Source organism: Virgibacillus sp. NKC19-16, assembly GCF_021560035.1.
GTDB classification, from domain to species: Bacteria; Bacillota; Bacilli; order Bacillales; family Amphibacillaceae; genus Virgibacillus_L; species Virgibacillus_L salidurans.
In genome coordinates this window covers 3747902-3805572 of the sequence record NZ_CP074373.1, presented here as the reverse complement: position 1 = coordinate 3805572, position 57671 = coordinate 3747902, and the positions used below count along the sequence as shown (strand labels likewise).

48 protein-coding genes and 2 pseudogenes (2 of these 50 running past the window's edge) are annotated in these 57671 nt (G+C 38.8%); 34 read left to right on the top strand and 16 right to left on the bottom strand.

Going from position 1 to position 57671, the window contains the following annotated elements:
- On the top strand, positions 1–1080 hold the 3' portion of the coding sequence (locus tag KFZ58_RS18965) for a CynX/NimT family MFS transporter (RefSeq protein ID WP_235792840.1). It extends 132 nt beyond the left edge of the window; the window shows 1080 of its 1212 coding nt (coding positions 133–1212); its start codon lies off the left edge, out of view; it ends in the stop codon at positions 1078–1080.
- Positions 1081–1415: 335 nt separating this feature from the next.
- On the opposite strand, the gene KFZ58_RS18960 is transcribed toward KFZ58_RS18965, so the two are convergent.
- Positions 1416–2111, bottom strand: coding sequence for a YdeJ family lipoprotein (locus tag KFZ58_RS18960; RefSeq protein WP_235792839.1), 696 nt, complete (start codon positions 2109–2111; stop codon positions 1416–1418).
- Between the two features lie 523 nt (positions 2112–2634).
- Between KFZ58_RS18960 and KFZ58_RS18955 the strand changes: the two genes are divergently transcribed.
- On the top strand, positions 2635–3822 hold the full coding sequence (locus tag KFZ58_RS18955) for a hypothetical protein (RefSeq protein ID WP_235792838.1): 1188 nt from the start codon (positions 2635–2637) through the stop codon (positions 3820–3822).
- Positions 3819–4928, top strand: coding sequence for a hypothetical protein (locus KFZ58_RS18950; protein WP_235792837.1), 1110 nt, complete (start codon positions 3819–3821; stop codon positions 4926–4928). The genes KFZ58_RS18955 and KFZ58_RS18950 overlap by 4 nt, the downstream gene beginning before the upstream one ends.
- A gap of 120 nt (positions 4929–5048) precedes the next feature.
- Here KFZ58_RS18950 and cdaS read toward each other — a convergent pair whose 3' ends face one another.
- Positions 5049–5666 carry a sporulation-specific diadenylate cyclase CdaS gene (cdaS, locus tag KFZ58_RS18945; RefSeq protein ID WP_235792836.1) on the bottom strand — a complete coding sequence of 206 codons (618 nt, stop codon included), beginning with the start codon at positions 5664–5666 and terminating at the stop codon, positions 5049–5051.
- 164 nt (positions 5667–5830) lie between these two features.
- On the opposite strand from cdaS, the gene KFZ58_RS18940 reads away from it, so the two are divergent.
- The 8 genes from KFZ58_RS18940 to KFZ58_RS18905 all read left to right on the top strand — a co-directional run bounded on the left by KFZ58_RS18940 (position 5831) and on the right by KFZ58_RS18905 (position 15342).
- Positions 5831–6172 carry a PadR family transcriptional regulator gene (locus KFZ58_RS18940; RefSeq protein WP_235792835.1) on the top strand — a complete coding sequence of 114 codons (342 nt, stop codon included), beginning with the start codon at positions 5831–5833 and terminating at the stop codon, positions 6170–6172.
- Positions 6169–6720, top strand: a complete 552-nt coding sequence (locus KFZ58_RS18935; RefSeq protein ID WP_235792834.1) for a DUF2812 domain-containing protein — start codon at positions 6169–6171, stop codon at positions 6718–6720. The genes KFZ58_RS18940 and KFZ58_RS18935 overlap by 4 nt, the downstream gene beginning before the upstream one ends.
- 114 nt (positions 6721–6834) lie before the next feature.
- Positions 6835–8124 carry an adenylosuccinate synthase gene (locus KFZ58_RS18930; RefSeq protein ID WP_235792833.1) on the top strand — a complete coding sequence of 430 codons (1290 nt, stop codon included), beginning with the start codon at positions 6835–6837 and terminating at the stop codon, positions 8122–8124.
- Between the two features lie 314 nt (positions 8125–8438).
- Positions 8439–9140 (top strand): response regulator YycF, encoded by a 702-nt coding sequence (gene yycF, locus KFZ58_RS18925; RefSeq protein WP_235792832.1) that lies wholly within the window; start codon positions 8439–8441, stop codon positions 9138–9140.
- A gap of 6 nt (positions 9141–9146) precedes the next feature.
- Positions 9147–10979, top strand: coding sequence for a cell wall metabolism sensor histidine kinase WalK (walK, locus tag KFZ58_RS18920; protein WP_235792831.1), 1833 nt, complete (start codon positions 9147–9149; stop codon positions 10977–10979).
- Complete coding sequence (gene yycI, locus KFZ58_RS18915) at positions 10976–13243, top strand: two-component system regulatory protein YycI (protein WP_235792830.1); 2268 nt, start codon at positions 10976–10978, stop codon at positions 13241–13243. Before walK ends, yycI begins: the two co-directional genes overlap by 4 nt.
- On the top strand, positions 13227–14012 hold the full coding sequence (locus tag KFZ58_RS18910; RefSeq protein ID WP_235792829.1) for an MBL fold metallo-hydrolase: 786 nt from the start codon (positions 13227–13229) through the stop codon (positions 14010–14012). Before yycI ends, KFZ58_RS18910 begins: the two co-directional genes overlap by 17 nt.
- 88 nt (positions 14013–14100) lie before the next feature.
- A complete protein-coding gene (locus KFZ58_RS18905; protein ID WP_235792828.1) occupies positions 14101–15342 on the top strand; it encodes a S1C family serine protease in 1242 nt (413 codons plus the stop codon).
- Positions 15343–15587: 245 nt separating this feature from the next.
- On the opposite strand, the gene KFZ58_RS18900 is transcribed toward KFZ58_RS18905, so the two are convergent.
- Positions 15588–15968 carry a DoxX family protein gene (locus KFZ58_RS18900; protein ID WP_235792827.1) on the bottom strand — a complete coding sequence of 127 codons (381 nt, stop codon included), beginning with the start codon at positions 15966–15968 and terminating at the stop codon, positions 15588–15590.
- A gap of 155 nt (positions 15969–16123) precedes the next feature.
- Here KFZ58_RS18900 and KFZ58_RS18895 point away from each other — a divergent pair, with 155 nt between their 5' ends.
- Complete coding sequence (locus tag KFZ58_RS18895) at positions 16124–17839, top strand: ABC transporter ATP-binding protein (protein ID WP_235792826.1); 1716 nt, start codon at positions 16124–16126, stop codon at positions 17837–17839.
- Positions 17840–18032: 193 nt separating this feature from the next.
- On the top strand, positions 18033–18329 hold the full coding sequence (locus tag KFZ58_RS18890; RefSeq protein WP_235792825.1) for a 4a-hydroxytetrahydrobiopterin dehydratase: 297 nt from the start codon (positions 18033–18035) through the stop codon (positions 18327–18329).
- 78 nt (positions 18330–18407) lie between these two features.
- On the opposite strand, the gene KFZ58_RS18885 is transcribed toward KFZ58_RS18890, so the two are convergent.
- Positions 18408–19022 carry a GNAT family N-acetyltransferase gene (locus tag KFZ58_RS18885; RefSeq protein ID WP_235792824.1) on the bottom strand — a complete coding sequence of 205 codons (615 nt, stop codon included), beginning with the start codon at positions 19020–19022 and terminating at the stop codon, positions 18408–18410.
- 197 nt (positions 19023–19219) lie between these two features.
- On the opposite strand from KFZ58_RS18885, the gene KFZ58_RS18880 reads away from it, so the two are divergent.
- Entirely contained in the window at positions 19220–19981 is a 762-nt protein-coding gene (locus KFZ58_RS18880; protein WP_235792823.1) for an SDR family oxidoreductase, read from the top strand.
- 206 nt (positions 19982–20187) lie between these two features.
- Positions 20188–20526, top strand: a complete 339-nt coding sequence (locus KFZ58_RS18875) for a YqzG/YhdC family protein (RefSeq protein ID WP_235792822.1) — start codon at positions 20188–20190, stop codon at positions 20524–20526.
- Positions 20527–20529: 3 nt separating this feature from the next.
- Here KFZ58_RS18875 and KFZ58_RS18870 read toward each other — a convergent pair whose 3' ends face one another.
- Positions 20530–21099, bottom strand: coding sequence for a histidine phosphatase family protein (locus KFZ58_RS18870; protein WP_235794782.1), 570 nt, complete (start codon positions 21097–21099; stop codon positions 20530–20532).
- A gap of 539 nt (positions 21100–21638) precedes the next feature.
- Between KFZ58_RS18870 and KFZ58_RS18865 the strand changes: the two genes are divergently transcribed.
- Positions 21639–22229: a CalY family protein gene (locus tag KFZ58_RS18865; protein WP_235792821.1), complete on the top strand. Its 591-nt coding sequence runs from the start codon at positions 21639–21641 to the stop codon at positions 22227–22229.
- A gap of 54 nt (positions 22230–22283) precedes the next feature.
- Complete coding sequence (locus KFZ58_RS18860; RefSeq protein WP_235794781.1) at positions 22284–23909, top strand: M4 family metallopeptidase; 1626 nt, start codon at positions 22284–22286, stop codon at positions 23907–23909.
- A 265-nt stretch (positions 23910–24174) separates the two neighbouring features.
- On the opposite strand, the gene KFZ58_RS18855 is transcribed toward KFZ58_RS18860, so the two are convergent.
- From KFZ58_RS18855 to KFZ58_RS18835, 5 genes are all read right to left on the bottom strand, one after another.
- Positions 24175–25590 (bottom strand): vWA domain-containing protein, encoded by a 1416-nt coding sequence (locus KFZ58_RS18855; RefSeq protein WP_235792820.1) that lies wholly within the window; start codon positions 25588–25590, stop codon positions 24175–24177.
- A 196-nt stretch (positions 25591–25786) separates the two neighbouring features.
- Positions 25787–26653, bottom strand: a complete 867-nt coding sequence (locus KFZ58_RS18850) for an SDR family oxidoreductase (protein WP_235792819.1) — start codon at positions 26651–26653, stop codon at positions 25787–25789.
- Positions 26654–27110: 457 nt separating this feature from the next.
- A complete protein-coding gene (locus KFZ58_RS18845) occupies positions 27111–27203 on the bottom strand; it encodes an SDR family oxidoreductase (RefSeq protein WP_370642515.1) in 93 nt (30 codons plus the stop codon).
- Between the two features lie 49 nt (positions 27204–27252).
- Positions 27253–28413 (bottom strand): 2-methylaconitate cis-trans isomerase PrpF, encoded by a 1161-nt coding sequence (prpF, locus tag KFZ58_RS18840; protein WP_235792818.1) that lies wholly within the window; start codon positions 28411–28413, stop codon positions 27253–27255.
- Positions 28414–28417: 4 nt separating this feature from the next.
- Entirely contained in the window at positions 28418–28984 is a 567-nt protein-coding gene (locus KFZ58_RS18835; protein ID WP_235792817.1) for a GNAT family N-acetyltransferase, read from the bottom strand.
- Between the two features lie 357 nt (positions 28985–29341).
- Here KFZ58_RS18835 and KFZ58_RS18830 point away from each other — a divergent pair, with 357 nt between their 5' ends.
- Positions 29342–30508 (top strand): TraB/GumN family protein, encoded by a 1167-nt coding sequence (locus KFZ58_RS18830; protein ID WP_235792816.1) that lies wholly within the window; start codon positions 29342–29344, stop codon positions 30506–30508.
- Positions 30509–30582: 74 nt separating this feature from the next.
- Here the strand turns inward: KFZ58_RS18830 and KFZ58_RS18825 are convergent, their stop codons facing one another.
- Positions 30583–30942: a Lin0512 family protein gene (locus KFZ58_RS18825; RefSeq protein WP_235792815.1), complete on the bottom strand. Its 360-nt coding sequence runs from the start codon at positions 30940–30942 to the stop codon at positions 30583–30585.
- 186 nt (positions 30943–31128) lie between these two features.
- Here KFZ58_RS18825 and dacB point away from each other — a divergent pair, with 186 nt between their 5' ends.
- The gene (gene dacB / locus KFZ58_RS18820; RefSeq protein ID WP_235792814.1) at positions 31129–32649 is read left to right on the top strand and encodes a D-alanyl-D-alanine carboxypeptidase/D-alanyl-D-alanine endopeptidase; all 1521 of its coding nucleotides are present in this window, start codon (positions 31129–31131) and stop codon (positions 32647–32649) included.
- A 118-nt stretch (positions 32650–32767) separates the two neighbouring features.
- Positions 32768–33514: an SDR family NAD(P)-dependent oxidoreductase gene (locus KFZ58_RS18815; protein ID WP_235792813.1), complete on the top strand. Its 747-nt coding sequence runs from the start codon at positions 32768–32770 to the stop codon at positions 33512–33514.
- Between the two features lie 89 nt (positions 33515–33603).
- Here KFZ58_RS18815 and KFZ58_RS18810 read toward each other — a convergent pair whose 3' ends face one another.
- Complete coding sequence (locus tag KFZ58_RS18810) at positions 33604–33966, bottom strand: DUF4188 domain-containing protein (protein ID WP_441360036.1); 363 nt, start codon at positions 33964–33966, stop codon at positions 33604–33606.
- 126 nt (positions 33967–34092) lie between these two features.
- Between KFZ58_RS18810 and KFZ58_RS18805 the strand changes: the two genes are divergently transcribed.
- Positions 34093–34869 (top strand): SDR family NAD(P)-dependent oxidoreductase, encoded by a 777-nt coding sequence (locus KFZ58_RS18805; protein WP_235792812.1) that lies wholly within the window; start codon positions 34093–34095, stop codon positions 34867–34869.
- A gap of 357 nt (positions 34870–35226) precedes the next feature.
- Here KFZ58_RS18805 and KFZ58_RS18800 read toward each other — a convergent pair whose 3' ends face one another.
- Entirely contained in the window at positions 35227–35703 is a 477-nt protein-coding gene (locus tag KFZ58_RS18800) for an SRPBCC family protein (protein ID WP_235792811.1), read from the bottom strand.
- A gap of 207 nt (positions 35704–35910) precedes the next feature.
- Between KFZ58_RS18800 and KFZ58_RS18795 the strand changes: the two genes are divergently transcribed.
- Complete coding sequence (locus tag KFZ58_RS18795; RefSeq protein WP_235792810.1) at positions 35911–36666, top strand: 3-oxoacyl-ACP reductase; 756 nt, start codon at positions 35911–35913, stop codon at positions 36664–36666.
- A gap of 209 nt (positions 36667–36875) precedes the next feature.
- On the opposite strand, the gene KFZ58_RS18790 is transcribed toward KFZ58_RS18795, so the two are convergent.
- Entirely contained in the window at positions 36876–37580 is a 705-nt protein-coding gene (locus tag KFZ58_RS18790) for an SDR family oxidoreductase (protein WP_235792809.1), read from the bottom strand.
- Between the two features lie 217 nt (positions 37581–37797).
- Here KFZ58_RS18790 and rlmH point away from each other — a divergent pair, with 217 nt between their 5' ends.
- From rlmH to lspA, 5 genes are all read left to right on the top strand, one after another.
- Positions 37798–38277, top strand: a complete 480-nt coding sequence (gene rlmH / locus KFZ58_RS18785) for a 23S rRNA (pseudouridine(1915)-N(3))-methyltransferase RlmH (protein WP_235792808.1) — start codon at positions 37798–37800, stop codon at positions 38275–38277.
- 120 nt (positions 38278–38397) lie between these two features.
- Positions 38398–40179, top strand: coding sequence for a hypothetical protein (locus KFZ58_RS18780; protein ID WP_235792807.1), 1782 nt, complete (start codon positions 38398–38400; stop codon positions 40177–40179).
- Between the two features lie 26 nt (positions 40180–40205).
- Entirely contained in the window at positions 40206–41066 is an 861-nt protein-coding gene (locus KFZ58_RS18775; protein ID WP_235792806.1) for a DNA adenine methylase, read from the top strand.
- Positions 41067–41835: 769 nt separating this feature from the next.
- The gene (gene helD / locus KFZ58_RS18770) at positions 41836–44154 is read left to right on the top strand and encodes an RNA polymerase recycling motor HelD (RefSeq protein WP_235792805.1); all 2319 of its coding nucleotides are present in this window, start codon (positions 41836–41838) and stop codon (positions 44152–44154) included.
- 130 nt (positions 44155–44284) lie between these two features.
- Positions 44285–44752, top strand: a complete 468-nt coding sequence (gene lspA / locus KFZ58_RS18765; RefSeq protein ID WP_235792804.1) for a signal peptidase II — start codon at positions 44285–44287, stop codon at positions 44750–44752.
- A gap of 127 nt (positions 44753–44879) precedes the next feature.
- Here the strand turns inward: lspA and KFZ58_RS18760 are convergent.
- Positions 44880–45108 (bottom strand): annotated as a pseudogene (locus KFZ58_RS18760) (GbsR/MarR family transcriptional regulator); the annotation flags it as partial.
- A gap of 286 nt (positions 45109–45394) precedes the next feature.
- Here KFZ58_RS18760 and KFZ58_RS18755 point away from each other — a divergent pair.
- The 5 genes and pseudogenes from KFZ58_RS18755 to KFZ58_RS18735 all read left to right on the top strand — a co-directional run.
- Positions 45395–46666 carry an LPXTG cell wall anchor domain-containing protein gene (locus tag KFZ58_RS18755; RefSeq protein ID WP_235792803.1) on the top strand — a complete coding sequence of 424 codons (1272 nt, stop codon included), beginning with the start codon at positions 45395–45397 and terminating at the stop codon, positions 46664–46666.
- A gap of 265 nt (positions 46667–46931) precedes the next feature.
- Complete coding sequence (locus tag KFZ58_RS18750; RefSeq protein ID WP_235792802.1) at positions 46932–47630, top strand: Ltp family lipoprotein; 699 nt, start codon at positions 46932–46934, stop codon at positions 47628–47630.
- 309 nt (positions 47631–47939) lie between these two features.
- Complete coding sequence (gene codB / locus KFZ58_RS18745) at positions 47940–49214, top strand: cytosine permease (protein WP_235792801.1); 1275 nt, start codon at positions 47940–47942, stop codon at positions 49212–49214.
- Positions 49204–50472: a cytosine deaminase gene (locus tag KFZ58_RS18740; protein ID WP_235792800.1), complete on the top strand. Its 1269-nt coding sequence runs from the start codon at positions 49204–49206 to the stop codon at positions 50470–50472. Before codB ends, KFZ58_RS18740 begins: the two co-directional genes overlap by 11 nt.
- 220 nt (positions 50473–50692) lie before the next feature.
- Positions 50693–50988, top strand: a pseudogene (locus tag KFZ58_RS18735) (23S rRNA (pseudouridine(1915)-N(3))-methyltransferase RlmH); the annotation flags it as partial.
- Positions 50989–51122: 134 nt separating this feature from the next.
- Here KFZ58_RS18735 and KFZ58_RS18730 read toward each other — a convergent pair.
- Positions 51123–51860: a hypothetical protein gene (locus KFZ58_RS18730; RefSeq protein ID WP_235792799.1), complete on the bottom strand. Its 738-nt coding sequence runs from the start codon at positions 51858–51860 to the stop codon at positions 51123–51125.
- Between the two features lie 369 nt (positions 51861–52229).
- Between KFZ58_RS18730 and KFZ58_RS18720 the strand changes: the two genes are divergently transcribed.
- Together KFZ58_RS18720 and KFZ58_RS18715 are read left to right on the top strand one after the other, a co-directional pair.
- Positions 52230–54176, top strand: a complete 1947-nt coding sequence (locus tag KFZ58_RS18720; protein ID WP_235792798.1) for a hypothetical protein — start codon at positions 52230–52232, stop codon at positions 54174–54176.
- 518 nt (positions 54177–54694) lie between these two features.
- Positions 54695–57671, top strand: partial view of a type IIG restriction enzyme/methyltransferase gene (locus KFZ58_RS18715; RefSeq protein ID WP_235792797.1) — the 5' portion only. 686 nt of this gene lie beyond the right edge of the window; only the first 2977 of its 3663 coding nucleotides appear in the window; its start codon is at positions 54695–54697; its stop codon lies beyond the right edge, outside the window.

The following is a 57671-nucleotide window of genomic DNA, read 5'->3' as shown; positions in this document are numbered from 1 at the left end:
TTTATTCGCGACGGCCTTGGTCTCAGCAATACTCTAGCAGGATTGATTACGACACTACCGCTACTCGCCTTTGCATTCCTTTCCCCGTTTGCACCGAAAATTGCAAACCGAATTGGGATGGAAAGGACATTTTTCTTTTCATTAATTCTATTAACAATCGGACTTATCGTTCGTCCTTTTTTCGGGGCAGTCCTACTATTTGCAGGTACGATATTAATTGGCCTAGCTATTGCAATTGGAAATGTGCTGTTGCCAAGCTTTATTAAAATAAATTTCCCGCTTAAAATTGGTATCATGACAGGTCTATATGCTGTTTTTATGAACGTGTTCGGTGCATTGGCTGCCGGCATCAGTGTGCCATTAGCATCTATTTCCGGAATAGGCTGGCAAGGGTCACTTGCATTTTGGGCTGTTCTTTCTATAATAGCGACGGCGATCTGGATTCCGCAGCTTCGTAGAAAAAATAATACGGACCAGGTAGGCGGCACTCCATCACAGAATAGTAGTAGTATATGGAAGTCCTCTCTAGCTTGGCATATCACTATATTTATGGGTTTGCAATCATTAATTTATAATACCATGCTTACGTGGCTGCCAGTAATTCTTCAAACGCAGGGTTATAGTTCCAGTACAGCAGGATGGATGTTATCGCTTATGCAGTTTGGCCTCATTCCGACCACATTTATCGTCCCGCTTATAGCAGAAAAAATGGCTAATCAGAAATTAATCGGGGCTTTAAGCGGGATATTGTTTCTTATTGGGGTAATCGGATTGATTTTTGGCAACCCAATTCTTAATCCTGTAGCTGCATTATTGATTGGAATTGCTTCTGGATCTGCCTTTAGCTTATCGATGATGTTTTTCAGCTTGCGATCAAGAGATGGTAAGCAAACATCGGAAATGTCAGGAATGGGGCAGTCTTTTGGCTATTTAATGGCAGCGGCCGGACCTGTCACTGCCGGGGCACTTCATGATGTAACGAATGGGTGGCTGGTGCCTCTAATTGTGTTGTGTATTTTAGCTGTTATTATCGTGATTGCCGGAGTAGAGTCTGGGAAAGATAGAAAGATATCGGCTTGATTGTACAGTGGATGAAAGAAGCCTCAGGTAGTGATTTTTAGTGAAACTTTCTTAAAAAAGGAGTACATGAGCTTCTCTGATACATGGAAGAGGTAGAATTGGAGTACTCATGTACTAGTGAAAGATTCTCTAATACAATGTTGAGAAAAAATTGGCATACCATGTACCAGAGAAAGACTCTATGATATAAGATCGGGCTAGAATCGTGGAAGCATGCATTAAAGAAAGATTCAATGATAAAAAAATCACACTAACTTTGAAAGGGGCTGCAATATATGTTTGAACAGCCCCTTAGTTTAACGAGAGGTTACCTAAATCAATATAACCACTCCCGACTAATGAATATTCATTTTGCCGATGAGCTCTATGATCTCTTCATCATCACCTGTGTCAACGTACTCTAGCTCGGTATTTTCAATAATATCGTTGTAAAATTTTTCATCTGCAGGGTACTCACCATCCCATCGTAAAGGCACATTGTATACATTAATCGTACCGTCTCCATTACCGCTGTATGTTACCGACCCAGCAACTAAGCGGCCGCCTGCGAGCTGGATCACATCTTCCGGATAGTCAGCACTGGTTTCATCATCAGGGTTAAAAGGGGTACGGGCTGGAATATGTCGGACATTTAATTCATCTACATCTTTCATAACACCAAGCTGCAGCCAGACCCTAGCGTATTCGATTTCCTCAGAAGAGTATTTAGACAATGGATTATCTTCTTCACTTCCAGATGTATTGCCATCTTCGCCTTCATATGTATTATTTGCGTGTTTCTCGTTAGTTGTTTCTTCTGAAGAAATTTCATTATCATTAGAATTGCCGACTGAGGATTCTGCTGATACTGTTGTGGATCCAGATTCATCTACCCCATCAGTTTCTTCTTCCGATTCTAAAGCGGATTCATTTTCATTGTCTGAAGGATGTGTTCCTGATTCTGCATCCGTATCGCCTGCACACCCAACGAGCAATAGAACTAGTAATAGTAGGGCAATATTATAGCAAAAAAATTTTATCCGTTTTTTCATTCAATCTCCTCTCCTTTGAACACAACATACCATACTGGGATTGCAAGTCAACAGAGGAGTAACAAATCCAGAAGAAGATATATGTGAAGTAGGTATGCTTGTTGATGTAACATTTGCTTCTTGGTTTCAGGTTTGTTTGCCGGTAGTGTAACAGCAGGAGTTGCTTGGTTACTTGCTGGTAAAATAGGCGGTTTTCGGTATCTACGCCCTCTGTTTTTACAGCTGGATTGGATTCTGTTGTTTGGATAGATTTAAAAGAAAGGATGAAGACAGGTTAATAGGGAGAGAATATCTATGAAATATAAAGTTCCCTCAATTGGTTACGGACTTATTTTCTTAGGGGTTGCATTAATATTTTTCTTCCTGATTAAGCGCCAACTTCCGGCATCCTTCCTGCTATATATCAAATTTTGCCAGATAAAGTATACGTAAAGCGGTTTTCAACCAGCAAAAAAGGGAAAGCAAAAGGAAGACGACAAATAAAGACAAACTATTAATGACGGATAAAAAGGGGGCAGAGATAATGACTGCATCTATCACAGTTGGGCTGATCTCCACACCAGGTTTCCCTGCTGATATATGCACAGACCTGATGAAAGAACTGCCGGAACTGCTTGAGAAAACAATCGATTCTCAGGTGACATGGGAGAGCGAAGTTACGGTAGATCTACTGGTAGGAGTAGCAGAAGATGTTAATCAAGTACTGGAAAAAGCAAATAATATAAAACAGGAAAATGGCTGGGATTACGCCATCAGTTTGACAGATTTGCCGTTTTTCTTCGGTAAAAAATTAGTTGTGGCCAATGCCAGCTTGAAAGAGGGAGTCGCACAGATTTCCGTTCCTTCCTTTGGGCTGTTCCCGACCCGCAAAAGTATCAGACAAAGCTTGCTGAAGTTAATGGAGAATCTATATGCCGATTCACTATCCGAGTTAGAAAACCCAAAACAGACAAGGGCAGGCATGCGAAAACATAAAAAGGCAGAGAAAAACCCATTTTCTATCTCTCTGATCAAAAGAGAGGAAGGATATTCCAATCAATCGGGTGCAGATTTGCGTTATGTGACATCATCCAGGGTTATTGGCTATATCCGGGTGTTACTGGGAATGACCAGAGCCAATCGCCCATGGAAAGCATTCTTTTCCTTTTATAAAGTGCTCGCCCTTGCATTTGCAACGGGCACCTATATTTCCATATTCTCAACACCGTGGCACTTAAGCATTATATACAGCAATTATCGAATGATTTTCTTGATGCTGCTGGCGATTTTTGGAATGGTCACATGGATTATTTTTTCACAAAATCTTTGGGAAAAGCCATCAGAACACGGAAAAAAGCGTTGGCGTCAGCTCTATAACGCCACGACCTTTTTGACATTATTTTCTCTTGTCTGCATCAATTATATTGTGCTTTTTGGAATGTTTTCCATTTCGATTTCCTTGTTTGTTCCACCTGATTTATTCCAACTATCAATGGGAATGGACAGTGATCCGGGAGCTAATTACTATTTTAGTCTCGTGTGGCTTATTACTTCCCTTGGAACGCTGGCTGGTGCTATCGGGTCGGGGCTGGAAAGAGAAGAAAAGATAAGAGACATTACGTATTCCTTCCGCCAGCAGCAGCGAAGCTATGAGATTGGAGAGGAAGAGGATGATGAGGGCAGTAAGAAGGATTCCGATGATCTGAATAAGGAAGAGGGTGCAGAAAATTGAGTAGAGAGATAAAAGTAGGAATAATTGCTGCACCAGAGCTACCTGCAGAAATTGCAGCAGATTTCGGGGAAGTACTGCCGAAGTTCTTTGCCGAAGAAATTGATGACAATATTAACTGGTCTGTGGAAACACTGGTTGATCCGGTTACCGGCTTTGCTGAGTCGGTTGATGATATTTTGGAAGATGCTGTAGAAATCCGAAAGCAGCGTGATTGGAAATATGCGATTTGCTTAACGGATTTACCTATATTTCTTCATAAGAATGTCATCGTAACAGACATTAGCAACAAGCATGATGTGGCTCAATTGTCTATTCCTGCGTTTGGCTGGCTGGTTAAAAAGGAAAAAGTGAGAAATGCGGTTATTACAATCATAAACAAATTATACCATCCTTCCGAAGAAAATGACGGAAGAAGAAATGACTCCAAAAGTTTGCTAGAGAAGCAATTTCCCTTAAACCGGGTAAAAAGGGTTGATGCAGATAACGGGGTAAAGGAAGCGGATAAACGCTATATTGTAGTCCCAAAAATGAACGGCAGAATCCGTCTGCTTCTTGGCATGACACAAGCAAACAGGCCCTGGAGCATCATGGCCTCATTCAAAAAGGTTATTGCGGTAGCATTTACGACGGGGGCTTTTGCTTCGATTTTTTCAACCATATGGACGTTAAGCCATCTGCTGAGCGAATCAAGGCTGACTTTGCTAACATTGGCAGCGATCACCCTGATGGTTGCCTGGATTATCGTCTCCCACAACCTTTGGGAAACGCCCGCAAGTGGAAAAAATAAGTCAATGCGTCGTTTATATAACCAGACAACAGTAATGACACTGATTCTTTCCGTTATTACGTATTACGTCGTATTGTTTACGTTCTTTTTTATCCTTGTCGTGACGCTTGTGCCACCAGAAGCATATAAGACATTGGCAAACCTCGATGGTTCGTTTACTGTCATCCATTATGTGAAGCTGGCGTGGATTTTAGCCTCCGTTACGACTGTAACTGGTGCCATTGGGGCAAGTTTGGAAAACGAGGAAATGGTAAGAGACATTACCTATGGGTACCGCCAAAAACGTCGGTATGAAGAGTCAGCCAATGATGGTGCGTAAGGTAAGCTGGCACAGTTTGATGCTTACGCGGTGAAGCATCAGAAGGTTTATTTCTATAGGGAATAAGCCTTTTTTCTGTGGGATAACTTTAATTCATAAAACAGGTATATCCAACTGAAATTACACCACCCCAGTCGTCCGTATCGGATACAATTTTCCGTCTAATGCAAAAGTCGCTCTTCCGGTTTCCTCTGACACAACCAGTACCAGTGCATCCGTTTGTTCAGAAAGGCCAAGAGCTGCACGGTGCCTGGTTCCGAGTTTTTTACCATCAGCCTTGTGCTCCGATAATGGGAGTACATTTGCAGCAGAAATAATCGTATCATTACATATTAAGACTGCCCCATCATGCAGGGGACTGCCTGTGTAAAAAATGGATTCCATCAGCGAATAGGACAGGTCAGCATTGAGGGGCAAACCAGAATGAATTAGACTATCCAATTCGTCCTTTCGTTGGATCACAATTAATGCACCATGTCTCCGTTCTGATAAATGTTGGACGGCTGTGGAAAGTACATCATATTGGGCGGTAAAGGGCGATAAATATAATTTCAGGTAATAAGATGCGGTTGTAGTTTGGACATTATGAAAGGAATGATGTATCTGTTCAAATTTATTTAACACATTGGATTCTTCTATATCAATGGTATCAATCATTTGATCGATTTCCTCCGTTAACTGTATCAAGCTCCCTTTCAATCGCCCGATCATGGATAAATGTGGCTCAATCGAAGGCATTTTTTCACCTCATCGTGTGGAGACTTTTGTAAACTAATCTATAAATATTTTTTGCTGAAAGGCTTGTTTTATTCAATAAGCAAGAAAGTTATTGACAAATATATCATTAAACGATACATTATATTCAACGATATATCATTAAATGATATAAAAGGAGGAAATCGATGCCTAGAAATGATTCCATAGAGATGGGTGAGTTAACGGATAGTGCTTATTACATACTCCTTTCTCTGGTAGATGCAAAGCATGGCTATGTCGTTATGCAAACCATAGAAGAGATGACCGATAACCGTTTATCCATTGGCCCTGCCTCTATGTACACCATTATAAAAAAGCTTTTGGCAGCTGACTTAATTAAACAAGTTGGTGATAAAGATAAAAAAAGAAAAACATACGTTGCTACGGAAAAAGGCCTCGAGCTTTTAAAGAAAGAGGTGGAGCGCAGACGTGAAATGGTTCGGCATGCAGAGAAAATTTTGCACCAAAAGGAGCGTGAAATAAATTGAAGGATATAAAATACATTACTAACGGAGGATTGGCATTCTCAGAGGAAAAGGAAATGAAAAAGCTGCAGGAATATGCGAGAGAGGGCTGGATTTTTGAAGGCTTTGTCCTTTTTGGATTTTATTTTAAATTAAGAAAAGGAGAGAGCCAAAACATCGTATATAGCTTGGATTACCGGGATGATGCTGATGAGGAGTACTTCGCATTTTTTGAAGCTGCGGGTTGGTCAGCCGTCTATTCAAATGCTGGCATGCATATATTTACAGCAGCGCCAGGGACAAAGCCAATTTATACAGACAACGATACGATCGCCGAAACATACGAGAAAGAAAAGAATCGAATGGCGAAAGGTTTTATGGGGTCTTTGATTATTAGTGTTATACTAATTACGCTTCTTGCCTTAGCTAATAATGTAATAGTAACGGTCTTTATAGCATTTTTGTTTTCCTTATCCATTGCTAGTTTGGTCTTTACTTGGATGCCGTATCGGGCTTACAAATCAAAACTAAAGAAACTGGGGAGTATGAAGCGTTATGATGCCGAACAATAAAAATTAAATCTGATATAATGTTCGCTTTTCAAATTGACTTCCACCTCAATTACTGATAAACTCACACTAGTGATCAACAAAAAACATATTTTATAGAATTAGTGGAGGTGCACGATGTCCTCAGTAGTAGTAGTTGGAACACAGTGGGGCGATGAAGGGAAAGGGAAAATCACGGACTTTTTATCGCAAAACGCCGAGGTTGTTGCTCGTTATCAAGGGGGAAACAATGCAGGACATACGATTAAATTTGATGATGTGACATATAAATTGCATTTAATCCCGTCTGGAATATTTTTTGATGATAAAATTTGTGTATTAGGAAATGGCATGGTAATAGATCCGAAAGCATTTGTCGAGGAGATTGCCTATCTGCATGAGCGTAATATTTCAACAGATAATCTGCGCATCAGCAACCGCGCACATGTGATTTTGCCTTATCACCTGCAATTGGATATGTTGCAGGAAGCGGATAAAGGTGCTGACAAGATCGGTACAACGAAAAAAGGCATCGGACCTGCGTATATGGATAAAGCGGCACGCAGCGGCATTCGTATTGCTGATCTACTGGATAAGGAAGTTTTCCGCACGAAATTGGAACAAAATTTAAAAGAGAAAAATCGTTTATTTGAAAAAGTGTATGAAGTAGATCCGATTCAGGTTGAAGATATTTTAGAAGAGTACTATGAATATGGCCAGCAATTAGCGAACTATGTTTGTGATACATCCGTTGTATTAAACGATGCACTGGATGATGGGCGTCGCGTCTTATTTGAAGGGGCGCAAGGTGTCATGCTTGATATCGATCAGGGGACATACCCGTTTGTGACGTCGTCCAACCCGGTTGCAGGTGGCGTGACCATTGGATCTGGGGTAGGCCCATCGAAAATTAATCATGTTGTGGGTGTGTCGAAAGCATATACGACTCGCGTTGGTGATGGCCCTTTTCCAACAGAACTGGATGATGAAGTAGGTGAGCAAATTCGCGAAGTCGGCCGTGAGTACGGAACAACGACAGGAAGAGCTCGTCGTGTTGGTTGGTTTGATAGTGTAGTCGTCCGTCATGCACGTCGCGTGAGCGGAATTACGGATTTATCATTAAACTCATTAGATGTGTTAACAGGTATTGAAAACTTGAAAATTTGCGTTGCTTACCGTTATAAAGGGGACATCATGAATGAATTTCCGGCAAGTTTATCTGTTTTAGCAGAATGTGAACCGGTATATGAGGAAATGCCAGGATGGACAGTAGACATCACACATGTGAAAAACCTGCATGAACTCCCGGAAAATGCGCGCCATTACTTAGAGCGTATATCCCAATTATCGGAAATTCCACTGTCTGTATTTTCTGTGGGGCCAGATCGCTCGCAGACGAATGTTGTGCGAAGTGTTTATAGAGATTAATTTGCCTGAGGCTGTCTGCATTGATGGCCTCTTTTTGTTATATAAAAGTTGGACTATCTATTAGATACTGCTAAAATAATAGAAAAATATTGGGAAATAGCTCAACCGGTAACGAGGCGTGCTTCTACGTGCCCGAAACCTCGCAAAAGCATCCGCTCTGGTAACGTAGAGCACCTCTACGTACCCGCAACCCCGTAAAAGCAGCTCAACCGGTAACAAAGTGGAAATCTCACAATAATCAACGCCAACCCAAGACATTTGACCAAAAGTACGGTAAAATAGATGATAGGAATGTTTGAAAAGGATGTGGCCTTATGAGTCAGAAAATTTTAGTAGTAGATGACGAACAGCCAATTGCAGATATATTGAAATTCAACTTAGAAAAAGAAGGATATCAGGTCGTACTGGCCTATGATGGAGATGAGGCTATTGCGCTTGCTGAATCAGAGAAACCTGAATTAATATTACTAGATATTATGTTACCAGGAAGAGACGGGAATGAAGTTTGCCGTGAGATTCGCAAAACTCAAGTTATGCCGATTATCATGCTGACAGCAAAGGATACGGAAATTGATAAAGTACTGGGCCTTGAGCTTGGTGCGGATGATTATGTGACAAAACCGTTTAGTAATCGTGAATTGATTGCACGGGTAAAAGCGAACTTGCGCAGGCAGGAAGTCCCGGATGATGCGGTGAAGGCTACGAAAGATATTGTGATCGGTACGCTTACTGTCCACCCGGATGCCTATGTTGTCTCAAGAAATGGCGTTGAGATTGAGCTGACACACCGTGAGTTTGAGTTATTGCATTATTTAGCACGCCATATTGGACAGGTTATGACGCGTGAACATTTACTGGAGATTGTATGGGGCTATGACTATTTTGGAGATGTGCGTACCGTGGATGTAACGGTAAGAAGGCTCCGTGAGAAAATTGAGGAGAATCCGAGTAATCCGATGTGGCTAGTTACCCGCCGGGGAGTAGGCTATTATTTACGTAATCCTGATCAGGAGTAGTTGTGGATGAATAAAGTTGGTTTTTTTCGTTCGATTCAATTAAAGTTTATTATTATTTACATTCTGTTATTGCTTGTTGCGATTCAGGTTATTGGTTCCTTTTTCACGAATGAATTGGAAACAGAGCTTCGGGATAGCTTTGAAGATTCCGTTCATGATCGTGTGGATTTACTCTCCTATAATGTGGAGCAAGCATTTAATCGGGAGCGTAGTGAGGATGATGAAGGACCAACACTGCAGGAAGAAATTCAACGTATTGTAAGTGATGTAGATACAGAAGATATTACAAGTATTCAAGTCATTAATAATCAAAATCGTATTATCGGATCGAATGATGTTTTTAATCAGGATGAAGTTGGCAAAAAGACAACGAGGGAGATTGTGCAATCCGCTCTATTTCTGGATCAGGAACAGGAAAATACGTATGTGACTCAAGATACCGGTAATCGGGTGTATGTACAGGCAGTACCCATATTTGATAATGAGGGCAATTCGAATGGTGTTATTTATTTAGAAGCATCGCTTGAAGGTGTCTATGACCAGATTCAGAATATTAATGAGATCTTCCTGCAAGGGTCTATGCTCGCAATTGCCGTTTCTGCATTTATTGGGATATTAGTAGCGCGGACGATTACAAGGCCGATTTCAGAGATGCAGATGCAAGCACAAACCATGGCCAAGGGAGACTTTACGCAAAAGGTAAATGTCTATAGTAAGGATGAAATTGGTCAGCTGGCAGATACCTTTAATGATTTAAATAGCCGCCTGAAGCATTCTTATGCAACCATCGAGGAAGAACGCAGGAAGCTTAGTTCTGTGCTTTCCAATATGTCTGATGGGGTTATTTCTACAGACGTTACAGGGGCGGTCATATTAATGAACGAAGCCGCCGGCAGGTTAATTGGGGAAGATCCTGAAGAAATCATTGGTGGATTTTTGCTTGATGTTTTACCACTGGAAGGAAAAATTGTGGATATTACGGAATTACAGGACAGTGGCTCTATCATTATTGATTTCAGTGATGATGAACAGTTTTTCCTTGTTCGGGCAAACTTCTCTACCGTCTTTGACGAGGAAGATGAGGTTACTGGATTTATTACCGTAATTAGCGATGTGACAGAACAAGAAAGAATAGATCAGGATCGCAGGGAGTTTGTTTCCAATGTGTCCCATGAATTACGCACACCACTCACAACGATGAAAAGTTATATGGAGGCATTGACTGACGGTGCTTGGGAGGATAAGGAAATCGCGCCTAAATTCTTACGCGTCACGCAAAATGAGACGGAACGAATGATTCGCATGGTAAATGATCTCCTGCAGCTTTCACGAATGGATACGAAGAGCTATGGGTTAGAAATGGAGAAAACCAATTTCACGAATTATTTCCATGAAGTAATTGATCGATTTGATATGAATATTCCAGAACATATAGCGCTCAAGCGAGAAGTGCCAAAGGCTAAATTCAATGTATGGATGGACAAGGATAAAATGACACAGGTGCTCGATAATGTTATTTCAAATGCGATTAAATATTCACCTGAGGGTGGCGTCATTCGCCTGAAATTAGAAAATAAAAAGCATTTTCTGCTTGTCAGTGTACAAGACGAAGGCATGGGAATTGCTTATGATAAACTGGAAAAAATCTTTGAACGTTTTTACAGAGCGGATAAAGCGAGAACAAGAAAACTTGGTGGAACAGGCTTAGGACTAGCCATTTCAAAAGAACTGGTAGAGGCACATTATGGTAAAATTTGGGCTAAGAGCAAAGAAGGAAAAGGGACAACGGTCCTCTTTACCCTTCCGCTTATGAATGAGAAGCGGAGGGATAACAAATGAAACTTGAAACAGTAAAAACGTTTATATTAGTGATTTTAATCGGGTTGAGTTTACTGCTCACATTTGGCTTGTGGAATTATCAACCTAATTATGAAACACAAAATCAATCTTCCGTTATCAATGAAGTGGATATAGGCGGTAGTGGGGATGAAACAATAAGCACCATTGTTGAACCAAGTGAGATTATATTCCATGCAAATAACCAGCATTTTGGATATTCGAATCCATCCGACCTCCTTAACATGTACCAGGATATGCAATCATGGGAAATGAGTAATTTTGAAACAAGTGAAACGGAAGGAAGAGTAGAACAGAATTATGAGGTAGAGGTTATATTTCCGGAAGACCTACCAATGGAAATAGTAAATCAAATTTTTACATTTAATGAAGATATAGAAGAATTTCCAAGTTGGTCGTTTGATCGTATGTATTTTACATTTGATGAAGAAACGGCATCTTTAAGGGTGGAATTCGTATCGATTGACGGCCGGCAGCAGGCTAGAGCGGTAATCAATGCGTCTGATCACTACAGGCAGCTATGGAACACCATAACGTCACGCGAGGAGTTAAGTGCATATGTTTTATTTGATGAAGGGGAGTCGCCGATCTATATTCCCGAAGAGTCAAAGACGATGGAGCAACTATCAGCGGTGGCCATAAGCGGTGTTCATCCGAATAATATGGTGAACGCCCTGTTTCCTAATCCTTCCTTAGTCAGTGAATCAAATACATCCGTCACAGGTTCCGGTGAAAGCTATTATTCAGATGCACAACGGGGGATGACTGTCGAGCAATTTGGTAGCAGCATGGAATACATCAATCCGCAATCGACAGGAGGGACTCAGAGTGGGACTGCCGTAGAGTTATTGGATAGAAGTATTTTAAATATCAATGAACACAATGGATGGACAGAAGACTATAAACTTACAGATCTTCAGTCATCCGCTGGTCATGTGGGCTATCGAATGTACTATCTCGGTTATCCGGTGTTTAATAATGCAGATCTAGCAATGATTGAACAAGAATGGCAGAATCAAGCGCTGACGAAATATACGCGCCCACTTTTTCTTTTAAACGACACGCTGGACAGTCACTCGGTAGAACTGCCATCAGGGAATGATGTCATTTACTTTTTGCAAAACAGATTAAGTCCCAATTATGAGCTGGGAAATATCCAGGACCTGGAGCTTGGTTACCGAATGACTGTAAATCGTGATTATGTTTCGCTTGAACCAACGTGGTATATGAAGTATAACGAAGGCTGGTATGCGATTGAAGATATAGCACCAAGTGAAGGGGGGTTCAAGATGGACTGGAGTAAGATAAAGACTCTGTTTATCATCTGTTTCCTTATTTTGAATGCCTATTTATTATTCCAGTTTTTGAATAAGCAGGAGCAGGCGAATCTAAGCGTCCTAGAGGATTCGGAATCCCCTATTACTGACCAGCTTGAATCTGAAAATATTACCCTCGGCGATATTGGGGTTGATATTACAGAGGAATCCTATATTTCGACCGGACAAAAAACGTTTACCGAACAGGAACGTGATCAATTAGAAGGTTTTGACAATCAAACTTCTGAGGTGATCAATAATAACCTTATTCTGTCAGCGTTTGAAGATCCAGTCCCTATTCCAGATGATGCTTCGCAGGAAGAAATAAACGCGATTGTGGAGGATGAAATTTTGCTCTCTGAGAATTACGTATTTGGGGAATGGAATACAGAAAAAAATGTGTTGCTCTTTTTCCAGGTAACGAATGATCTCCCTGTCTACCTCAATCAGAGTGGAATCGTACTCATTTTTCTGGATGACGAAAATAATATGCAATTCTACACACAAACAATGCTCGGGGAAGTAGAGACTCAAGGCGAAAAACGGACACTGATTGAGCCGATGAGAGCTATTGAAACATTGTATACAAGAAATCAGTTATTTCCAGATGAAGAGATATCAAACGTAAATATTGGATTTTATACAAGAGTTCCTTTAGAAAATAATGAACAAGTATTTGCCCCTACGTATAAAGTAGCGGTTAATGAAGGAAGCGATGAGCAGATCGAACGAGATTATTTCGTAAATGCGATTGAAGGAACCATATTTAATAGTGAAGAATCAGCGTTTCTAAACGACACGATAGGATCGATCATTTCAAGTGTTCGCACGTTGGATGATGAGAGCGAGATAAAGGATCCCGTGTTAAATGTACTTGAATCAAGGGAAGAGAATAATCGGAGTGAAGGAGAAAATGACAATTCGTTTTAGTGTATTAGCATCCGGCAGCACAGGCAATGCATTTTATATTGAATCAGAAAAAGAAAAGATCCTCGTGGATGCGGGATTAAGCGGGAAACAATTGGATCAATTGTTTGACGGGATAAAAGTAGATCCGAGCGCGCTAACAGGTATTTTGGTAACCCACGAGCATAGTGATCATATTAAAGGGTTAGGAGTTGTTGCCAGAAAATATAATCTGCCAATTTATGCAAATGAAAAGACGTGGAAGGCAATGGAGGGGTCGATAGGTAAAATTTCATTAGACCAGAAGTTTCATTTCGGCATGGGTGAGATAAAGACATTCGGTGACATGGATATTGAATCATTCGGTGTCTCGCATGACGCAGCAGAGCCGATGTTTTATACGTTTCGCCATGACGGGAAAAAGATAGCCCTAGTTACAGATCTTGGTTATGTATCTGAACGTATTAAAAAAACGGTAGAAGATGCCAATGCTTATATTTTCGAGGCAAATCATGATGTCGGCATGCTACGAATGGGCCGTTATCCATGGAATGTAAAACGCCGTATTTTAGGTGATTCAGGGCATGTCTCTAATGAGGACGCTGGCCTGGCCCTTGCGGATATTATCGGAAATGAAACAAAGCGAATTTATTTAGCACATTTGAGCCAAGATAATAACATGAAAGATCTTGCGCGCATGTCTGTTGATAACATGTTGCAGGAACGTGGCATCAAGCTTGATTTATGTGATACTGACCCAAAAGCACCCACAGCTTTGTATGATGTCGTGTAGTGAATTGATGTAAATCTTTTTTAGTATAAAGGGTAATACTATAATCAGTTGCATATGATACTATACACCAAGATAAGGGGATAGATATATGGGATATTACAATCGGAATTACCCGCCAAATCCACATCGTAATAGTAAAAAAAAGCGCGGCTGGCTCGTTCCTGCCATGTTGGGTGTTATTATTGGTATTTTATTAGTGGTTGTAGCATTGCCAGCCCTATCGAATTCAAATTTCTTACCAGATCAATGGGCAGGACAAGCGGACAACAATAACAATAGTAATGATGAAGCGAATATCCAAACATACGATGAGGGCAATAATGTGAATACCAGTGTTAATGTTGATGTTTCCACACAGATAACGGAGGTTGTGGAAGAGGTAACACCGGCAGTTGTTGGTGTCATTAATATTCAACGCCAGGGGGACTTTTGGCAGCAGCAAGAAGAAAGTAGTCAAGCAGGAACCGGATCAGGTGTTATTTATAAAGTTGAAGACGGCACTGCATTTGTTGTGACAAATCAACATGTTGTGCAAGGTGCAGACACGGTCGAGGTCGTTTTATCCGATGACACGCGCATTGAGGCAGAAATACTTGGCGGTGATTTGTTTTCTGACTTAGCTGTACTCCGCATGGACGGATCAGAAGTGCAAGGTGTCGCTGAAATCGGCTCCTCAGAAAATATCAAGGTCGGCGAACCGGCAATTGCAATCGGTAACCCGCTAGGTATGATGTTTTCCAGTTCGGTCACACAAGGGGTCATCAGCGGGACACAACGAACGATCCCACAGGACTTTAACCAGGATGGACGCGCTGACTGGCAAGCAGAAGTTATTCAAACAGATGCTGCCATTAACCCCGGAAACAGTGGTGGGGCACTAATTAATATTTCCGGCCAGCTTATTGGCATTAATTCCATGAAGGTGAATCAGGCTGCTGTGGAGGGAATCGGGTTTGCCATTCCGATTGACGCCGCGATGCCAACCATCCAGGAGCTTGAAGCAACTGGTGAAGTCACACGCCCATACTTAGGGGTAGAAATTTATTCCCTTGATGAAGTCCCACAATCCGAATGGAATAATACCTTAAACCTTCCTGAAGATGTTGAAGGTGGTGTGTATGTGTGGAGTGTTGAGCCTCTATCTCCAGCAGATGAAGCGGGGATGGAGCAACTAGACGTCATCACACAACTTGACGGAGAACCGGTTATGAACATGATTGATTTACGAAAAATATTATATCAGGAAAAAGAAATCGGTGATGAGGTCGTTGTGACATATTATCGGGATGGTGAGCAGGCAGAGGCTACGATAGAGCTTGGTTCACAATAGAGTGCATGAGCTATCTTCTCAGGTGGGGAGATAGTTTTTTTGTATGTGGATTGATAAACGATATTATACACAGCCTGTGCATAAATCTGTAGATAAAAATCTAGATATGGTATAGAACGTAGATTTCTATACAAGATAATCAGGAACATTTGTGCATATGTGCATAATTTTGTGGATAAGTAGAGGTTTTACACAGGGCTCTCCACTTATCCAGTAAGTTATTAACAAGCAATGTGTTTATTTTTTTACGTGACGACTCTTCCACGGACATGCTGTAAAATAAGTAGTAGTAAAATTAACATGACAATATCAAGCCTTGCATCAAAGGCAAAGGATAGAAATCCATCTGCTAACAGGACTGGAATTTTTGTTATAAAGATAGCGCAAAGCATGATTAGAATAAGTGGAGCAACTGCGTACTTTACATACATCCTTCCGACAATAAGCATGCCACACGTAATTTCAGTTATAGCCACGAGAAATAATGTTGTTTCCGGAAAAGGAAGTCCAAGACTGATAAACAGATTTTTAAAATCAGTGACAAGTAATTTTAAAATACCGGATGTTATAAATACATAACCTACTGCATAACAAATCCATTTGATTAAACTCACATTCCATCGCATGGGGAGATCACCTCCAGATCATTGGTTTGTTAGATGTATATGCGGGAGATGAGACAACCTTGACAACCTTTTTAAAAAAGTGAGTCAATCTTATTGCCAAGCCATCCAATTAGCCATATAATTTCCTTTAGACTACAAGAAAAGGAAGTGCACCAGTGATACGTCGTTTTTTCTCTTATTACAAGCCACACAAGCGTTTATTCATTATAGATTTTACCGCTGCAGTCATCGTTGCAATCTTAGAGTTGGCATTCCCGGTTGCTGTACAGTGGTTTATTGATGAACTTTTACCCGGGGATAATTGGGGCCTGATCGTGACGGTAAGTATTTTGCTGTTATTGATCTATTTAGTTAGTACATTCCTGCAGTATATCGTGACATATTTAGGCCATAAACTCGGGATAAACATTGAAACAGATATGCGGCATGATTTGTTTAACCATGTTCAGCGTCAGTCGTTTCGATTTTTTGACAATACGAAGACAGGACATATCATGAGCCGGATTACCAATGATTTATTTGATATCGGTGAGCTGGCACACCACGGGCCGGAGGATTTTTTCATTGCAGCTATGACTTTTGTTGGTGCATTTATCATCATGTTCTTCATTAATCCGACGCTGGCATTGATTATTTTAATTGCAGTGCCGATTCTGATTTTCTTGATTGCATACAGTAATATTAAGATGAACAAGGCATGGGGTAAGATGTATGAGGATATTGCCGGTGTGAATGCACGCGTGGAAGATGCTGTATCGGGAGTGCGTGTTGTTCAATCCTTTACGAATGAAGACTTTGAAATGGAACGCTTTACAAAGGATAACAATAGCTTTCGAAAGGCAAAAATTAGTGCCTATAAAGTGATGGCATTTGTGAATTCCAATATATACATGCTCATGCGTTTGATCACGTTACTCGTTTTAGTTGTCGGCGCTTGGTTAGTTTTTAATGATCGGCTTTCTTACGGGGAATTGGTTAGTTTTGTTTTGTATGTGAACGTACTGTTTAATCCCATTCAAAAAATTACGGCCTTACTTGAAATGTATCCAAAAGGAATGGCCGGCTTTAAGCGTTTTATTGATTTATTGGATTCAGAACCGGATATAAAGAACCGCGAAAACGCGACCGAGGTTGGGAGCTTACATGGTGATATCAAATTTAATGAGGTCACATTTGCTTATGAAAAAACACAGTCGCCTGTACTACATTCACTCAGCTTTGACATTACAGCAGGCGAAACGATTGCATTTGTCGGTCCATCAGGCGCAGGAAAAACCACGATATGCTCCCTGATCCCGCGGTTCTACGATGTCGATCGTGGCAGCATTACAATCGACGGGCTGGATCTGCGTGATATGACGAAGGAATCGCTACGTGGGCAAATTGGCGTTGTACAGCAGGATGTGTTCCTTTTCACAGGTACGCTTCGGGACAATATTGCTTACGGGAAACTTGATGCCACAGATGAAGAAATCAAGCAAGCGGCACGTCAGGCACATATGGAAGAATTTATTGCAGAATTACCTGCTGGCTATGAAACTCAAGTGGGAGAGCGTGGATTGAAGCTCTCAGGCGGCCAGAAGCAGCGGATCGCCATTGCCCGTATGTTCCTGAAAAACCCGCCAATTCTCATCCTGGACGAGGCAACATCTGCTCTTGATACAGAAACAGAAATGATCATCCAAAAAGCATTGAATGAACTTGCCAAAGATCGGACAACCCTTGTGATCGCACACAGACTCGCAACGATTAAAAATGCGGATCGTATTATGGTTGTGACGAAAGATGGCATTGAGGAAGAGGGCAGTCATGAGGAGCTGCTGGAGCGTGACGGGATATTTGCACATTTGCATCGGGTGCAGATGCGGTAATAATGGGTTTTCTCCTCTTTTTTTGAAGTACATATTATCCACAAAAATCTGTGGATAATATGTGCATAAGTTTGAAAATTATAGCATTCGTCTGAAATATTTAGCAGGTAAGAAAGCAAATAACACTTTCTAAAAAATCCCTTTAACATATGCTAAGTTTTCTAATTAAACTGGAAGAAAGGAAGTGAAATTAATGGAGCGATTAACTGAAGAACAAATAGCGAAGGAACTTGAAAATCTTCCGGATTGGAGGCGACTCGATGAAAAATGGATCGAGCGCAGGTATCGATTTAGAAATTACCTGGCTGGCGTAGGCTTTGTAGATCAGGTTGCTGCATATGCGGAAGGCAAAAATCACCATCCGTTCATTTCTATTGATTATAAAGTTGTCACGTTAAAGATTTCGTCATGGCAGGCAAAGGGATTAACAGATCTCGATATGGAAATGGTTAAGCATTTTGATGAATTGTATGAGCAAGCACAGAAGTAATTTTGCGAATGACACTCAAATTTTGTCGATATTTCCCGGGAAATGATGAAAACCCCCTCTTTGGATATGAGGGGTTCATCAACTTTTCATTTCCTTTTTCATATACAATCTTTTAGCGAAGCCAATTTTCTCATGGAAAATCAATTGTTTCCTCGTTTTATAAACCCTAAATCCTAAATTTTTATAAACCCTAAATCCTAAATTTTTATAAACAAAAACTGCACTTTTATTCGCTCCCATGGCTTCGAGTATGAACTCCTCGTATGGGAGCTCTGATAGGATATGATTAATTAATTGTGTTGCAACTCCCTTACCCCTATATTCACTTGCAGTTGCAACCTTTTCAATATTGCATTGGTTTTTCTTAATATGAGTACTTTTCTTGTTTAAGATAGAAGTGAGCAATCGACCTTTCAGATTCCCGAATTCCTCTTTCATGAATTCTTTGTCTACTATTTGTGAGGCCTGCGTTTTTGTTGCGAATGCTGTAATACCAACTACTTCTCTGTTGTTGTCTAATGCGACGAAGAAATGTTCTTTGATTAGTGAAGGGGCAAATATGCGAATAAGCTTATCCTTATCACTTGAGATAATGTTCAATTCATCATAAAACCCATTAACAAAAATCTGGCATACTTGTTCTATATATGCATCTTCAAGGTCGGAAAGTCGTTTGAACGTGAATTCGCCCATGTAGATAGCCTCCTGTTACCTAAAATAGTAAGCTTTCAAAGAACTGTTCACAAAACGTTTACTTTCATTTTATCATATTTCTGTTCTAATAATTGATGTCATAGCCTTAGCTCATTATAATTAATTATAGAAGAGTTTTACATTTTCTATCCTTGATTCAAAGTAGATTTTTAACCAATAAAAAGGAGACATGCATGATGAGACTAGAAGGAAAAGTTGCTGTTGTAACAGGTGGAGCATCAGGAATGGGTAAAGCTATTGCTGAATTGTATGCAAAAGAAGGCGCCAAAGTAGTCGTTTCCGATATTAACTTAGAGGGTGCTGATGAAGTAGTTTCGGAAATCACTGCCAACGGTGGTATAGCAAAAGCCGTAAAAACGAATGTTGCAGAGTTAAAAGATATTGAAGAGATGATCGATACAGCGGTTGAATCATATGGCACGTTAGATATTCTTGTCAATAATGCTGGGATCATGGATGGCATGGAACCTGCTGAAGACATTGAAGATGAGAAATGGGAAAGAATTTTTGCTATCAATACGACATCAGTGATGCGCGCAACACGTAAAGCGTTGCCTATATTCCTGGACAAAGGCAAAGGCGTTATCGTTAACACGGCCTCTACTGGAGGGCTAAATGGCGCCCATGCAGGTGCTGCTTATGGCGCATCAAAACATGCTGTTGTAGGCTTCACAAAGAATACAGGATTTATGTATGCCAACAAGGGGATACGCTGTAATGCCATCGCGCCAGGCGGTGTTGAAACAAACATTGGCTCCACGATGAAAAATATTAATGAATTCGGTGCTAGTCGAACGCAGCTAGCACAATCTGTTATGCCGAGAGCCGGTTCATCAGAGGAAATTGCGAATGTTGCACTATTTTTAGCTTCTGATGAATCCAGCTTTGTAAATGGTACCGTTATAACCGCAGATGCAGGTTGGACAGCTGCATTTTAAACAAGGCTGTCGTCTAAAAGATTGTTGCTTTTGACACAAAATATATAGAAGACGATGTAACTTGAAATTAGGATTGCTGCTTTTTACCCGCTAGGAAAAGAGCCTTAAATAAAATTAGCCCCGCTAAATAATGTTTGGCGGTTCTTTTCATTTGTATAAGAAAAACAAATTTGGCACATCCTACATAAAAAAAGGAGTAGACAAAAATGAGAAAATTATTCCTAGCTCTCGGGATGACGTTATTACTGACTTCCATTTCAGCAACACCAATACATATCCATAATACTGCTAGCGCCGAAGACGAAACACCGCCATATGCAAAATGGGGGCGACTCGCAATGAAAGAAACGAAATCGGAGTATCCGGATGCTGATATTGTTGATTATTTGCACGTAGGCAGTCAGACAAGTAATAATGAGACGACTCAAAAATTCAAGTTATGGCTGAAGGAAGAAACAAAGGAATATGGTGTTTTCATTGATATAAAATTTAATAATGAAACCGAAGAGGTTCTCCAAATAACTTTTGAAGAAACCACGCAATAATTTTTACGACAAATGATCCACCAGATTAAAATTTTTCACATTCCATTGATTTTCCTGATAATGGATGTTGCTGATACAGGCATTCAATAATTTCGTTTTATCAGCACCGATTTCCCCATTCGAGATGACCGTTAGAATAACATTAATCACTGCCCCGTGAGCGACAAGCAACACGCTTTTATCGGGGTAGTTTTGTGTGATGGTATCAATTCCGGCCATGACTCTATGCGTAAATGCCTCACTCTCTTCCTGGTTTGGAAAATTTTTGTCCGGATATGCCGTTAATCTTTCTTCCATCGTCATCCGTTCAGCATCCCCGAAGGCTCTTTCTTTAAAGTCTTCCATTTCCACAAATGGGAGATTCAATTTATTGTTAATGATTTCTGCGGTGCGTTTTGCCCGTTTTAGCGGACTCGCGATAAGTACATCATAATCGACCGCACGTAAAAAAGCAGCACATTCCTCAGCCTGGCGAATCCCCTTATCATTCAATGGAATATCTGTCATCCCCTGCAGTCTCCCTCCAGCATTCCAATCTGTTTCCCCGTGTCTGATTAAGCATATTGTTGTGATGGTGGTTACCTCCCTATATAGCTAGTTACCTGATTTCATCTTACCATAATTATTTTTGATTACATAAAAGTATTTTAGGACAAATGGCACTCAAAATGTATGTCTTGCCTATCCACACATGACTATCGGAGCTATTACAAACAATCTTTATAAAGAATTAAGGTTAAAAGGATCAGTTTTTTCATTGTTTTTGAAGTGGATAATTTATCATCTAGGTTTATTTATTCATCTTTTTTCTCTTAATAAAAAAAGAGTTACTAGGTTAATAGTCTTATTACGGTGGAATTCGCTTTAGGTCAATGTTTCGCACAGTCTCTTAAATCTATTATAGTTCTTTCACCCTATGTTGCAAATTATAAAAACACAGTACTAATTAATCAATTTTGACTATTCATAATATTTATGACAAATTGTGACACCTCTTTCATTCATACTCTATTATTATATATTCACGATACGAATTTTAATAGAGAAGCGGAGGTGAAATTTAAGTTACGGGTAAGCACGAAATCATCTATTTTAATTGAGGGGGAAACAGAATGGGTATTAAGAAGAAATTAGGTTTAAGTATGGTTTCAGGAATGTTAGGACTAGCATTAGTTGGTGGTGGCACATTCGCCTATTTTAGTGATCAGGAGGAAACGAATAACACCTTTGCGGCAGGAACATTAGATTTATCGGTTAATCCGGAAGCTATTATCGATATTGATAATCTCAAGCCTGGTGACACGATGATGCGTGAGTTTAATTTATCCAATGATGGGAGCCTGGAAATAGAAAATGTCAATTTAGAAACAAATTATTCCGTAGCGGATATGAATGGTGACAATGATGGTGATTTTGGCGAACATATCAAGGTGAATTTCTTATGGAATTGGGATCAGGAGAGTGAGCCTGTTTTTGAAACGACCTTATATGAATTAAGTGAAATGGATCCGGATGTTGTTAAACGGGATATTTGGGATCCGTTATGGGAGCAAAAGGGCGGTCTCGATTCTGGTGAAACACATGATTTTTGGGTAGAATTCGAGTTTGTTGATAACGGGGAGGATCAAAATATTTTTCAAGGAGACAGCCTCCAGTTGCAATGGATCTTTAACGCCACACAATCAGAGGGCGAAGATATTTAATCATTGAAATGTATCAAGCAAATAACGAACTTAGGGGAGATGAAATAATTGAAAATCAATAAAGGGATACTTTCTTTTACGTTGGCTACCTTCGTTTCTGTAGGAGTAGTTGCGCAGGGATCCGCTGTATATGCTGAGGAAACCAAGGTTCAGTTGAACGACACATATGATACACCTTCCTACATTATTGAAAATTGGGAAGCGCCTGACGGGTTAACGAAGGAAGAAATCGTCCAGGCCTACATTAAGCAAAATAGTGAGGAGTTTAAACTGGAAAGTGATACGAATGTAAACTTTGAAATAATAGATGAACAAGAAGATCAAGAAACAGGAACCTCTCATTTTGTGATTGTTCAAAATTATAACGGCATCCCAATTTATGGGGCTGATCAGACAATAGCTTTGGATGAGAATAATGATGTTACATCCTATTTTGGCCAGGTCATTTCTGATTTAGACAACGAAAATATAGCAACACAATCTAGCGTCTCTAAAGAAAAGGCAGTAGATATATTTAAAACGGAGCTTGAAAAGAAAATAGGTACGGTAGATCAGTATGATGGAGAAATTAATGTAGAACCGTATATCTATGAATATGATGATGCGTTTTATCTTACGTATCTTGTGACAGGTTCTACGACAAACCCTGAAGTTGGTTATTGGCATTATTTCATCGATGCCAGGAATGGGGATATTATTGATTCCTATAATGCCGCCCATACTGCTACGGATACTACTGTTGATAATGGCACCAGCAGTGTTACGGCATTTGGTACAGGTGTCTTTGGTGAAAGACAGAAATTTGTAGCTGAAGCATTTGACGATATGTTTAGACTTTTTGATGAGACTAGAGGAGACGGCGTAGTCACCTATGATAACACAACGGGCACCAATGTGGACTTTATTAGCAGGAATAAAATGTTCACAGATGGTTCAGCAGTAGACGCGCATGCAAATGCACAGACGACATATGATTACTTTTTAGACACATTTGGACGTGATTCCGTTGACGATAATGGGCAGATTTTGATATCTGCCGTCCATGTTGGTGATAACTGGAATAATGCATCATGGAACGGGAGGCAGATGTCGTATGGTGATGGCGACGGGGAGCGATTCCATCCACTTGCTGGAGGGTTAGATGTTGCCGCACATGAAATGGCTCACGGCGTTATTCAACATACAGCAGGTTTGATCTATCGAGATGAATCAGGTGCGCTAAATGAGTCGTTTGCAGATATATTTGGTGCAATGGTGGATCGAGAGGATTGGATAATTGGTGACGATATCATGGCAGATGGCACAATCGGATTACGTTCCATGGAAGATCCAACTGCCCTTATTGAAAGAAGAACTCAAGCCCCCTACCCGGATCATTGGAGCAAGTTATATACAGGTGATTTAGATAATGGCGGCGTGCATATCAATAGTAGTATCAATAACAAAGCTGCGTATCTAATGGCAGAAGGCGGAGAACATTATGGGGTAGAAGTAAACGGTGTAGGACGTGATGCAACAGAACAAATTTATTACCGTGCCCTTTCGCTTTATTTAACGAGTAGTGCTGACTTTAGTATGATGCGGCAGGCAGCTATTGAAGCGGCTTCGGATTTGTATGGAAGTAATTCGGATGCAGTTGCAGCTGTGGAGGGGGCGTATGATGCTGTTGGGGTTTATTAAGGCTTAGTTTACAGGAATATATTTTAGATAGATGGATAGAAAAAAGAAAAAGGGTCTCCCCTGAGTTGCCGCTCTTGGGAGATCCTTTTTTCCTAATTAGCCGTTTATTATTGCAGAGGCCCATCCTGTTGTCCGTTGCTCACCATTGACACAGCGGATCAGGTGATAATATGGACGAATCAATATCCAGTGTTTATTATATCGTATATTCAGAATTACACAATTTTAGAGCACTATTTTGTTATCAGTGGAGGCCTTTTTTCTTCTAATCCGGCGCATTAGCATCATATTTATCCTGGATCTCATCTTTTGCCTCTTCAAATTCTTTATCCTTTATTTCCGAGAGATTATCCCAAGCATCACTACGGAGATCTGAAAGCATATCCAGCCGCTCATTTCTCATGTCATGAAGTTTCATAGAAGTATCTCTGCTGATAGCCTCTCTTTCCCGTTGCAGATACTTAATAGCTTCATTGAAATTATGTCTTTCCATTTTGTGGCTGTCTGACCACTCTGATCGAAAATCGCGCATGGATTGGGCTCTGTCCACATTTTCCATCCTGGCGTCACCCATGGCATTCGCCTTCCACAACCGCCATTCACCGGCAAGCTCGGAAGCCCGTTGAAATTCATCCTGTAGTTGGTCCTGGTTTTCCACATCGGTATATGTACCTTCTGCTGCCTCTGCAACATCCTCCAGTTGCTGCTGGCCTTCATTATCTACATCAAAGCCAATCACATTAGCGACCGGGGTGATATTGGATGCAGCAAGGGTTTCCGCATCTTCTACAGGGTCCCCATCGCACGTTTCCACGCCGTCACTCACGACGTAAATTATATTTGTATTATTTTCCCCATCATATTCCGCCAGATCCGATTCAGCCATCGAAATAGCCTCAGCAAGCGGTGTCCAGCCAGTAGGACTGAATTGTTCCATTGCCTCAGCAAGACCCTCTTCATCATATGGTGCTATTTCATAGACCAGTTCATTGCTTGCACAGGAAACTTCCTTATCTGCCTCCGCATTACTTCCCTCGAAACCATATGCTCGCAGCCCCACATTCGCTTCTTCCGGCAGGCTCTCCGCAAATTCGGTAATTGCTTCCTTCGCCAATTCCATCCGCGTCTGATCCCCCTGATAATTGGCCATACTTCCACTGGAATCGAGAATGATTTCCACATTATAATTTTCTTTGAATGGAACCTCTTCGCCAGCAACTTCAGGACCATTCAATGTAGAACCGCCCCACTGATCAACAACATTCTCCGGATCCGGAAATTCCTCGGCAAATAAGGTTAATAATTTTTGCCAGTACCTGCTAGTCTCTTCCTGACTTATTTCCTCTCCTGATTCAGGGAACTGATCCAGTATTTTTTCAATGTCATCCGACTGCTCCGCAAACTCTTTACCGGAAAATTCACCGCTAGGATAAGTGAGCAGTTCTTCCAAAGTTGTAGGGGGTTCCGGAAGATCAGCGAAAAAATCATCTTCTGTTACTTTTGCTACCTCCTCTGTTTCTGGACTATTCCCCTCTTCCAAATTTCCCCCTTCTACTGTTTCTTCAGCACTTTCGGGTTGCGTGGCATCCCCTGCCGATTCGGATTCGGATTCGGATGCACATCCAGCTATCATGAAAATAAATACTATAAATACAACATACCACCACTTACTTTTTAACACAGATTTCTTCACTCCCTGATAGAATAAAATGAATAATTTAATAGTACCACAACTTGGAAAGGGAGAGAACAGAGATATGATAAGAATGATAGATTTTAGAATCTAAAGTATGGGCTCCTATTATATATAATGTTTAGAACATAAAAATGCAGAGTGCGGGAGAAAGGGATCCCACACTCTGCTCATTATCGAATATTTAGGATGACGTCCAAGACCCACCGTTGATATGAATCGCTTGCCCGGTCATATAAGATGATTCATCAGAAGCAAGCATGACATAAGGCCATGCATGTTCGGATGGCTGTCCCGGGCGTCCCATTAGAGAGTTTTGGCCAAAATTTTCAACACCGTCTTCATCAAAAGAAGAAGGGATAAGTGGTGTCCACACTGGGCCTGGAGCGACAGTGTTGGCACGAATACCTTTGCTGGCAAGGCTTTGGGCGATACTGCGCGTAAAGGAGGTGATCGCCCCTTTGGTTGCGGAATAATCCATGAAGATCGGGTTTCCGCGGTATGCGTTAATCGAAGAGGTGCTAATAATCGAATCGCCTGACTGCATGTGGCGGACAGCAGCTTTTGTTAAATAGAACTGGGAAAAGAAATTCGTCCGGAAAACTTCCTCAAACTGCTCGGATGATATCTCGAGCACATCATTACGAACGTATTGAATCGCCGCATTGTTGACGAGAATATTAATACTGCCAAATTCAGTCACCGTTTTTTCAACTAAATCCTGGCAATGTGACTCTTCTTTAATATCTCCTGGGAGCAAGAGGCATTTTCCCCCTTCAGCTTCTACCAGCTGTTTCGTTTCCTCTGCATCTTCATGCTCATCCAAGTACGAAATCGCGACATTGGCCCCTTCTTTGGCATAAAGAATGGCTACAGCACGACCGATTCCGCTGTCACCTCCTGTGATAAGAGCTGATCTCCCTCTTAATTTACCTGTCCCTATATATTCAGTAGGCTGATGAGGCCTTGGTTGCATTTTTGACTCGATACCAGGCTGCTTGCCCTGGCGTTGACGGGGGGTGCTCCCCTTTTGCATATTTCTAGGATCCATATGTATGTACCTCCTTGTTTCTTTTATTATTCCATTTATAAGGTGAGTGTAAACATTCTAATTGGCTAGACAAAAAATAATTGGTTGTGACAAATGAGCGGATTTTAGGATTATTTTTAGAAGAAAACGAAATTTGTTTTTGGAGGACCGGAAACGGATTAAAGGACTTCCAAAAGATCCAGACGACGTGTAGGCATGTGAAGGGAAGGAAATTTCCTGAGGAAGAATAATTAAGGTATACATGATTTATTGGTGTAAATCCCACTATAAGAGTCTGGGACATAACTAAAACTCTCAGTGCTAAAGATGAATGATTGCGTGATAAGGAAAAGAGAAAAACCCAAACTGACTCGAATTCTAAATAAAGAATGCCTGAATCTAGTTCGGATTTTTCTTTGACTATAACACTTTTGTTCCGGCTTCTTTCTATACATTGTACATTAATTAAAGCAAGAAACTATTCTACTAGTAGACCTCCATCAATAAAGATGTTTGAGCCAGTTATATAGGAAGAATCATCACTCGCTAAGAATGAGACTAACTTAGCAATATCTACAACACCAGTTATTTCCTCGTTTGAAAAATAAAGACTTCATTTACTAGGTAAGGTTAACAAAATCGGGTACTAGAACAGACCCCTCCATTAATCTTCTTGCACTACGGCTCATAACAACTTTTTTTACAGTCCATCCAGTTTCTTCGTCTGCAGCTTCCGCACCAACAGTTAAAGTACCAGATGGGTGACCAAAGCGAAGTTCTGACATAGCGCCACCTAAAATCTTGCTGACAATAGTTCCCGGTATCGAAGCCGCGGCTGCAATTGCTACTGCACCTGTACCGGTCATGGCGTGATGTAGTTTGCCCATTGAAAGAATTCGTGCCAAAATATCAATGTCATTCCAATAAACTTTTTTTCCAGCAGAAGTGGTGTAACGCTTTGCTTCTTCAAAAAATGCAATTTTCGGTGTGTGCTGACGCCTTTTAGCATCTTCCAGGCTGTCCTCTAAACCCATAATGACTGCACTGTGAGCACGTATGGCCTCAAAACGGTTCAGTAATTCTGCATTACTATTTATATCCTCTTGCAGCTCCGTTCCTCTAATCCCCAACGATGATGCTGACACGAATACAGCTGGATTCCCAGCATTAATTAAAGTCGCTTCCACTGCGCCTATACCAGGGACATGAAGGCTATCTACTGGGTTCCCTGTAGGAAACACACCGCCATCGGCACTAGGATCAAGAAATTCCAAATTTATTTCTGCTGCTTGAAAAGTTACCCCGTCAAGCTCGAAATCCCCCAGCTCTTCTACTTTTTCATTCTTTACTGGAACATGAGCTATGATTTTTTTGCCGATATTCCCCTGCCAGATATTAACTGTAGCCATTCCGTTCTTCGGAGCTTCTACCAGACCTCTATGTATTGCAAATGGACCAACGGCCGAAGTAAGATTCCCACAGTTGCCGCTCCAGTCTATCAGCGATTGCCCAATGGATACCTGCCCGAATAAATAATCTACATCACATCCCGACCGTTCACTTTTGCTTAAAATCACTACCTTACTAGTACTTGAAGTTGCACCTCCCATCCCGTCGATCTGCTGTCCATAAGGATCTGGACTTCCCAGAATGCGCAATAATACTTTATCTCGTATTGCTGGATCAGAAGGTAAATCATCTTGCAGAAAAAAGACTCCCTTGCTTGTTCCGCCCCGCATATAAACTGCTGGAATCTTTATTTGTTCTCCCCAATCGCCCATGTTCTTAGTTACCTCCTTTAACAAATCTGCTCCTTTCCCACTCATGCGCAAGCATCCCATAAACCACATAATCCACATAATGATCATACAGCCACTCTGCCTGGCGGATTTCCCCTTCTTTTGCAAACCCAAGTCGCTCGGGGATTGCTCTGCTCTTCTTATTTTCACAGGCTGCACGGATGGCCACTTTATTAAGTTGCAGTTCATAGAAAGCAAAAGATATCAGGGCGCGGCAAACGCTGCTCATAATGCCTTTTCCTTGGTAGCCCTCCGCAAGCCAATAGCCGATGTATCCAACTTTATTCGTCCAATCAAAGCTGTTAAAACCAGCAGTACCGACAAGTTTCCCTTGATAAAATATGCCAGCAGTAAATTCGCTTTCTGCTTCATAAGTCCGTAATGTATGCTCAATGAAGCCGCGGGAATCATCCACTGTTTTTGTATTGTCCACCCAGGAAAGCCACTCGCGTAAATAATCCCTTGAATCATCGATCATCCGAAATAGGTCCTCTGCATCCCCTATCTCAAACAGTCTCAAGTATAATTCCTCATCAACCTCAACCAAGCCCATTAAGGGTCCCACCTTCCAGCTAATTTGTACCTTAATCATACCACAAAAAAAGCCCAAAAAATAAGAAAATTTTCTAAAACAATACCCCTTTTTTGACACTTTCAACGATAATAATAAAAAGAACCCGACCTTACCCTCTTCGACAAAATATGACAAAATGCGGGGCGCGCCTGTCACCACCCGAATTGTTGTTAAGGCACAATATAACATGGGAGCCCTGCTAATCACAGTTGACAAAATCCGACAAATTACGGGTGGTGACAGGCACTGTTCGGGGAATAGATTACTAGGCGTGACAGCTATCATTCATATGGTATAATGGATAAAAATAACTCTTATTCGTTAGGAAGGTACTGCATGAGTGAAGAAAATGTTACTCGAATTCATATAGATGATAGGGAATTTATACTTATTGGGACGGCGCATGTTTCTAAAACTAGTGCTGAAGAGGTGAAGGAAGTTATTGAGGCTGAAAATCCGGATTCTGTTTGTATTGAACTGGATCAAGGCAGGTATAACTCTATCGTAGAGGGAAACAAGTGGAAGGACATGGATATTTTTAAGGTGATTCGCGAAAAGAAAGCAACATTACTTCTCATGAACCTTGCTATATCCTCTTTTCAAAACCGGATGGCCAAGCAATTTGGCATCAGCCCCGGTCAGGAAATGATTCAAGGGATTGACTCAGCGAAGGAAACTGGCGCAGATTTGGTTCTGGCTGACAGAAACATTCAAACCACCTTTTCCCGGGTGTGGCGTAATATTGGTCTCAAAGGAAAGGCTTTGCTTCTCATGCAGGTCATCGGCGGGATTTTCAGTAAAGAAACAATTTCTGAAGCGGACCTGGAGAAAATGAAATCAGAAGACACGCTCAATGCGATGCTTCATGAATTTACGCAAAGCTTTCCAAGACTGAAAAAACCGCTAATCGATGAGCGGGATCAATTTTTATCCCAGAAAATCAAAGAAGCACCGGGTAATAAAATCGTTGCTGTCCTGGGAGCGGCGCATGTACCTGGCATTAAAGAAGAAATCCATAACGACCATGATTTAAAACGCTTATCTCAAGTTCCGCCTAAATCAAACGCACCTAAAATCATTGCCTGGTCTATTCCGATTATCATACTGGCAATTATCGCGTATACATTTTACGCAAATCCATCTGCGGGAATTCAGCAGTCCATTAGCTGGGTGATCTGGAATGGGTCTCTTTCTGCAATTGGAGCGGCTGCGGCCTTAGGACACCCGATTACCATTCTTACGGCATTTATTGCGGCACCGATAACTTCTTTAAACCCACTAATTGCAGCTGGGTGGTTTGCAGGACTCATGCAGGCCTATATCAAACGCCCGAATGTCCGGGATTTTGAAAATCTGACCGAGGATGTTTTTAGTGTAAAAGGATTTTGGAATAATAAGGTGACCCGAATTCTGCTTGTCGTCGTTTTGGCGAATCTCGGAAGTTCGCTGGGAACCTTTATTGGTGGAGCAGATGTCATCCGGTTATTCTTGGAAAATTTATAGAAAAATGAATGCTCGCTCGTCTTAAGGAATATAATATAATGAAGCCTCTCTTAATGTAGAGAGGCTTCTGTCGATCAATAACCAACTTCAACAGCAGCATTAACGATATACATCAAATCATTGTCATCATTTTTATCTTCTAAAATAATCCCGCTCGATGTTGCCATTCCGCCTTCTGTCAGCTCGACGTCAACCGTGCCATATGGAATGGCTCCTTTTATTTTTGCCGTGTCCAGCTTTTCACGGTCGAGTGGCAGTGCAAGTTTGACGGTCACCTTCATGTTTTCAAGTTTTTGCTCGGGAAGGGATTTTTCAATGCCCGGCATGGAGTTATACCAAATCGCATTCTCCACCGCGCGAGTAGCTGCCTTTGTAATGTTTTGCCCATGCACGTCAATACCTGTACCTGTTTGCACAAATAAAACTTGATCCATCTGTAACACTCCTTTGATAGAATCTATATTTGCCTGAAATTATCTACATAATAATGGTACCCGAGGAAGTAATGTATAAAACATGTAGGTACACGGAGCCACCTCAACCAGATCCTACCATTCTAAAATGAGTAATAGAGCGATTTCTATTGTAACCTTTTATATGAAAAAGGATGTGACAAGCGTATGAATTCGAAAAATCACATAAAAAAGTGGCTTTTATTTTTCCTGATTGCAATGCTGGCAGTCATTCCATTCATGAATCAGGAAGAGGGCCTATTTCTAGCAGCATCCGAAGAATCTGCAGATGAAATCAATGCAACGGGAACATTGGAAGAAAAAATGAGGGCTATTCTGAATGATGAGCGTCTGGATGGAGCGGTGACCGGGGTGAGTATCCGGGAAGCAGACACAGGAGAAGTTCTCTACTCTCGTAATGGGGACACCCGACTGCATCCAGCTTCTAATATGAAATTGTTAACAGGTGCAGCAGCGATGGAGATACTCGGAAAGGATTATCAATTTTCAACGGAAGTATTGACGGACGGGACGCTAAGAGGAAACGTCCTGCAAGGCAATGTGTATCTGAAAGGAAAAGGAGATCCAACGCTGTTAAAAGAAGACCTGGGTCAATTTGCAAAGGATTTGAAGGATCAAGGGATTCATAAAATAAAAGGAAATGTGATTGCGGATGATAGCTGGTATGATGACGTCCGCCTTTCTCAGGATCTGAATTGGTCGGATGAGCCTTTTTACACAGGTGCGCAAGTCTCCGCACTCACCCTTTCGCCGGATGAAGACTATGATGCAGGAACGGTGATTGTTGAAGTAAGCGCTGCAGACGGTGAGCAGGCTAAGGTGCGTGTTACCCCTGAGACAGATTATGTCACGATTGTAAACAACACGGAGATGGTTTCAGAAACAGAGGATAAGGATATTTCTATCGAACGGGAGCATGGTTCGAATAACATCATTGTTGAAGGAGAAATGCCAGCAGGTGGATCGGACTTCAGGTCTTGGGCGTCTGTTTGGGAGCCTACCGGATATGCGCTAGACGTTTTCAAAAAATCCTTAGAAGAAAAAGGCATTACATTTACGGGTGACCCGGCGTTTAAGGCGGGTGTTCCGCCTGTAGATGCAACAATCGTAACATCTAAAAAATCCATGCCGATAGAGGATCTGTTCATCCCGTTCATGAAACTGAGCAATAACGGGCACGGGGAAGTTTTGACAAAGGAAATGGGTAAAGTTGTCCATGGTGAAGGAAGCTGGGATAAAGGACTTGAAGTTATTGAAGATACAGTGGCTGAGTTCGGCGTGGACACGGACACGATCATGCTTCGCGACGGATCGGGAATGTCGCATAAAAATATGATCCCTGCGAATGATCTATCGCAAATGCTATATGCGATTCAGGATAAAGATTGGTTCCCGGCATTTGAATATTCCCTCCCAGTAGCGGGAGACGCTGAGCGGTTTGCTGGAGGTACATTGCGCTACCGGATGACAGAAGGGCCAGCAAAAGGAAATGTAATGGCCAAGACCGGTTCGTTGACTGGAGTATCAACGCTTTCTGGTTATGTTACAGCTGCAGATGGGGAAAGGTTGGTGTTCTCTGTAATGATTAATAATCATCTGGATGATTCGGTAGAGGATATTGAAGATGCGATTGGTAATGCGCTGGCTGGGCATGAGTTTGATGAGTGAAAAAAGGCCTAAGTTACTCAGCAAGAGCGGTTTTGCAGAATGGATTGAACATAATCGAGATTTATTCTATACTCGGATAAACTTAGTTGATTAACAAAAAATATACGAGGAGCCTTATATGACTAACGATTTAAACGAAAAAGTTATTCTTATTACTGGAGCTAACCGAGGCCAAGGTAAAGCTATAGCAAAACACCTTGCAGTTTGTGGAGCAACAGTTGCAATTGCAGCTCGAAAATATAAAGATGCCGAGTATGCTGTTAACGATTTAGATGGGATGAATGTCTTTCCAGTTAAACTTGATGTAACAAATGAAGATGACTGGATTAATGCTGTTCGAACAATTATTGACAAAGAAGGAAAAATAGATGTTTTAGTTAATAACGCCGGTATATTAAAAAGAAGCCCACTGGAACAAACATCAGTTGCCGATCTTCAAGATATGCTAAATGTGAATTTAATTGGAGTCATGATGGGCATGAAGACTGTCATACCTTATATGAGACAACAACATAAAGGTTCTATCGTTAATAACGTATCCATATCTTCTTTTGCTCCAATTAAGCATTCTTCGGCATATGCTGCAACAAAATCCGCGGTTGTATCAATGTCAAAAACAGCAGCAATCGAGTTAGGAGATGCAGGCATTAGAGTTAACATGATCCATCCTGGAGGTATTGAAACGTCAATGACGACGAATGGTAATTACACAAAGGAACAGTATAACTCAGTTCCCTTAGGACGAATTGGACAACCTAGTGAAGTTGCTAAAGCAGTGAGCTTTCTTGCTTCAGACGATAGCTCCTATTGCACTGGAACAGAAATTGTTGTCGATGGAGGCTTGACCTTAGGCTCAAATGTATAAAGCCAAGTATGATTAGTTTTGGAAAATTAACTGAAATGACATGGTCCTCTAACTTTTTATCCCCTTTTTTAAAAAGGGAACTAAATTATTCATTTGGTTGTTGTGCTAGACGTCAATCTTTTCTTAGCAGAAACAGTTTCAGCTGTAATCGGCAAATGTTTAGCTGCTTTGCCAAGTCCGTGAAGTGGCATATTTCCGTAGATGGATTCATAATTCCCCTCTGGCACGTAGTAGGTTTCATGGTAGATACCGACCGCGTCCGTGCCCGTCACCTTTTGATTAAAATTTTTCCATGCCGTTAAATGCTTCTGCCCTTTTGCGTAAGCCAGCAGTTCCTCATTTGAACGCCAATAGGAAATCATCACAGTTGTTCGCAGCCCGAAAAAACTTTCCATGGATAGAAAACCAAGTTCATCCTTATTCTCATAAAGCTCTCTGATCATTCCGGGCATTACTACAATTGACTTTCGGCGCTTATTTTGTATATCCTTTATAGGAAATTTTATAGTGTTTCAATTTAAATAATTAGGGGAAAAGACCTATATATCATAAATATATATTACAAGGAGAGATACATCATGGGAAGACTGGATGGAAAAGTAGCAATAATCACTGGTGGTGCTGGGAACTTAGGACAAAAAACAGCAGAAATCTTTCTGCGTGAAGGAGCAAAGGTATCGTTAGTTGATATGGATAAGTCTAAGTTGGAACAAGCACAAAAAGAATTATCTGATGAAAATGTTATGATTGTCGAAGCAGATGTTACCAAAGAAGAAGATGTAAAAAATTATGTTGATCAGACAGTAGACAAGTTTGGTTCAGTAGATATTTTCTTTAATAACGCAGGAATCATCGGTGATGTTGGTTCAATTGATCAACAATCATTAGATAACTTTAACAAGGTAATGTCTATTAATGCTACTGGAATATTTCTCGGCATGAAATATGTTATTCCAGTGATGAAAAAACAACAGCACGGAAGCATTATTAACACGTCCTCAGTAGATGGATTAAGAGGAAGCGCAAATATGGCACCATATGCAACATCTAAGCATGCAGTTGTCGGATTAACCAAAACAGCTGCTTTAGAAGTAGCAGAAAATAGCGTTCGAGTTAACTCAATACACCCATCTCCCGTTTCAGGAAATATGATGGAAACTATACATCAAGGTCAAAGCGCACTAAGAGGGAATGAAGAGGAACAGATAGAAGGAGAATATATAAAAAGCATTCCTTTAGGACATTATGCTGACTCGAAAAATATTGCAAACCTAGTATTATTTTTAGCTTCAGATGAAAGTGAATTTATTACCGGGGCGGAATATCGCGTTGATGGTGGATTTGGCGCAAATTAAATCTGGATGATTTTATATATGCGTGGATAGAGTATTCTCGATTGAGGATACTCTATTTTTTAAGTGTTTTCGGTAGGTGCTTGCCCATGGACATTGTTAGTGTACTAACGCTCATGATATCCTCCTGAGATGTTAATAGCGTTTATCTTTTTGATAATAACCATAAAAAATAATCGCTCATGCATTCTAGCAGGTATGTGAGGGATTACTTTTCATTAGCTACGTACCCCTCTTTACGAGGTTCGGTCTATTGTGAAGGCTCCATGACCGGTATAACACGCAATTTGAAAAGTTAGAAGGTCTTCGTTTTATTAAATCGTTGGGAAACATTGGATAAGGAAAATTCATTATGTTTACCTAATTCGAATCAAATGCTTCCCTATAAAATTCCCTTAACTCAGCTCCATTATCCGGCCATTCAGGCGGATTTCCGTTAACCATCATACCCAATGCATCAAGACAGCGATGCCATCCTGCAGCTGTTGCGGCCGCCCAAGGCCGGTCATCAAACGTATGCTCAAATGTCATTCGGCATCCATCGGGGGTGTCTTGCAATTCGATTCGCAGCAAATCATCAACCTCACGAAAAGCAAAAACCCCAGGCGGATCGAATGCAGTAATCACTCCTTCATACTTCGTTCCTTCTCCATCATCAAAGTAAATTTTGCCACCTTTATTGAGATCCATCTCTCCTGTTGCAAACGGATACCACTTGGTAAAGTAATCCGGGTCCGTTATGTAGGGGAAAACTCTCTCAGGTTTATGTGCAAAAAAACGCTCAAATTGCAGAACACAACGACCATCTTTTTCATATAACTTTCCATATTCATTCATTTTTTTCCTCCTCACATTTTCAATATTAACATAAGCAAAAGGGTGCAATTTTATTCTAGAATGGGCCCGTCGCGGAAGAGTCATTCATTTAAAATCAAACAAATTTGTATAACAAGTATAACATTTTTTTGACGTGCTCTGTTTTAATCCAAACAAATAAGGAAAGATACTAATGTAATACGTAAAATTTATAGGGGGGAACGTCAGATGGGTAAACTAGATGGTAAAGTTACGTTTATAACGGGAGCTGGCTCAGGAATGGGACGATCCCAAGCTATTCTTTTTGCAAAGGAAGGAGCAAAAGTAATAGCTGCAGATATAAATGTTGATGGAGTTCAAGAAGTTGTAGATCAGATAAAAAGTGATGGTGGAGAAGCCTTAGCAGTAGAAACAGATGTTTCAAAAAAAGACAGTGTAGAAAAGGCAGTAAATAAAGAATTAGATCACTTTGGTCAAATTGATGTTTTGAGTAATACAGCAGGAATATTAGATGATTATGCACCTTCTTTAGAAACTTCGGAAGACTTATGGGACAAAATAATGAATATTAATCTAAAAGGTATTTATTATCTTACAAACGCAGTACTTCCACAAATGGTCGAAAGAGAGAAAGGGACTGTTATCAACGTTGCTTCTCTTGCTTCATTTGTAGCTGGAGGCGGTGGTGCAGCATATACAGCTGCTAAACATGGTGTTGCTGGATATACAAAACAATTGGCTTATGATTATGGCAAAAAAGGCATTAAAGCTAATGCCATTGCCCCAGGTTCAGTTAAAACAGGTTTAACAGAAGAAATTCTTGTTGAAGGGTCAGACGCCGAAGAAAGAGCGAATGAAGTACCAGCGGGTAGATATGGTCAACCAGAAGAAATCGCAAACGTTGCCTTATTCTTAGCTAGTGACGATTCTTCGTTCATGCACGGAGCGGTAGTACCTGTTGACGGTGGTTGGACAATTCAATAATAAATACAAATTCTGTTATATCAAAGGAATTTGTCCGTACCCTTATCTGCTAAAAAGATAAGGGTGTATTAGATGTATGTCTTAGTGGTGCCGAGCCATATTGGCATCTTTACTATTATATAAAAAAGCTCTTCCCACAAAAGTGAGAAGAGCTTCGTTTTACTTATTTTTTCGCCATCGATTAGGTGATCCTTGAAGACATCTTATTTTTAAAGAGATGCAGATATGCCACCATCAACAAGAAATTCGGAACCTGTTGAATAACTGGATTCATCTGATGCTAAAAATGCAACAAGTTGGGATGCCTCTTCCGGTGAAGCTGTTCTTTTTAATGGGATTGTTTCTGCTAGTTTTTTAACATCCTCTGGATCTGCATTTTCGAGCATTTTTGTTTGCATAAAACCTGGATGGACGGAATTTACTCGAATCCCGTATTCAGCAAACTTTGAGGCGATATAGGCAACAGGAGCATCTACAGAAATTTGAAACGCTTCCACGGATGATATATTAACAATTGAGCCATTTTCAGTCTTCTTCATGGAAGGTGCCACTGACTTCATACCTAGAAATGTTCCAACTTGATTGATATCAATGATTTTTCGATATTCTTCTTCAGAGGTATCCTCAATTTTTTTCCTTGTCCCAAGCGCGGCATTATTTACGAGGATATTCGCATGTCCAAATGTTGCTTCTGTTTCGTTAACAACATGATCCCAATCATTTGCACTCGCAACATCATGCTCTACGAATTTTACATTTTCACCGAGTTCTTTTGCCAGTGCTTCACCTTCTTCAACAAGAATGTCTGTGACAATGACTTTAGCCCCTTCCTCTACAAACTTGAGCACATGTGAGGCACCTTGTCCACGGGATCCACCAGTGATAATTGCAACTTTACCTTCTAATTTACCCATTACAAAATTCCTCCTTCATTTTGATTACACTAATATATAACCTATTTCTTGGAAGTCTAAACAAATTTACCTAGGTATAAAGTTGCTAAATTATCTGATTTTAATTCTCAATTCCCGTAGACATTTATCTTTTTATGCATCAAAATACCGCAAATTTAGTATACATGCAGTTATATGGTAAACTATCTACAAAGAATGAAAAAAGGACGTATTTACCATGAAAATATCGATCATTGCGGTCGGAAAATTAAAGGAAAAATACCTCAAGCAAGGCATCGAGGAATATTTAAAGCGCTTGAGCACCTATGCCAAGGTTGATATCACGGAAGTAGCAGATGAAAAAGCGCCAGAAAATATGAGCGAAGCAGAAATGCAGGAAGTGAAGCGGAAAGAGGGAGAGCGTATTCTGTCTAAGGTTGGACAGGACACCTATGTCGTTACGCTTGAGATTAATGGAAAAATGTTGACCTCGGAGCAGTTGGCAGCAAAGATGGACGAGCTAGCAACGTATGGAAAAAGTAAAATAGCATTTGTGATCGGGGGGTCGCTTGGTATAAGTGAAGCCGTGCAGAAACGGAGTGACCTGGCCTTATCATTTTCGAAGTTGACGTTTCCACATCAGATGATGCGGCTGATTTTGCTGGAGCAGGTTTATCGAGGGTTTCGGATTATGCGGGGGGAGCCTTACCATAAGTAAATGAGTTTTTTCATCTTGTTAGCCATTTAAATATAAAAATTATCACTGCCGAGTTAGAAAGTTATTAATTTCTGATACAATATAAATAATTAAAATTTCCAATAGGAGTGTAAGAGATAAATGAAACTAAATCCGCTAGATATTCGACTAGATTTTACTAATCCAAGGCTCTCATTATTTAATTTTAATAATGAAGAGGAAGTGATAAGACACTTAATCCAATATGAGAACCTGTACTCCTTAATTGATTCTTTCGTAATTCACGGTTACAACACTTTAGGTGAGAGACTAATCTTATTAGAAGAAAATAAGAATTATACAGTTTTGGAGGGAAATAGAAGAATTGCTGCTTTAAAAAGTATGTTCTTATACCAGAATTTACTGAAAGCAAGTTATAGAAAAAAAGTATCTACTCTTAAACTTGAAAATTTTTTGATTGATGGAGACGTAATAAAGAATAGAGAAGAAGCGGATTATAAGATTGCCGCTAAACACATAGCAAGTATTCAAGATTGGAAATCAATTGACAAATATGTTTACTATGAGAATATGTTTAATAGACTTCGAAAGCAAATGAATACGGCGCACTCAATTTCTTACATTAAAGATACTACCCCAGATAAAGAAAGTGAAATTAAAAAGTCTATCCGATTTTATAAGTTCCTTTTATCTATTCATGCACAAGTAAAGTTTAAAGATTCTACACTTAAACCTTTAACTCTATTGAACAATGATGTAATAACAAGCAGAGTATACCCTTCTATCAGAAAAACACTTAATTTAAAAGAGAATTCGGATTTTGAATTAGTACCAAAAGAAGGTAAAGAGGAAGTATATAAAAGTATTCTTCTAGCTATAGGTTCTGCCGCTTGGAGTACAAATAATGAAATGAGGTTAAATACTAGAACATTTAGTGTTCAAAAGGATTGGGAAAGAATTTTAAATGAGGATCAACTTATACCCGGCCTGAAGTTAATAATTGATGAATATTTATCTGAACCACAATCTCCCAATATAATGCCGACTAATGGTGAAAGAAATAGTGTGTCTAGAAACGATAATGTAAATTCCTTAAAAAATTCTGGTCACAAGTCAATTCAAGGAACAAATACTAATGAACCTAAAGTGAATCAAGAAAATAAATATCGATTATTTGTAATTAAGGACAAGAACGTTGTTCAAAAACCCAAAAATGGAATTTTATTTAATCTTATGGATGCTGTTTGTTTATATGATGAAACTTCAAGCGAAATCACAAAAAAGAGCTCTATATACAACAATATAAAGTTCACTACTCAAGCAAGTGATGACATACTAATTAAAGAAAGTTATGTTCTAGAGAATTCGAAACCTAAACTATATAAAGTTAATGCAAGCTATGAAAAACAAATTGTTACTTTCGATTTGATAATAGAACCAAAACAGAGTAATCCACGACCCCAACAAGATTTTCTTTTTGATGATGAATGGCGTATAAGAATGGTATCAAAGTTGGATGAAAAGATAGATTATCATAAGATAAGGGACGTAATTTTTTCACTATCTTTTTACAGGAACCTTTCGAAAATTAAAGTACATGATGTATTAATTGTTTCTTTCTTGACACGGGCACTTTTGGAATATCTCTCTAAAGCGTATATAGATAGATATCCTGAGTTAAAGCAAAAGATCGACGGACCAGATAATTTGGGGAATAAGATTAAAATAGTAAGTGAGGATATGTATAATAAAAATCATTCTTCCTTTAATTTGGAACAAAAAAAGTCAATTAAAAACCAAGATGACTTGGAGTTAATTAACGGAATAGTACACGATTATAAGACAACACTTACAAATCAAGATTTTATTAGAATATTTAGGAAATACAAACCTTTCATGGAATCTATTATAAATATGCTGTAATATATCAGCTAGTTAGAGGAATTAATATGAACAAAAAAATTGATAACTATAGTCCTTTAAGGTATCCAGGGGGCAAGAATAAATTATATTCTTATTTAAGGTACATTATAAAAGAAAATGAGGTTAGTAATTATATAGAACCTTATTGTGGCGGAGCGGCAATAGCATTAAAATTATTAATCAATCAAGATGTGAAAAAAATTATGATAAATGATTATGACAAATCTATATACTCTTTATGGTATTCAATATTAAACAATTCAGAAGAAATGAAACAAAGGGTATATAATGCTAGATTTAATATGAATGAGTGGAATTTTCAAAAGGATATCCAACAAAAAAAAGATAATGTGTCTTTGATTGAACTTGGCTTCTCTACATTATTTTTAAATAGAACTAATAGATCCGGTATAATTAATGCAGGTCCTATTGGCGGTAAAAAACAAAATGGCAATTATAAGATGGATTGTAGATTTAATAAAGAAGCATTGATAAGAAAGATAGACCTTATTTCAAGTTTGGGTTCTAAGATAAATTTATATAACAAAGACGCTCTAGATTTTATCAGTACAAATATTTCCAAGACCAGAAACTCACTCACTTTCTTTGATCCACCATATTATGTAAAGGGAAGAGAGCTATATACAAATTTCTATGAACATGTTGATCACGTAGATCTTAGAAATAGTATTAATAATACCATGAAAAACAAGAAGTGGATTTTGACATATGATTTGTCTTCAGACATAAAAAATCTCTATTCACAATATGAATACTATACTTATTACCTTAACTATAGTCTTGCCAATTCGAGAAAAGGAAAAGAACTGATTATTTATTCGAATAGTGTTTCATCATCTAATGTCGATGAATTTTTACAATTATAAACCATTACAATACTTTATATAAGCTCTACAATCTTATATCTTTAAGGTAGATAATTCCTATAAGAAAAAAATAATAGTTGCTTATTATAATAAGGTCAGTATTTAAGTGATAACTTATATGACTATTTCTGCTGAAATTTAGGTATATTTTAAGTTTCATTATTATATAAATGATTGAGAGAAGTAATAGGGACATATTTATGTCATATCTTGAAGAATTAGTTTAATATATAAAATTCTAGAACTTACTTTAACGGGAATTTATTATTCCGCAAGAGAGAATATATTATTATTCTATTAAAAACAATAAATACGGAGATTAAGCAGATAGTAAAAGAGGAAAGAATATTAATTGCTGGTGTTAATGGTATCGCAATTAGGAACAAAGATAATTCTACTGATTGGGAGAGTGTACTTGAACTAGCTAAATCATTACTTTTGCATACATTTTGGAAGAAGATTCTAGTTGTTTCAACAACAATTGGGGACAAGAATAGGGTTAGACTTACTTCATATTAAACTAAAGCCCTCAAATTGAGGTTTTTTCTAATACATACCTCATATAGATGCATCACGATGAACCGTATCATAAGTAAATGAGGTTTTGATAAAGACAATAAAACTTTCCCCATAAGGTAATCGTTCATTGCATAAAGTTTATTTACTCAAATGATGGAAACAACTAAAAAGTGCTGAACTATAATGATTAACACATACAATTAGAGTATAAAAAAGTATCCAATTTTACTGGACTGCCAAACAAAGCAGAATGTCAACGAAAAAAGACATTGGGGTTGATGTAATGAATGAACGTGCTGAGGAACAACAACGTGTCGATAAAGTTATTAACGAGATTAAAACCAAAGAGGAAAAATTATATCATCAGTCAAAGGGTTTAAAAGAGAATGTCATTGACCTTCGGAAAACGTTTTGGGATGATATCACGGTTAACCTCGATGAACCCGACGATGTCATTGAGACGCAGGAAAGTATTAAGCAGCAAGCATCCCTGCTGTCTGAGAAGGAAAGGTTTCATGGAAAGGTAGGAGAGCAACTAAAGACATTGGATAGGCTGAAAAATTCTCCTTATTTTGGACGAATTGATTTTATGGAGGATTCTTATCCAGAGGAAGAAGCTATTTATATCGGTATTTCCTCGCTTATGGATAAAGATGAAGAGGAATTTCTTATCTATGATTGGCGTGCTCCTATTTCGAGTCTTTATTATGATTCCTCCACTGGAAAGGCAGGATATAGGACCCGTGAGGAGACAATTACAGGTGAAATTACATTAAAGAGGCAGTTTATCATTCGGCATGGTGTCATTGAAGGGATGTTTGAGACAGGGGTAACAATCGGTGATCAGATGCTGCAACAGGCACTTGGCAATAATGCAAGTACGACGATGAAGAGCATTGTTGCTACGATACAAAAAGAGCAGAATCAGATTATCCGTAATGAAAGGAGTAGTCTCCTTGTTGTGCAAGGTGTTGCCGGAAGTGGGAAAACAAGCGCAGCCCTGCAGCGAATCGCATACTTAATGTATCGTTACAGAGAAGAATTGCATGCGGATAATGTAGTGCTATTCTCGCCGAATCCGCTATTTAGCAGCTATATTTCGAATGTATTACCAGAGCTTGGCGAGACGAACGTGAGACAAACGACTTTCCTGGACTTTATTAAAAAACGGATTAATGACAACTTTACAGTGGAGTCACCATTTGAGCAAATGGAGTACGTTTTGACTCAAGATAAGCACCAAGACGATCTAACACGGATGAAAAGCATGGATTATTTGGCGAGTCTTGAATTTAAAGATCTGATTGATAATTATGTGGAAAAAATAAATGAAGCCGGTCTCCGATTTAAACAGATTTCTTTTCGAGGGCAACCAATTGTTTCCAAGCAGCAAATTCATGATTATTTTTATTCGCTTGGTGAGGAAATTGAGATTCCGAACAAACTGGAAATCGTTAGAAAATGGCTGCTTGAGGAAATTCGAACTACTCAGAAGAAAGAAGTGAATAAGGACTGGGTCATGGAAAAGGTCGAATTGCTGGATAAGGAAGATTATATGAAGGCCTATCATCAGTCGGAAGATCAACAAGACTATGGGAGCAGTATAGTGGATGAGGAAAAAATCCTGCGTTCACAAGTCGTCAAGCGTGTTTTTGCACCATTGAAAAAACGCATAAAGAATCTTGAGTTTGTTAACATTCCTGCCACCTATCAAGCATTGTTCACGGAATGGAAGCCAGAAAATGCGCCAAATGATTGGCAGGAGATCGTGAAACATATTGCCACGCAGCTGAAGCAACGATATTTGACATGGGAAAATGCCACACCTTATTTATATTTTCAGGGCCGTATCTTAGGGGATAACGCGGATCGTTCGGTTCGTCAGATGATTATCGATGAAGCTCAAGATTATTCTGCGTTCCAGTTTGCTTACATGAGACATATTTTCCCGTACACACGAATGACGTTGCTCGGTGATATTAATCAAGCGATTTATACGTATGCAATGGAGGACAATCCTCTCTTAGCAGTTGATCATGAAGGAAACCAAGAAAGGATTACACTAACGAAAAGTTATCGTTCGACAAAGCAGATTGTGGAGTTTACGAAGCATTTTGCTCCTGGTGGAGAAATGATTGAGCCATTTAACCGGGAAGGAAGCAAGCCTGTGCTTATTCATGATGATGATTTAACAGACACATTGCTTCAACGTGTGGAGGGATTTACGAAAGAAGGTTATGAAACGACGGCCATCATTTGTAAAACACGTCAGGAAAGTGATGAGATAGCTGAAATGCTGAAAGGAAAAATGGTATTTCATCAAATAAATGAAGAAACATATACGTTTGAAAAAGGTCTTCTCATTCTCCCTGTTTATTTAGCGAAGGGGATTGAATTTGATGCAGTTATTATTCCGGACGCTTCCGAGGCGCACTATGGCAAGGAGTCAGATAGAACACTTTTTTATACTGCTTGTACGAGGGCGATGCATGCTTTGGTGATGATTTCTGGTGGGAATCCGTGTAGGTTTATTGGGGAAGCGGCGGGAGAGACGTATGAGGTGGAATAGATTTTCTGAATATCAAGGAAAGGGTCAGTTCCCCGTAGCGTTAACGCTTTAGCACGCCGGAGGACTGACCCTATTTCCCTTAAAAATTTATTAAAATTAAATGAAAGATAATCAGTAAAACAAAGAAAGCGTGATTTCTATCCTTTTCTATAGTGTTATTATTCTTGTCATTTTCATTGATCAACTATCCAAGTATTGGATTCGTACACAGCTTAATGTTGGAGAATCGTTGGTAATTTGGGAAGGTGTGTTAAATTTCACGCACATACAAAATAGCGGTGCTGTTGGTGGATTATTTGAAGGATATGGCCGCCTTTTTGTTCCCGTTGCAATCATTATTGCAGTTGTATGTATTTATATGCTGAAGAAAGGTTATTTAAAAGGAAAGCTTTTGATAATAGGGGTCGCACTTTATGTCGGTGGTGCCATCGGGAATGCCATTGACCGTGTTTTATTTAATCAGGTAACGGATTTTATTGATTTCTCATTTCGCGAAGGTATTCCTAATTTGGCTGATTATGCTCTTATTTTTGGTGTGATTTTGATTTTTATAGATGCTTTTATTGGGGCTTTGAGAAAGAGGAAGTCGGTAGGTTAGGATTAACTTTCCACCATAATTAAGTATAAATCGAAAGAAGGTTTGAAGCGCTTTCTGATTTGGAAGAAGAACTTCACCACTCTAACGCTTTAGCACACCGGGGGACTGGCCCAATAGCTCCATAACCACGAACGCCTTTTTGTAAAAACTTTTCGGCAATGTTAAGTTTAAGCATTTCGCGAATGACCTGACTCATACTTGTTTTGCTCATACCAGTTTCTTCTGATAGTTGATCAAGCCATCGGCCCTCGATTCATATAAATAACCTCGAGCACGCAATTAACCGTCGTGGAGAAGTCTAATGTACTCATATTATGTACAATTTTCTCGATAAATTGTTCTTGTGTGTGCTCAATTTGTTCAAAGTTTTTTTAATTACTGGCATTATTCCTCCCATATTGCCAACTATCAAAACCGCTATAATAGCTCCATTTTAAAAATGAAATATAGGAATAGCTCGGGAAATCGCAAATTCGTGAGGTATTACACAATATTCATAGCTATATTGTACAGGTTGATTAATATTGTGCATTTTGTTCAATTTATAAACTTTTAATTTTATAAAGTTTCCCCCATACTAAACACATTCGTTTGAGTTTCTTAAAATTAGATTCAAACAATAATATACGAGGAGGAAAGAAAATGGAGAAAAAAACTAGCTTATCTTTAGTGTTTGCACTTCTTTTCGTTATGGTGGTGCCCCTTAACGTAATGGCAGTGCAAGAACCAGCAGAAGGTTACGATCCTGAAGACGAAATTTACGTGAAAGCAGAAAGTGAGTACTACTGGGAAGGCCGCTATTCTGATGGACGAATCTATTCTGAGTACATAGCAAATGAATTGACAGGTGATTTTGATAACTTGGTGAATTACGCTGTTGGTGGTGCTTTTACTGGGGTTTTGGATGGAACTAAAGGAGAAGAAGACGAACATTCCAACTGGTCCAAATGGTTGAAAGGCTGGGGCGGTGTAGAACAAACGGAAAGATTTGTCGAGGATGTAGATGGACAAGCAGACCCTGATGCGCTTTATATGTTTTCTATTATTTTAAATGATACTTACGGTGTCGAAATTTTAGGAGAAGAGCGTGCAGCAGAAGTTTCCAGTGATAATAGCCTTGAAATGCTTCAAAACTTAGTAGATGCAGGTGCTAGATATATTATGGTGAGAGGGGTCTCTGCAGATGCTGCAGATTCCAATCCATCCGATTTTCGTGGCAAGGTTCACAAACAAGTAGTCCAAAAAATGGACGACTACCTTGCTGAAGATTCCACTCCCGATGATGTAGTAGTGATCTACGGGGAAGGTAACCAAGTGCGTGAGAATATTGAAGAACAAGGGCCTGAAGCATTCGGATATAAAAACATGGGTTTCTATTTAATTTCTGATTTTGTTCCTGAATATGGTTACGGCCTGGCCGCTGAAGACAACAGTGACATCTTCCCTACGAACGAGGAAGAAGATATCCGTGATATTGGCAGATATTACTCAACCGATAGCGAGTACTATGATCCTGAAGCTGAGGGCTTGGAACCAGACGATTTTTACAGTTATGACGAATATCATTTAACGAATAGAACGCATAAACACAATGCAACGTTCCATTTAAATTCTGATATTTCAACAGAAGAAGGGAACTTCGAAAAGGTTTATAACGGTGAAATTAGTCCATTCGCAAAAGCGATGGAAGAAAGTGCTGTTCCTTCAGAATATACTATGCTCTATACTTTCGGTGCTAGTGGTGATGATACCGGAAGAGGTTTAGAAGTAACAACTGAACTTGTAAATAGCCGGGATAATAATGGCGGTGAGTTACCAGCAACAGCAAGTAATTTACCAACGTTAATTTTTACTGGATTATTTATTGCAGCAGTCGGGGCAGGTTTGTTTTTCTTCCGTAAAAGACTAGCCTAATTGTTAATTTTGTTATGATCGGCTACAAATGATGAGTTCCAAAAGAAACGAACTATTGCTTTGGAGGGGGAACAGGGTCAGTCCCCCGTTGCGTTAATGCTTTAACACATTGGGTAATCAGGAGCCTGTCCCCCATCGCTTTAATACTGTAAAGAGCTGGAATGTTAATTTTCTAAATAATAAACAAGATTTAGGAAAATAGTCTTGCAATATCTTATCGGATGTATGATAATATACCCATAATATTACATATGGGGGGATATCAATGAAAAAAGCGTTAGCGTTGATGTTATCATTACTGGTTATTTTTGTTTTAGTAGCATGCGGAGAAACAGAAGAAGGAGAAGCAGAAATTGATAATGTTGATTCAGCAGAAGAAGATCAAACAGAAGAAGTAGCGGAAACAGAAGAAAAGGTTGAAGAAGAGACCGAAGAAGTAGAAGAAGCCGAGACGGAAGAAGTCATTGAAGAAACGTCAGAGGAAGAAATAGTAGAAGAAGCGGATGTAGAGGAGACTGTAGAAAACGCTGATGAATCACTATCACAAGAAAATGCGGTGGATGCGGCTGAAGGCTATTTAGACTATACAGCCTTTTCTAAAAGTGGTTTAATAGAACAGCTAGAGTTTGAGGGTTTTAGTAATGAAGATGCTACTTACGCAGTAGACCAAATAAGTGTGGATTGGCAAGAGCAAGCAGTAAAATCGGCTGAAGATTACTTAGACTATACAGCTTTTTCTAAAAGTGGTCTAATAGAACAATTAGAATTTGAAGGATTTAATAACGAGGACGCTGCTCATGCAGTAGACCAAATAAGTGTGGATTGGCAAGAACAAGCAGTAAAATCGGCTGAGGATTACTTAGACTATTCAAGTTTCTCAAGAAGTGGTTTAATAGAACAGCTAGAGTTTGAAGGTTTTAGCAATGAAGATGCTACTTACGCTGTAGACGAAGTAGGGCTGTAATAGGTAGTATTTATTTTCCCAGAATTGTAGCGTGTAGTTGACAACTCACCCCCTTTCTGTAATAATAAACTCAATTAAATACTGGTACCTTTAATTCAGTCCCGTGAGGCTGACAAGGACTTCGGAAATAATGAGCATTGTGTTGGTAACCTATGTATATAGGTAGGATGCCTGCGCCCTGTGTTCATTGTATAAAAAAGGCTTCTTGTCAGAAATGGCAAGAAGCTTTTTTCATTCCTAATCGCCCAAAATAATCGAAGCTTTCTTCGGTACCAGTTTCTAATAATCTATCTTATTGGAGGAATTGGTATGGCAAAAGTGGAAAAGGAATTCGCGTTACAGGCAGTGCCTCAAACAAATCGCAGTGGGTTTTGGAAGATTCTTGCGGTGATGCTGTCCCTTAGCTTCTTCTCGGCGAGCATGTTGTCTGGAGGGGAACTCGGAATGGGACTATCGTTTATGCAGTTTATTGGGGTTGTGTTAACAGGGAATTTGGTGCTTGGGCTTTATACAGGTGCATTAGCTCATATTGCAGCAAAGACGGGGCTATCCACACATTTATTGGCACGATATGCATTTGGTGAAAAAGGTTCTTATATAGCCTCATTTTTACTAGCTTCAACACAAGTGGGCTGGTTTGGCGTCGGCCTTGCGATGTTTGCAGTTCCTGTTGCAGCGGCGACTGGAGTCAATGTTTATCTATTGATTGCGATTTTTGGTTTGTTGATGACGGTATCCTCCATTTTTGGGATGAAGATGTTAACGATATTAGGATTTATCGCAGTTCCTGCAATTGCCATTTTCGGGAGTTATTCGATGGTTGATGCAGCTAGTGCGGCTGGCGGAATTCAGGGATTGCTCGCTTATGAACCGGCACAGGCGATAAGTCTTGCAGCGGCATTAACGATTTGTATAGGGTCTTTTATTAGCGCTGGTACGCTTACCCCCGATTATGCTCGCTTCGCTAAGACATCGCGATCTGCTGTGATTGCAAATATCATTGCATTCTTTCTTGGCAACTCGCTCATGTTTTTATTCGGTGCGGTCGGAGCTATGGCTTTCGGCAGGGCTGATATATCGGAAGTGATGTTTTTACAAGGGTTAATGGTTCCAGCCATCATCGTTCTCGGATTGAATATATGGACAACGAATGATAGTGCTCTATATGCATCAGGATTAGGGTTTTCCAATATTACGAAGCTACCAAAGCATAAAATTGTTGTTTTCAACGGCATTATAGGAACAATAGCGGCGATGTGGCTTTATAACAATTTTGTTGGATTCTTGACGCTTTTAGGCACCGCGCTCCCGTCGATTGGCGCAATTTTATTAGCAGACTTCTTTTTATTACATCGCGGAAAATATCAACCGTTCGAAACGATGAAATTTAAAGCAGTAAATTGGATTGCAATAGCAGCATGGGGAGCTGGAGTCGCCATTGCGAATTTTGTACCAGGGATTCCACCAATCAATTCACTGTTAGGATCTGCTATTATTTATGTAGGGTTGATGAAATGTATACCGCAGCAAGCACCATTATCAAGTAAAATTAAAGCGAAGGGTGAGTTAATTAATGATAGTTAAAAATGCAAAACTTAGAGGAAAAGATGGACTATGGCACTTGATTCTAGAGGATGGGAAGTTCCATAAAGTAACACAAACATTAGGAAATATTGAGGGAAAAGAAGTCATCGATGTTGGGGGTGCGCTTGTCCTTCCTCCTTTCATTGAGCCGCATATCCATTTAGATACAACATTAACAGCAGGCGAGCCGGAGTGGAATAAAAGCGGTACTTTGTTTGAAGGTATTCAAAGATGGTCCGAGCGGAAAGAAACATTGACGGCAGAAGACGTGAAAAACAGGTCAAAAAAGGCATTAAAATGGCAAATTGCCCAAGGGATCCAGTATGTACGCACACATGTAGATGTAACAGACCCAGAGTTAACAGCTTTAAAAGCAATGCTGGAGGTAAAGGAAGAAATGGTTCCTTATGTAGATCTTCAGCTTGTTGCTTTTCCGCAAGAAGGAATTTTATCCTACCCTAACGGATTCGAACTACTTGAAGAATCGATGAAAATGGGCGCGGATGTAGTGGGTGGCATTCCTCATTTCGAATTTACAAGAGAATACGGTGTAGAGTCGATGAAGCTCGCTTTTGATCTCGCTGAAAAATATGATCGATTAATAGACATCCATTGTGATGAAATTGATGATGAGCAGTCTCGCTTTGTAGAAGTTGTAGCCACGGAGGCCTATGAGCGCGGATTAGGTGCTCGCACAACAGCGAGCCATACAACAGCAATGGGCTCTTATAATGATGCCTATACGTCTAAATTATTCCGCCTATTAAAGCTTTCTTCCATTAATTTTGTATCAAATCCGCTTGTGAACATTCATCTTCAAGGAAGATTTGATACATATCCAAAACGAAGAGGTTTGACAAGGGTAAAAGAGTTGCAGGAAGCGGGACTAAATATCTGCTTCGGCCATGATGACATATTTGATCCATGGTACCCACTAGGAACAGGGAATATGCTTCAAGTATTGCATATGGGGATTCATGCTACGCAACTCATGGGCTATGATGAAATTGTAAATGCTATTGATTTGATCACGAAGAATAGTGCCAAGGCATTGCAAATTGAAGAAGATTATGGAATTGAGGAAGGGAAACCTGCTAACTTCATTGTCTTGGATGCAGAAGATGAGTATGAGGCTATTCGGAAGCAGGCTGTGGTTAGGTATTCGGTTAGGGGTGGGAAGGTTATTGGTGAGACGAGGCCGAGTGAGGCTAGGATTACTCTAGATCAGGGGGAAGAGAGGGTTGGTTTTGATAGGTAGGTGGTGTTTGGACACAGCTTTCGTGGGGTTGTGTCTTTTTTTGTGAGGGTGGGTGGTCGGGTTTAGTGTAGATGACTAGATTGGATTAATTGGGTAGTTATAGAAGGGGTTACCTTACATATAATCGGGAAGTTAGATAATTAGATTGCATTAACTTAGTATGTATGCGGTAAAAGGCGATAAATAGGAGTCGCCAAATTCAAGGGAAAATACTTCTGTGGAGCGGATTCTGTCTAAGATTGGGTAGGACACCTATGTCCTCACGCTTGAGATTAGTGGTAAAATGATTAGTTCAGAGCAGCTGGCAGCGAAGGTGGATGAGCTTGCAACGATGAAAAGGGCAAAATAGCATTTGTGATAGGCGGATCGCTTGGCATTAGTAAAGCAATGCAGAAGCGGATCGATCTAACGCTATCATTTCGTAGTTGACGATTCCTTATTAGATGATGCGAGTGATTTTGTTGGAACAGGTTAATCAGGGGTTTCGGATTATGCGGGGAGCCTTATCACAAATAGTGGTAAAACATAGAATAAAAATTGTGATTAAAACGGAGTGACTAGAAAAAATAATCATGAACAGGTAATTTTTTCAAGAGATTAAAAGAGGATAAGACAGGTTTTATACCTGTCTTTTTGTGTTTTATAATGAGTTAAGACCTACTATTTGGGAGAATCCAATTACTTGAATGAATATCAAAATCAAATAATGTTATCTTTCGGTTATCTTTTGAAAAGATAATATGCTTCTCCTTTTGTTTGTCTATATCCATAATATATTGCATTTTTTCACCCTTGATTGTAGAATACTCTATTTTAACACTTCTTACATAAATGATTCCGTCCTTCACTTTTACCAAGGGAATATAAACATCAATATTCTTTTCAAACACTCCAATATGAGCGTTAATTTTATAAGGCTTTCGGCATTCTTCATCTTCAGCCAATTTTAATTCAACACTACAATTAAGTATGATTTCGGGGAATCCTCTATGACTTATTTTATAATAAGGAATGCTTAGTTTTTTAAGTTCCGCTTTTGTATAATTGGACTGGAATTCTGTATAATAATCATTTAGTATAATCCTACTAAATTCTTTGTGTTTAGTGTTTGATAAATCAATTGGTGCGATAAACTCTTCGGCTATTATGTATGAACGGTTGTCTTGTAATTCCTTGACTTTATTCAATTTATTTTGTTTCTCAATTTGATAATATGCAATGAAAAAGGCGGTTAAGCCACCGACAATAGAACCGATATAATTACCAAAGAAACTTTGCCAATCATTACCGAAAGTCATAGGTGTTGTAAATGATAATAATAAGTTAACAACAAATGGGGCTATTAAAATACAAATAATAATCCACATAACCATGGTTCGAATTTTCATCTTATCTCCCCTTACAGATTTATCATTATTATAAACACAAATAATAGAAAAGGAAAAGTAACTATTGTAAATAAAATTAGAAACATTAAAAACCATTTATTTGGATTAAATGTATATGCAAGTGTTAATATCCATACTCTTACAATATACTTTTTATTATATAAAGAGTAATTTGCATCAGAAAAGCGTAAACTTAGTATATATGCAGTTATATGGTAAACTATCGACAAGAAATGAAATAAAATGGCGATCATTGCAGTTGGAAAGTTAAAGGAAAAAAACCTCAAGCAATGGATCGAGGAGTATATAAAATGCTTGAGCACCTAAGTCAAGATTGATATTACGGTAGTAGCCAAGGGGGAAATTAAAATGGAAGGGGTAAAATTCTTCGGCCCTGAGGATTTAGCAGCAGGGAGTTTCTTAAAAAAAGCAGAAAAAATCATTTATAGCTATGAATCAAAAGCTATAGAAGATATAAATGTAGCAATAGAGCTGTTTAATTGTACTCTTTACCTAGATAATAAAGTATATTTTTCGGAATGGGCAGAAGAATATAGACTTCATTTAAAAGAAAAATGTAAGCAAATAAAAAAAGACTTAAGTATTTATTTTACTAAGATTACTGAGTTAAATATAGAGGAGAATGTTACAGAAATTCATTGGAATTATATAGAGGATTTCTTAACACTGTTTTGCAGATATAAATTATACAATCGTATTGGTGAGGATGTATTTAATAGGTTAATAGAGAAGATCATTGTTTCCATTCACGAAGTCTGTCTCTTCCAGGATTTAGTTGATTACTATGATGAAGCGGTTAAAAGTGCATTAATTAATAGTCCCGAAAATGCGGAGTTATTCCTTGATCATTTTGTAATAGATAAAGGGAATGCTATAGCTAAAAGGTTATACTTTCCCAAATCATTATCCAAATATGAAGTAAACATGTTAATTGACTCTTATATAGGAACAGAAGAAGCCAATATAAATTATTTGAGATTGATTGTGAATAACCATAATACAAAGGAATTTTCTGTATCCGATGTACTCAAATGGAAGGCGAAAAAGCGTATTGAAGAACAAGAAAGAAGGTACTTTAAAAACAATAATGGAATAGCATTTGAACACAAAATTGTATTTCAAAAAGATTTGTCTGAACCTTTTATTGCAAAGTTTGATGGAAGGGAATCATCTATTATATTCGATAAAACTTGGTTAGAAGATAATCTAGACTATGCGACGGTTTTACAAAACTTTATTTGGATATTTGGCTTTATTGATAGTAATGGTCGTATTTCATTTGTTAGTCATCCTTCTGACATCAGTGCACTTGAAAATGTCTTAGGACTAAGATCGAAAAGGGATTACCCAAAAGGAACAGTATTTCAAGCTAAGGAAATCTTAGCTGATTTAATGATTGTTGCATATTATATGTTCCTTAAAGAACAGAGTGTTAACCTTGAAAATGTAATAGAATGGTTTTTTACTACTTACTTAAACCAAGAATTTAAAGTGAAAAATTATTATGCAGAATTACCATCCGGAGGTACATTATACAGAGAAAAAAGCAGAGATATATTACCTGAAATAGAATATATTTTATCTCAATATAAAAGCTATGTAGAATACGGTTTTATCAATCATGAGCTTTTAGGAATTTCATCAAGTGGTTTACCTTATGAGCAAGTACCAAGTTTGATAGATAAAAAATATGTGTATCCTAAAGAAGTTTTAAATGTGGCTTTTTATTACTTATTTTCCGATCAGTCCGGGCTAGGACATCTAGGTAATACTGAGAAAGATAGTAAAACTTTTTTTGAACTGATGTTAAAAAAAGACATATATTACTCAGATTTTTACTATCATCAGCAGCTAAGACTTAATCATCTGCGAGAACTTGGGTATATAAAATTGGATAAACATGAATTAATTAGTTGGACTAATGAAAAGCGAATTAAGGTATTGTATGAACTCTACTATAGTGAAACCATTAGTTATTATCGAATGCATCCTCAAATTAGAGATGAAATAGATTTAATGAATCAAGAAGGACTGATATACTTTAATTCATCATTATTTTCAAAACCTGAACAGGATTATTTTAATTATTATTTGAATAATTCTAGATTCCAGAATGGGCCACGGTTAAGAAACAGGTATGCTCATGGAACTCTAGGTAGCCGTCCAAATATTGACGAAGCAACTCATAAAGAAAATTATTTAGTCATAATGAAGTTATTTGTATTAATTGTCCTAAAAATCAACGAGGATTTTTGTTTGAATGATATGATTATGCAAGTTCAACAATCCGAATAGAGTATTTCAGTAGTAGCATATTATAATTTATTAGTAACTCTCTTGTAATAATAATCCTCTTCATAATGTTTCACTTAAAAATGTGTATCATTTCTGAGGTAATAATTGGTGAATCATTTTAGAATAAGGTGATACTATTTTAGTAACAGACTATTTCATATAAAATATCCAGGCTGAAACTTTTTCGGTAATGAATCAAATAATGCTTCCCTTTATAGCTGTTTTAATATCCGCTTGTCCTAGTGAACATATAAAATTAATATGCGTGGTCTTAAAGAGTATATGAAAGGTAATTTAGGGAGTCTTTCTATTTTGTAGAAATTTAAGTTTATATTAGTTAGTTATATTCTATAACCGGGGCACATGACTTTTTGGATGAAAGGGAAAGTGACAGAAGTAAAAAATCCATAGTTTCAAATTCAAATGGTAAAGATTCTTCAAATGCAGCCAGTTTTTCATTAACGAAAAATTACCCGCCAATTATTTAATAATAATTAATTGCTTGAGGAGGTAAAGAGATGGCAGTTCAACCGCTTACATTAAAACAAAGTATGTCAAAAAACGTTCAAGCTATTATGCCAATTGAAGAAGAAAAACAGTTATTTGAAAAATATCTTGTTGAGTATTTAACCAACTTACGAATAAAATTCGATGAATCAGAGGAACATCAAAAAGGATTATTAAGCAAATTCTTGAATGAAGCAGTATTTAAAAATGAAAATTCTATTAATACAAATGAACGCGCAGATTTAGCAGTTTTTAATGGAGGAAGCGTAGACAGCTCAGTTGGCATTATTATTGAGATGAAAAGTACGACAAACAAAGGTGAAATGATAAATACTGAAGACTTTAACAGAAAATCTTTTCAAGAAATTCTTTCATATTATCTAAGAGAAAGGATTGTTAATGAAAACATTGAAATTAAAAAATGTATAATCACAAATGGTCTATCATGGTTCGTCATTGATTCTAATGAATTAGAAAAACATTTTATCAAGAATAAGAAATTATTGAACGAATATAATTTATGGCGGACAGGTAAAACATCAGGGGCAAGCACTGAGTTTTTATACGAAAACATCTGTAAGCCAGCAATTGATTTGGCTCTAGAAAAAGGAATTAAGATAGCTCATTTTGATTTAACAGATGCTTTTAAAAAAAAGAAGTCTAAAGCAATTGAATTGAAAAAAAGTAATCTTACCCAACTCTACCGTTTTTTTACCCCAGAAAATCTACTGAAAAAGGAAATTTTTGTGGATCCAAACAAATTGAACAGAAACTTTTATGACGAATTGCTCTATTTGATGGGGTTAGAAGAAGTGAAATTAAATGGTCGGAAAGTAATTCGTCGATTACAAGAAGGACAACGGCAACAAGGTTCTTTTGTTGAAAACACAATTAACCGATTAACTATTAAGGATGTACCAGAAGAAGAAGCGTACGAAGCAGCCATTCAGCTATCAGTTATCTGGATAAATCGAATTCTATTCTTAAAACTATTAGAGAGTCAGCTTACCTTGTTCAACAACGATGAGAGTTACAAATTTCTAACCAAAGACCTTGTTTCGACGTTTGAAGACGTATGGGATTTATTCTTTGGAGTGCTAGCGAAAAGGCCTAATTCACGTCCTAATAATCTGAAAGAAAAGTATAAAAAAGTTCCTTATTTAAACAGTTCATTGTTTGAGGAATACGAATTAGAACGTACATATATTGGAATTGATAGGCTTAGAGAGGAACCAATACAGGTATTTAGCAAAACAGTATTGAAAGGAGATAACCAAAAACGTAAAACAGGCAATTTAAATTTTTTAACTTACTTATTTGAGTTTCTGAATGCTTACGATTTTTCAACAGCGATTCGTCACCAAAAAGATGTTAAAAATAACTTGATAAATGCTTCTGTATTGGGGCTGATCTTTGAAAAAATCAATGGATATAAAGAAGGTTCATATTACACACCTGGAAAAGTAACCATGTACATGGCACGGAAGGCAATTAGAAAAACTGTAGTTGATAAATTTAATAAATTGAATGATTGGAAAGTCCGAACGTTAGATGATATTAAATTCCATATTCGTGATCTGCAGGATGCTAAAAATGCTAACACTATTATTAACTCTCTTAGAATCTGTGATCCAGCCGTTGGTTCCGGGCATTTCTTGGTGTCAGTGTTAAATGAATTAATAGCTATTAAAAGTGAGTTAGGTGTTTTATTGGATCACGAGGGAAAGTCAATGAATAGAATTCGTTGCACAGTTGTAAATGACGAGCTTATAGTACAAGATATGAACGGTGATAACTTTACCTACAAATCAGATAATGTTGAGTCCTATCATATTCAAAAGTCACTATTTAATGAAAAACGTAGAATAATTGAAAATTGCTTGTTTGGTGTAGATATTAATTCAAATTCAGTAAATATTTGTCGCTTACGTTTATGGATTGAACTATTAAAGAATTCTTATTATGAGCAGGTTGAAGGTGCAGAAGAAGAATTGATAACTTTGCCTAATATAGATATTAATATAAAGACTGGTAACAGTTTGCTTTATAATATCCCTCTTGAAACTGATACCGATGATAAACGAGGTAAGTTCTTGAAGTTTGATGAATATTATCAGCTTGTTAATGAGTACAAAAATTCAAACGATAAGGTATTAAAAAAAGAAATATCTGATAAGATTGCAAACATAAAATCGACCCTAAGAACTAGCTTTGAAACTCCAGAAAGAAAAGAAGTAACAAAGCGCAGAAGACGGTTAAATAAGTTAAGTCAGTTGTCTTTTTTTGAAGAGAAGGAAGAAGCCAGAAAACGTAAATCTGATATAAAAAAAGCGGAGAAAGAATTGAAACAAGCAAAAAAACATCTTGAAGAATCTGTGAAGAATCCAATGTGGTCAGACGCGATTGAGTGGCGATTGGAATTTCCTGAAATTCTTGATACAGATGGTAAATATATAGGTTTTGATTTAATTATTGCTAATCCGCCCTATATCTATTCATCAAATAATGCGTTTAGTAAAGATGAGAAGAGATACTTTGAAGATAAGTATAAATTGAATAAATACCAAGCCAATACTTTCGGCTTATTTCTTGAACTTGCCTTTCAATTATTGAGAACAGGCGGGCATGTTTCAGTTATTATACCGAACTCATTTTTGACGGTTGATCAATATAAAGAAATGCGTGAATTCTTACTAAGTAAAACAGGCGACTTATTTATACTAAATTCACGAGATAGAATTTTTGAGGATGCAAGTATAGATAATTGTATAATCAGTTCTACATTAAAAGATCCAACACAAGTTACACTTGCAGAATTAGAATATGGAGAGGTTAATATTATCGATGATGTATTGCCCTCCGAATTATATGGGAAAAATGTAATTAATATTGCATCAATTAAGAACAAGGAATCGAATGATTTAGGACATTCGATACTGGAGAAAATTCAAAAGGAATCATTGCCTTTAGAGCCAAATTATGGTGTTT

Coding starts and splice junctions, on each gene's coding strand:
- walK (WP_235792831.1), top strand. CDS start 9,147: ATGAATAAAGTTGGTTTTTTTCGTTCGATTCAATTAAAGTTTATTATT.
- KFZ58_RS18720 (WP_235792798.1), top strand. CDS start 52,230: ATGGAAGGGGTAAAATTCTTCGGCCCTGAGGATTTAGCAGCAGGGAGT.
- KFZ58_RS18815 (WP_235792813.1), top strand. CDS start 32,768: ATGACTAACGATTTAAACGAAAAAGTTATTCTTATTACTGGAGCTAAC.
- dacB (WP_235792814.1), top strand. CDS start 31,129: ATGAATTCGAAAAATCACATAAAAAAGTGGCTTTTATTTTTCCTGATT.
- KFZ58_RS18805 (WP_235792812.1), top strand. CDS start 34,093: ATGGGAAGACTGGATGGAAAAGTAGCAATAATCACTGGTGGTGCTGGG.
- KFZ58_RS18810 (WP_441360036.1), bottom strand. CDS start 33,966: ATGCCCGGAATGATCAGAGAGCTTTATGAGAATAAGGATGAACTTGGT.
- yycI (WP_235792830.1), top strand. CDS start 10,976: ATGAAACTTGAAACAGTAAAAACGTTTATATTAGTGATTTTAATCGGG.
- KFZ58_RS18900 (WP_235792827.1), bottom strand. CDS start 15,968: ATGCGATGGAATGTGAGTTTAATCAAATGGATTTGTTATGCAGTAGGT.
- KFZ58_RS18955 (WP_235792838.1), top strand. CDS start 2,635: ATGACTGCATCTATCACAGTTGGGCTGATCTCCACACCAGGTTTCCCT.
- prpF (WP_235792818.1), bottom strand. CDS start 28,413: ATGGGCGATTGGGGAGAACAAATAAAGATTCCAGCAGTTTATATGCGG.
- KFZ58_RS18795 (WP_235792810.1), top strand. CDS start 35,911: ATGGGTAAACTAGATGGTAAAGTTACGTTTATAACGGGAGCTGGCTCA.
- KFZ58_RS18885 (WP_235792824.1), bottom strand. CDS start 19,022: ATGGGCGAATTCACGTTCAAACGACTTTCCGACCTTGAAGATGCATAT.
- KFZ58_RS18750 (WP_235792802.1), top strand. CDS start 46,932: ATGAAAAAAGCGTTAGCGTTGATGTTATCATTACTGGTTATTTTTGTT.
- KFZ58_RS18890 (WP_235792825.1), top strand. CDS start 18,033: ATGGAGCGATTAACTGAAGAACAAATAGCGAAGGAACTTGAAAATCTT.
- KFZ58_RS18830 (WP_235792816.1), top strand. CDS start 29,342: ATGAGTGAAGAAAATGTTACTCGAATTCATATAGATGATAGGGAATTT.
- cdaS (WP_235792836.1), bottom strand. CDS start 5,666: ATGCCTTCGATTGAGCCACATTTATCCATGATCGGGCGATTGAAAGGG.
- codB (WP_235792801.1), top strand. CDS start 47,940: ATGGCAAAAGTGGAAAAGGAATTCGCGTTACAGGCAGTGCCTCAAACA.
- KFZ58_RS18780 (WP_235792807.1), top strand. CDS start 38,398: ATGAAACTAAATCCGCTAGATATTCGACTAGATTTTACTAATCCAAGG.
- KFZ58_RS18755 (WP_235792803.1), top strand. CDS start 45,395: ATGGAGAAAAAAACTAGCTTATCTTTAGTGTTTGCACTTCTTTTCGTT.
- KFZ58_RS18960 (WP_235792839.1), bottom strand. CDS start 2,111: ATGAAAAAACGGATAAAATTTTTTTGCTATAATATTGCCCTACTATTA.
- KFZ58_RS18825 (WP_235792815.1), bottom strand. CDS start 30,942: ATGGATCAAGTTTTATTTGTGCAAACAGGTACAGGTATTGACGTGCAT.
- helD (WP_235792805.1), top strand. CDS start 41,836: ATGTCAACGAAAAAAGACATTGGGGTTGATGTAATGAATGAACGTGCT.
- yycF (WP_235792832.1), top strand. CDS start 8,439: ATGAGTCAGAAAATTTTAGTAGTAGATGACGAACAGCCAATTGCAGAT.
- KFZ58_RS18790 (WP_235792809.1), bottom strand. CDS start 37,580: ATGGGTAAATTAGAAGGTAAAGTTGCAATTATCACTGGTGGATCCCGT.
- rlmH (WP_235792808.1), top strand. CDS start 37,798: ATGAAAATATCGATCATTGCGGTCGGAAAATTAAAGGAAAAATACCTC.
- KFZ58_RS18940 (WP_235792835.1), top strand. CDS start 5,831: ATGCCTAGAAATGATTCCATAGAGATGGGTGAGTTAACGGATAGTGCT.
- KFZ58_RS18910 (WP_235792829.1), top strand. CDS start 13,227: ATGACAATTCGTTTTAGTGTATTAGCATCCGGCAGCACAGGCAATGCA.
- KFZ58_RS18875 (WP_235792822.1), top strand. CDS start 20,188: ATGAGAAAATTATTCCTAGCTCTCGGGATGACGTTATTACTGACTTCC.
- KFZ58_RS18865 (WP_235792821.1), top strand. CDS start 21,639: ATGGGTATTAAGAAGAAATTAGGTTTAAGTATGGTTTCAGGAATGTTA.
- KFZ58_RS18730 (WP_235792799.1), bottom strand. CDS start 51,860: ATGAAAATTCGAACCATGGTTATGTGGATTATTATTTGTATTTTAATA.
- KFZ58_RS18835 (WP_235792817.1), bottom strand. CDS start 28,984: ATGGGCTTGGTTGAGGTTGATGAGGAATTATACTTGAGACTGTTTGAG.
- KFZ58_RS18800 (WP_235792811.1), bottom strand. CDS start 35,703: ATGAATGAATATGGAAAGTTATATGAAAAAGATGGTCGTTGTGTTCTG.
- KFZ58_RS18740 (WP_235792800.1), top strand. CDS start 49,204: ATGATAGTTAAAAATGCAAAACTTAGAGGAAAAGATGGACTATGGCAC.
- KFZ58_RS18905 (WP_235792828.1), top strand. CDS start 14,101: ATGGGATATTACAATCGGAATTACCCGCCAAATCCACATCGTAATAGT.
- KFZ58_RS18930 (WP_235792833.1), top strand. CDS start 6,835: ATGTCCTCAGTAGTAGTAGTTGGAACACAGTGGGGCGATGAAGGGAAA.
- KFZ58_RS18775 (WP_235792806.1), top strand. CDS start 40,206: ATGAACAAAAAAATTGATAACTATAGTCCTTTAAGGTATCCAGGGGGC.
- KFZ58_RS18880 (WP_235792823.1), top strand. CDS start 19,220: ATGAGACTAGAAGGAAAAGTTGCTGTTGTAACAGGTGGAGCATCAGGA.
- KFZ58_RS18850 (WP_235792819.1), bottom strand. CDS start 26,653: ATGGATCCTAGAAATATGCAAAAGGGGAGCACCCCCCGTCAACGCCAG.